This is a genomic window from Chromobacterium fluminis (genome assembly GCF_011602385.1).
GTDB classification, from domain to species: Bacteria; Pseudomonadota; Gammaproteobacteria; order Burkholderiales; family Chromobacteriaceae; genus Chromobacterium; species Chromobacterium fluminis.
This window is the reverse complement of record NZ_JAAOMA010000034.1, coordinates 1-49238: the sequence shown is the minus strand read 5'-3', so window position 1 is coordinate 49238 and position 49238 is coordinate 1. Positions and strand designations below refer to the sequence as shown.

Below are 49238 nucleotides of genomic sequence, written 5' to 3'. Positions count from 1 at the left end.
CCCCGCCCGCCACGCTTGCTAGCTTGCGCATGAACGCAATGGCTTGGGAGTCCGATTCAGGGCCAATGTATAGAACATCAATGACCCCTCTAAACTTCTTCGCGGCCTCTAGAGCCCGGGCCCGATCATCTGGGACGCCATCACAGATCACCAATGTCACGCCTGGGTCGAGGGCCGCCACGCGCTCGAGGGCCGTATGCAATGCGGTATTCGCCTCGGTAGAGTCGGGTATGTCCTCGACCTCCCTTGTTTCCGCGCTGAACACGAATAAGCGCGCGTCCCTGGCCTCCCTGGCAAGGCGTACTGCGCTGCGCATGATGTCGATCTTGCGCTGCCCACCCCATGCGATCGAGTCCATGCTGACACTGATATCAGCCAATATCACCACTTCACCTTGGCGCCGGTTTATTTTTTCCTGATGCGACGCTACTTTACCGGTCGATACAGGCAGCGACGCAGCGGCCTTTTTGATCACCAGCTGCAAAGGGTTGGTTACCGCCTTACTCATAGCTCGATGCCTTTTACCGTGATGGAGGGGATGTTCATGGCGCGTAGCGCGGCGACGGAAGATTGAGCCCAGCAAAGCAATTCCTTTTTCTTTGCTTCGAGCTTCCAGCTGGTGCGAATCGATTGTTTTTCCACGTCGTAGTGGACCAGATTCACGCTCCCATACCCTTCTACGTTGACGCCTGGATTCAAATACAATTGCGGCCTGCCGCTCGGGAACGATGTCAGGACCAGCGTCACGTCGGATAGAGGCCGCTCAACAATTTGAGCCGCCTCTCTAAGAATGGACGCAGCACGGTTTTGCTTCTCTTGCCGCTCACGCTCCCTATGTTTTTCGTCCTCAAGACGCTTGTGTAATTGCGCCTCTCTAGCCAGGGCCTCCCTCTTCGCTTGCATCCCTCCGCGCGCGGCAGCTTCAATCCGCTCTTTCTCGGTCACCAGCGCCTCTTTGAAAGCGGCAGCAAGGGCCGGACTGCGCCGTAGGGCCTCTTGCGCTAGACCAGCTGCAAGTTCAACGATCTGGTCGTCTGACAGGTCTGAAAAATCAAGATCACTCATAATCCAGCTCCCCGTTCCGAATGCAGAGACGGCCCAGGGCGCGTAGCAGATCATGATGCAACTCGGTAAAGTGCCCGCCGACGAGCTCGCCCTTCTGGTTGTAGATGCTGACATGGCTATCGGGGCCGCATCCGCGCCGGTTCACCTCCTCCAAACGCTTGGAAACCGGAATAAGGATCCCTCCCTGGTACTCCTCGTCATAAGGGTTGTAGCCTTGGTGACAGCGAGCAAAAGCGTTGAGACGGGCCAGCCGTTCCGTGTGCCCCCATCCTATCAAGCTGGGATAGGTCTTGGATGGCACCTGGATCATGCAGATAAGTGCTTGCATATCAGGCCTCTGCTTCATCAATTTCTTGATCAGTCATGTGCCAAGCCGCTTTGACGATGTTACGAGGCGAGCCGTACTTTTCAAGCAAGGCAGCAGCTAAGGCTTGCCGCTGTTTATCGGTGACGTGGCGATGGCAACGACGGCCTAGGGCTTGACGCTGGTCTTCAATTTCTGCGACGGCAGCGGCAATGCTGGCCAGTTTTTCACTGCCGATTTCAATGGCTAGGGAGATAAGAAGCGGGCGAACTTCATACGTGCTGGCCAATCGGCCGACAGTTTTGAGTGGGTGGTGATTCCACTTTTCAGCTTGCTGGATCTTATATGCAGCGATGTCTTTGTGAAGGCTATCAGCTTTCATTTCACTTCTCCTGCCCCTGTGACCCGAGGCGCAGTTTGAACAGACGATTGAGGTTATCAAATCCCCTGATTTGAATAATATATCAATCAAAGTAGTGCATCAACAATAATTTCCCATGTCATAAATGAGTAAGACCTGGCAAATGCCAGGCCTACTGAGAACTACTTACTGGAGAAAAACTTCATCCGTTCACGCTCCATCTCCTCCTGGAACGCCTTGAGCCGCTCAGGTGGGGCGCACACTGTAGCTCGCTCCCAGCCAGGAGGGTACATTGCATGCTTCAGGTAGAGGCGTTCAAAGTCTTTGCAGATCTGGGATACCCGCGCGCGCGACAAACCATGCAGCTTGTCCATCCCAGCTGTAGGGGACCCCAATACAAAGACGGCATGCGCTACCGCAGTAGATTTCTCACCCCAGCGCGCACTCTCCAACACCTTCTGAAACACTTCATATGTAATTCGAAACTCTTGCATGGAATTCTCGCGGGCCACGTCAAACGTGGCCTCCTACACGTTACTCTGCGATCGGCACCGGCTGCCCGATCCCATCAACAGCATTCTTAAGGCCCGCCTGCGCGACCCGGAGTCCTGCCAGGGTTTTTTCGCTAGGGGCCTGACCCTGCAGCCACAGGGAGAGCTTTTCGAGCTGCTCTGCCATGGCCTGCAGCTGTTGGGCGGCGGCGTTCAGGGACTCACAATGCGCATGGCTGGCGAATTCTCGCATGCGAGAATTTGTGTCAGTTGCATCGCTACTGGTGGAAGCCGGAGCGGTCAGGGAGGTAACCACCGGGTCCACCGATTCTCGCATGCGAGAATTTTCGTCGGTCCCATCGGGGCTTGTTGTAGCTGGTGCGGTTGAGGAGATCTCCACCGGTTCTTTCGATTCTCGCATGCGAGAATTCTCGGCGAGAGCGTCAGCCTCTTGCTTCTGGCTTGGGCCAGCCTTCGCCTGGCTCGCCACCTCCTTACGCTTTTCGCGCACAGCTTTACGCAGATTCATACTCGGGTCCGCTTTTGCCTCTTCGATAAACTCGGCAGCAGCTTGGGGGTTGGCTTTTTCCAGACGCTGGATCTCCAACACCGTGGAGATGTCGGCCGTAACACCTTCGGTCACAGCCATGCTGGCCTGGCCACCGGCCTCCATCGTGTCCAAAAAGCGGAGTCGTTCATATACCCAATTGAGTGACTTTTTGCAGTGTAAGGCCAGCTTTTCCGGGGTATCCAGCTCTGGATCCTGCATATCCTCGCGCAAGGATCTCGCCTCATCGAGCAAGGTAAGGCCCGCCTGATGGATGTTCTCGGCACGTTGAACACTGCGCGCCTGGGCATCAGTCAAGTTGCGAATAACGCAGGCGAGGTCAAGCCCCTTGCGATCGGCCGCCCGCAAACGGCGCTCGCCAGCGACCATGTAATACTCCTCACCGGTGTTTGGAATTGGTCGAACGATGCAGGGCTCGACTTGCCCCTCTGCTTCCATGCTGTTGCCAAGTTCCTCCAACGAGGCTTCTGAAAAACCGGGGTTGTCTTCACCACGGATCTGCTTCAGGCAGGTGATCTGCTTTACCTTAAGCATGACGATCTGCTCGCCAGGTTTCATCGCGGCAATTGAAGGTTTCTTGCGGAAATCCGACAACTTGGTATCGCTGCTCTTAATCTGGCTTCCAAAGGCTCCTGCCATGTCTGTCCCCTTACTCGGTTTCCACTTCAGCCAACCGCGCCAAAACGGCATCGCAGGCTGCCAGCTGTTCACGCGCGGCCACGCGCTGGGCGCCATTTGTCGCCTGATGCCACACTGGCCGCTTGTAGGCCAGGCTGGTGGACGCGGTGTTACGCGCCATCACGACTGTGTCGAACATCTGCTCACCGCATTTAGCTTTGAGGAACTCCAGTCCCTCCAATTGATCGCGCGAGTTGCTGTTAATGTTGCAAGGTAGCCACCCCAGGTGGTGCAGTTTCGGGTTGTAGCGCTCCTGTACATTAAGAAAGGCCGTCTCAAACTTGGTCAACCGTGCCATGGTGAACGGTCCCATGTTAATCGGCGACACTACCGCGTGGGAGGCGGCCATCGCGGCCAGCATGCGGCCTTGCAAGTTTGGCGGGGTGTCTATCACTATCAGGCCAAACCCAACACGCAGGCGCTGCAAGCTTTGCTGCAGCATACCGGCGACGTGATCAATGCCCAGCTCATCCACGTCCAGAATCGCTTCGTCCGCCTCGATCAGGTATAGGTTCTCGCCAACTTGACGCAACTCGCGGCCGTCCAGATCTCCACTGACCAGATGTGAGGCCTTGATATAGTTGCGACCACTGTCGTCATCCGGAAAGAGAACCGTCAGATCACCTTCATCAAAATCAATCAATATGGTCTTGATGTCGGATTCTGCCGCCCGGCAAGCCGTGCTGTACGTCTGGGTACTTTTGGTGACGCCACCTTTCTGGAAGGCGAACGCCACAATCGTAGCCAGAAGGTTTTTGAAAGAATTCACAGCCATGTTTATTTCCTTGCGTGAGGGTACAGGGGACCGCGCTTAACTATTAACACCATTGTATCATGTAAATAGTGTGTTAATAGTTAAATTTGTCGCCCTGTGGTGTTTTTGCACATCGGGGTTATGCACAAATACCGTGGATAATAGCCACTCAAACCCTATGAAATCCTGAAAAATATTGAATATTCATCAGCTTATGCTGCTGACCAAATAACGGGCAATCACAGTCGGCGGCGCAGATGCGTGCGGCCCTGGTAATAATCGGCATTTCCGTTCAGTTCACGCTCGAGCAGCTCCTGGAAAAACAGAGGGGCGTGCTTCTGCAGATACTTTTCCAACCGCTTCTGACGGACAGCACCCTTGCGCTCTGGTGGCCAGCGCTTGATTTCACCCTGGAAGAAGTCCAGGCAGATTGCATAGCCGCTGCCCGGCCGCCACAAGGCACGGAGTGGCGCCGGGCACTGCTCGCCCGCGGGAACGTCCTGGCTGCCTAGTTCTTCATCTCCTGGGCATGGCTGATGTCGAAGTCCCCAGCGCACGCTATAACGCCACATATTCACGTTGAGAGCCATGATCCTTCTTCCTCAAAACAGGTTTTGCTGCAGCATCGGCGCCGTAGGGTCGGTGAGGCCAGCCAGGGCCCCTTGCACGAATGGCAGTTTGGCTAGAGTTTCGATATGTAGCTGGGTCCGCTCGGGGAGCACGATCATTGGCTTTAGTTCGGTTTTGGCGAGTGACTGAAGTACATCTATGGCCGCCTCTCTCGTAGTTTTGGCAAATTGCTGCGAGCCGTGGTGGGAGCGGTAGCCAAGCGGCGCCAGGAACGGTACTTTGGTGCTAATAGCGTGGAACTGGAATGTGAATGCACTCCACGTCGATCCAAGCCCACTGCTATTGACTAGAACAGGAACGCCCTCAATCACGACCACAAATCGGCCGCGCAGCCCCCAGACCGGCTCATCCCCGTCTTTCGCGGCGATAGCCGTTTCGTACTGCTCGATTCTGGGGCTCTTACCAGGCTCGCTGCCGATCAAAGCCTGGCCACAAATCTCGGCCAACAGCTCCAGGTAACGAAGCCGCTCGCGAATCGACTCACCTCGATCGGCATTGACAATGGCGGCATGAAACCTCGCGATAGACTGCTGGCCAGCACCCAATTGGGATTGTGTAAATGTCGTCATGATTACTCCTGCACAGATGTACCGTCATTCCTGTTTGCTGCCAGGAAGACGGAGTAGGGAAGGTCCTCATCGCGCCGCGGCAAGAAACGCATGCTGGATACGGCCTGGATTCACCTCCTGCAGACCTGCGGCATAGACAAAACGATCTGCGCCGTCGATCTCCCTGCAGCAATCATCATCCTCCATCAGGTCGAGATCCTCCTCCGTGACCAGTATCTGTCCAGGTAGGGCGGTAGTGACGCTGTCCACGCGGCCATAGCGGCACGAGACCCAAACGTCGGCAGAGGGGAGGGCATGCGGGCCCAGAATTTCAATAATATCGCCACACTGTGGTGAGACGCCGGCGGCAACCGCTGTAGCAGCTTGCTCCTGGGAGGGCTTGTCTACGGCGTAAACAATGCCAGACACTTCGCCACATGCATGCCGGCGAACAATGATCCAGGCCTGCAGCGCTGGACTAGGTAAGGTGAAGAACATGGCTCTCTCCGGTTTAGGCTTAGCTGCGGAACATCACAAACTCGACGTCCACCATCAGCATCTTGCCGCCAGACAGATGCGTTACCCCCATCGTGCCGACTTCAATACCCGGGCGGATACGTTCTTTTTTTCCGTAGCCCGTATATCGAGTGCAGATCTGGCCAGTGAGGAGGAGCTGACCTTCAGAATGCAAGCCCAGAAACTCACGGATCTTGACCACCTCATTGCCACAAACCACCAGACCAAGGCCTTTAACCTTTTTGTCGGATAAATTACCCTCATATACGACATCAATGTACATATACGACTTACTACCACCGGACTTTATAACATCGGAAAAAACAGCAGGTTTCGCGATGGTCAATTCACCAGAGAGACTCAATTCCATGATGGACTCCTGCACAGAGTTATTTAATTAACGCCCGGTTGCTGCCAGGTGATTTAATCGAATCCGCCTTAATTCAGGCTATGATTCATTATTCTCTTTATTTGCCCGAAAGTCAAATCCAGTCAAATAATATTTGACTAAAATGCAACGTGATTTGGACAAAAAAAAAGCGCATGAATGCGCATATCTTTTTTATTTAGTAGAGAACGATTACTGTGAGTGAACCTCAGCACCTTGTTTATAGGCTCGTTCCCCTACCCAATAATTAATGGACCACTCCTTGCACTACCCAGAGAGCTTGGCCCGCTCACAGCGTTCGATCTGCCGGACTTCTTCCATCACATCCTTTGGCAAGCACACTTCTTCCTTTACCCAACCGCGCGGCACATCTTCAATATAATCCAACACTATCTTGCAATTTGCACTGACCAGCTGCTTTGACTTCCCAGTTTCCCGCGCTACCTCTGCCTGGGATTTCCCTTCTACCAATACAGCACGCGCCACCTCTATGGTTCCAAGCGATAGACGCTTCAAGCTAGGCATCAAGGCCTCGAACTCCTCAGGAGTGAGACGCTGGATATTTTTCGCCATTAGGCTCTCCAAATGGGGCGGAAGACCCGCCCCGTTAAATTTACAATCCTTTCCAGCTCAGCTGGATTCCCGATAAACCACGCCAAATTTGACCGTCGGTCTTGCCGATCAATTCTGCGAGTTGCTGACTATGCTCGTCCTTCGCGAATTTCTGGATGCGCTTACCAAACTCAACAAAGGTGAGGCGAGACCCCCATTTGACGAGCTTGCCAAATCGCTCAACTGCGAGAAAGATCAAAGAACTGTTGGATTGGTGTTTAACATGCATGACAATACTCCTGCACAGAGATTTATTGATTGGATTCATGGCGTTTGCTGACACCGTTGAGAACCCAGCGCATCCTCTAAATTACAGAGGGTGAAAATATTATCCCCTCATAAACCCGCCAAGTCAACTATAGTCAAACATGTTTTGACATAAAAGCCGCAAGGTATTTGTTTGCAATTGCGGTTCAGCCTACGTAGAATCGACCTTGGAAGCTCTAAAATCTCTTGCACAGAGTCCTACGAGTTCTCCCGCCCATGATCTTGCTGGGTCATGGGCACCCCTCCCCATTTTCGCGAAACCACTCCCCTCCCTAACTGCAGACCGGCCGCCCGCAGGGCATTCAAAATAATGGGCGGAGCCCATTCCTCCCGGCGCCACGGAACGGTTACGCGGCCCGCGTAGGGCGGAGAAGGGGAGCGCAGATAGCGCGGGGAAGAGGAACTCTTCCCCTCTCCATATATTGACATGTACCCACACTGACATTCGCGTCACAGGTATGCGTTAAAATTCTCGCATGCGAGAATTCCTCGCCGTCATCCACTCTGTTCTTCCATTGCTAGAGCCAGGCCGGCGTGCCGCTTTTGACGTCAAAAAAAATTAAATTTGATGATCGAGAATGCCGAAGGCCACGCTGTACATCGACGCGGTGGGTATGTGGACAACCCTGCGCGGGTTTCAGAGGGTGGATAAGTAGGTGGGTAACTGGTGGGCGAGAGGAGAGGAACGAGCCGTCCCTCGTCCACGGATTATCCACCTACTTATCCATGCTCTGGATGCAGGGTTGCCCACATATCCACGGCCCATAGGGATACTGACATCGTCCCAAATAAACCGGTTTTATACCCTCCGGGGCCTAACAGTAGGCGGAGGCATGAGCGCAACAAGCGCCTGCAGCTATAAAAATCCTCGCCCAGCATGCCCCTTGAACCGATTGGCACGGCGGATGTAGCGGAGCACTGTCCTAGGATCTTTCTGCCCAGTGACTTCCATAATGCGCGCCACATCCTCGCCGTACTCGGCCGCGGTGGTGATGAAGCCGCTGCGCAGGCTGTGCCCGCCGATAGCCCCTTTATCTTTTCCCAACACCGTCTTGGCTAACTGTTGCACTCGACGGCAGATCCAGTCTGCCGACAACGCGGCCGGCTGCAACGCACCGGAGCGATGCACCACGCGGTAAATTGGTCCCTCTTTAATACCAGAGGCGTTGAGCCAGGCCTGTAGGTGACTGACCGGCGTCAAACGGGAGCCGTTGTAGATTGGCTTTTCGAAACCACGCCCATGCTGGTCATTTTTCGACTTCGGTAACAACGCAACCAGGTGGCCATCCGCTTGGAACGTCAACCGCTCAAGTGTGAGAGCGGCCAACTCGCCAGCACGAAAAGCACCGGCGAACCCGACTGCGATCAGCGCACGATCACGCAACCCACCAAGGGTGTCCGGGCACGCGCGCAGCAGCAGCGCAATCTCTAGGTCGGACAGCGGCTCCTTCTGGTTCTTTGGCAGCTGACCGTGTCTGCGTAGGATGCCGGCCAGGGTATCCCGCACCAGCGCATGCTCGGTCGGTGAGGGTAGGCTCTGCAGTCGGTGCGCGTAGCGGATAGCAGCGAGGCGACGATTCAGCGTCACCGTGGCGAGTCCGGATTGGGCCTGGTGAGCCAAGAACAGAGCGATGCTATCAGGCGTCGCAGGGGTGCTCGCCAATGAATAGGCTGAGCACCAGTCTGTAAAAATCCTGAAATCACTACGATAGGCGCGTCGTGTACCGTCGGCCAGTGTGGCGCCCAAGTAGGCATTTGCGGCTTCCAGCGTTGCTTGTAAGGCAATGGGAATGCCATGGTAGTCGGCGAGTTGGCCACAATCGGTATCATCGTGACCATGGTTGAGATGATCGTCGTCAAGGTGCACTGCAGTCGGCCTCTACAAGTAACTCTGTTGAATTGTTGCACAGCAACTGGAGGTTTCCCATTGCGAACCAAGAGCTATGCTCAATCTAGGTGTTTATGCATCAACTGATCAAGCGTGATGTTGATCGCATGTGTACCGTGTTGCATAAGCCGCGAAACAGGGATAGATTGCTAGACGCTGCCGGGAGGCAGCTTAGCAATAGTAGAGCTTGATTTTGCATTTCATTCACTGCCGGACAGGCAGCTTAGTAAATAGAAGCCTCGTAAGACGACGCTGGTTTTCACTGCCGGACAGGCAGATAGTCATACGTGGCAACCTTTCATTGGGCTTGGCTACCTAAGGTGTTTTCCGAGGGCACGAGCCGGTGCGCGGCCTGCATGGCTGGTTCCGGCTTTCCTTTCGTGCTACCGTATCTGAATAGTTCCAAAATATAGCAAATTCAGACTATGGCAAAAGCGATTATTGTCGAGGATCACCAGTTCAAGCATGCCGTCACGGTCGCCAGCATCACTGGGCGAAACAGAGAGCGAGATGTAGCACTGCTGCATGTCCTGTTTGGCACGGCGCTGGCACCAACAGAAATTAGCTTGCTGATCGTGGCCGATTATTTGAACCAGGACGGGAGTGTTAAGCGGGATTGGAAGGTGCGCGAGAACATCGCCTACAATCGACGTGAGCGTCCCCTGTTTTGGGTGAGCAAGAAGCTATTAGCGAGCCTCGACACCTACCTTGAATTCAGGCGCAGCAACGGGCTGGGCACGATGTCAGGCGATGCCTACCGGGGCTTACAACCTGAAAGCGCCCTTTTCGTGACTGAAGATGGCCGCAGTATGGCCATGACTAAGCGCATAGTGAACGGCAAGCCATCCTATGCCTGCGACGTGCTGACGAGTCTATACCGCAAACTGTTTTCCCAGGCCGGCATCGAGGGCGCTAGCGCGACCAGTGGCCGGCGCACGTTCGCTACGAAGCTATATCGTCGACATCAGCGGGGCGAGGCGGGAGGGGGCGATCTGAAGCACATCCAGGAGCTGCTGGGGCATACCAGCATCAAGGCCGTTCGCAAGCTGGTGGAATGTAATCCGATGAACTTAGGGGCTATCGTGGCCAAGGTGATCTGATGACAGGGCAAGAGTTTGAAGCGGCGGTTAAGGCTGCCGGGTACTCGCAAAGCGGGTTTGCAAGAGCAATGGGAGTACATCGAACCACAATTGCAGAGCGATATACCAAGGACGAGGTAGAGCCATATTGGGTCTTTGCCTTGGCCGGGCTAATCGCCAGCCGAGCTGCAGTATCTGTATCGGCGCTTGTATCCAAATACGACAACAGCCGCGCAAAAATGTCTGGTTAAGCGACAAACTCCATTGCAAAAGTCAGTCATAGCGACTAAAATAAGCGTATAAAGTCGGCAATGACGACATACCTGTATTGGATATTAAATGAAGTCCACCATCGATAAAGTGTTGTCCGAGAGCGGCTGGGAAATAGATCGTATTACGGGAAATTCATCCAAATTCTTCGCTACCGCTGCTGGACAGCGCCCCGCCGTCGTTTACGTTTCCCGCGAGTGGGGTTATGACATGCTTCACTATGGCAAACGTGTGCGGTTCCACCTGTCGGCCGAATACTGGTCTGAAGGCAAAAATGCACTGTCTACCTCTTGGGCCTTCATCCTTGAAGACGATACAGTCGAAAGCACAACGCAGAAAATGAATAGCCATCTTGCTCAAATCCAGCAAGCCATCGATGTTACTTATGCGCGCCGGCTACACCTGTAAGACCATGGAAAACACCGCGCCCAGGTGGCGCCCGTATCCGGCCGGTAGTCGGACAGGAGAAATGACTCGTGCCAAAAATTGTTCAGATCAAGCTCTCGCTGCTGAAGTATTACGAACCGTTGCGGGGGGATACTCATACTAATAAATACACCCGAGCAATCGCTGATGACATCAAGAAAAATGGGGTCAAAAAGCCTCTAATCGTGAGGCCGGTTGGTGATATGTACGAGGTTGTCTGTGGCTTGGCTCGCTGGAAAGGTGCGTTGATCGCTAACCTGCCCACTGTCCCTGCCGAGGTGCGACAACTTACTGATAAAGAGGCCGCGAAACTGGCCTTTATGGACAATCAGCAGCAGAAAAAGTGAGTTCGTTCCTCGGCGCGCTGGAGAACGCCCTTGCATCGGCAGAACCCATGTTCATGACCGAATAGCGGAAAAGAAAGAAACCACAACGGTGACAACCGAAAATATTGGCCAGCAGCTGGGGCCGCGCTTGCGTGAGGAGCGCAGGCGATTGGGCATCAAAGTCAAAGACATGACTGCCAGCTTGGGTTTGAGCCGGAACATGTGGCACCGCTACGAAATGGGCGCTGTTCCGGGTCTGTCGATTCTGATTGCTTGCAGTGAGCTGGGCTTTGATATTGCCTATCTGCTGACTGGCCATCGTACTCCAGTTTTTCTGACTAGCACCGAGGCGCTGCTACTGGCCAGGTTTCGTACCGCCAGCGTAGATCGGCGAGATTTTGCATTGGAAACTCTTGCGTAGGGCGTTGCTAAATAACTCGGAAAAGGAGTTCCAGGATGAACGGTAAAACGAACCCGCGCCGAGCCGGTGACAGTACCGCTGCTGAGCGCCATGCGCTGCAGGTGCAAGCCCTTCAACGTATCAGCCACCGTCAGCGCCGTAACGGCCGCTGATCCCCGGAGAAACGCCATGCGAAAGCCGGCAGTTCAGGAAACGGCTCAAGAACACGCAACCAGACACAAAGTCGGTTCCAGCAGCGCGCGCGCCCGGCTGGAAAAAATGGTGGCGGCCGGCGCTGCAACCAGGGTTGAAGAAGTGCGGAATGGCACCCGTGTTGTCGTCTACACATACACCCCGAAGTCGTAACGGAAAATTGCGCTTAGCGCCCGTGGCTGGTTAGCTTTGGTGTTCCGTTTAATAACAACTTTAAGGAAGGACTTATGGCAGCCATCGTTCCTGAGCTGGTCAATATGGCCACCGATCCAGCCGTTTCTACAGCCGACCTATTGCTCAAGGCGCTGGTGGTCGCTCGCCGGCTAGCCGTGCCCGACCTTGTTGATTGGATCGACGGCGAGTTAAATGGCTACAACAAGGGAAAAGACATCCCCGACTACCGGCTGTTGCGTGGTCAGTTGAAAGCCCTCAACCCCATCAACGGCCCTATCCCATTAATGATGCCAACCGCTGAGTCAGCAGAGCACCTGACGTTGACTAGGGTTCGCCAATCTGTTCCTGAGCTGGTTCAATTGTCCCAAAGCAAACAGGGGTTGTTTTCCTTTTTTTCCGCTGACCTGGAGCACCGTCTGATGCAGGGCATGGAGGTGCCTATGCGTCCGGCAATTAGTCTCTCCACAGTCCAAATTCACGGCATTGTTGAGAAGGTTCGCAGTCGCATCTTGGAATGGGCGTTGGATCTCGAAGAGCGTGGCGTACTCGGTGAAGGGATGACTTTCACTCCCCAGGAGAAGCAAATGGTTCAGCAGCACTACCACTTTGGCGACGTGACTGGGTCGCAAATTCAGATTGGATCGAATAGCTCCAATCAGATGCAAACCAAGACGGCCGACCTGGATGCCCTCAAAGCCTTGATCGATGTTTTGCATGGGACCCTTGATCGAGGCGAGGTCGCTGGTGAGCCTGGCGATGAACTGCGGTCCGAACTGGCGACTTTGCAGGCTCAGGCGGTATCGCCCAAGCCAAAGTGGCACGTAATCAAAGCCACAGCAAACAGCATTAAATCGGTTTTGGAGAATGCGGCAGGCGGCATCGTTGCGGCCCAAACACTTCCTTACTTGGCTCCCTTCTTGAGCTGATACCAGGTAGTCCCCTCGGAAATTTGTGTCATGGAGCCTAAGCGTATTCACCTGGCAAACGAAAGCGGAAGCCGTTCGAGGTGTCGCTATTCATCCAGGCCCAGCCGGCGCGTGGTGATCGTGCAGCTGGCGGCTTTCCTTGAGCTGCCGCACGAGCGGCGATGCGTTGAATGCCAGAAGAAAGCGGACATTTTGACGGCGCAGGAATAACTCGGAAAAGCCTTGCCCATGCCGGTGGTCGCGCCGGTATCAGCAAGACCTTTCACCAGGCCGCCCGGAGCGGCCTTTGTCACGAGGAAAAGCATGACAGGGCAAGAATTTGAGGCCGGCATGAAGCGCCTGGGCCTGAGCCAAACCAAGATGGCCGAGATCCTGGGCTGTGATCGCGGCACGATAGCGGCCAGGTGCAAGGCAGATCGGGTTGACACGCAGTACCGCTACATCATGCTCGGCATGCTGGCGGAGCAGTCCGCCAAGGATTTGATCTTGGCCGTTGGTTCTTCCAGCAAAAGTGAGTAATTTTGCTGAATTAAACAGCAAATACCATTTGCATCTGCTGTATGGTTCTGCAATAATGAACCATATCGCTGGTTGAGCCAGCTTTGAACGGAAGAAGCCATGCCTGACTTTTACTACCAAATCAAGGGGCGGGAACTCTCAGCGTATGGTGAGGTGCCCGGCTGGGCTTGGCCACCCATCTTTAGTGGTCTTGTGACTGCTCCGGACAGGAAACAAGCGAAGGCCCAGATTGAGGAAGAGTACAGCCGGCAATTCCCGGTCCGGGTGTTGAAGAAGGACATCGAGCAGCATGCCTACCTGCTGCACTTCAAAGAAGTTGAACCTGACAACGATTACCTCCTGCGCCGGTTCCGCAAGACCGTGTGCAAGGAGTGCGGCACCATCTTCATCCCTATAGATAAGTACAACGACCCACACTCGGACCATCAGGGGTTGGAATACTGTTCTGACCGCTGTTCCAAGGAAGGAAGGTTTCGGGAGGTTCAAGAGTTTCGCCTTGCGCACGAAGGTAAGCTGCCGCCGGTAATCTATCAGGTCCGGCAGAAATCAACTGGCCGGGTTTATGTGGGCCAGTCCATCCGGCCGTTCACATTGCGTTGGTGGGAGCATCTCACCTACCCGAGTGAAAGCAAGTTTCATGAAACCTTGAGAGCGACACCGATCACGGATTGGGAATTTTCGGTGCTTGAGGTTGTTTCGGTGCCGGACGATTGTAAAAGCAAAGCCGCATACATCACAGATCGAGAGCGCCACTGGATTGATGCGCTGAACGCGGTTGCCGATGGATTCAACTCGGTCCTTCCGACCGGCGTCAGCCCTCAGCTAAGCCTCATTGAATAAGCACCACGGAAAAGAAAATGGCTGACGTAACCCGGCTGCTTGACAGAAAAGCAACCATTGCACAGATGAGGGAGCGCCGCCGTATAGTGGAGTGGTTGCGGAAGGTTGCAGATCACATCGACCGGGGCGAAGCAGAAACCGATCCATTTTGCGCTGTACTCACATTAATAGGCCGCAAGCAAAGTGAAGTTTTGGCGCTTGGGATGGCTGAGGAAAACGAGATTGCGGAGGCGGCAACAACGCTGTTTCGGCACGCCATCAGTCCTAGCGGCGAGCAGAACCACAGTATCTACCCTAGGAATTTTGTTCAGTTCCTCCGCGATTGGCAGTCAGCCGAAATGCTGATAAACGCCATGAAAAACAAATAGGACGAAAAATTATGAATCACACCAAAACGCAACATGGTTTCGCGTCGATAGCCTTCCGTGATCGCAACGACGCACCATGCCGCCTTCAGAAAAGCAGTCTGGTCACCGAAGACGCCTTGTGGCTTGGCGTTGATGACGCCGAACCCAAGATCATGGCGTGCAACGCGGCGGCACACGGAGTGGAAACTACCGAGACTACGGGTTGGGTGCCGTACCCGCTACCCGATGCCGTTCTGCTGACGACGGGAATGCACCTCACCCGTGAACAAGTCGCACAACTGCTACCGATTCTGCAACACTTTGTTGATACCGGCGAATTGTCTGAAACTGGCCACCCCCTCTAAAAACAGGAGCCTCGCATGTTCCCCAACTACGACGATTTGTCCGAGCTGTACCGCCGGCATCAGGATGGCCAGCATCTGCCGGACGCGGATTTGCAGCGCTTGGCGGACTACGCACATGGCGCGTGGCATGCTGCGCGTGATCGGGTTGAGCTGATAGACGACGGTCGGGTGGTGGAAGATTGGGAAGGCCAGCGCAACGAAAAAAACGTCGAGCGGATCGAGTGGGAAAGCATTTACACCGAGCTGACCGGCTCGAAGCCTCACTAGCCATCGGAAAAGACTGCGCAATGGACCTTACCCACCAGAACCTTTGCAAGCTGGCCGTTGAATGGCTGCAGCGGCCTTCTAGCCGGAAAGGCCCCGGCTGCGTAGTAGCGGTCTCTGAAACGCAAAACGCGATCAACAACGAAATACCGGATGCGATTGGTTGGCGGCCGTACCGGCATGGTGGCTGTGGGGCTACGGTCGTGGAAGTGAAGGTCAGCCGTGCGGACTTCCTTGCCGACGCCGGCAAGCCACATCGCCAGGCTCCTGAATTGGGGATGGGGGCATATCGTTACTACATGGCCCCGGTTGACCTCATTTCGGAGGCTGACTTGCCACCTCGCTGGGGGCTGATCGAGGTTACTGAACGTGGCCACATCAAGGTTCGTTGTGGGCATGTTTTTGCGTCGAATTGCCGGCCAGAAGAGCTGGATAACCAGTGGCGGCATGAGCAGTTCAACGTGCAGGCCGAAATATCGCTACTGGCGCTCGCGCTCGCTCGCGTAGGTGATCCTCAGAAGTTTCAGGGCATGCTTCGAGAAGCCGGGAATCGCGCAAGTAGGCTGGATAAAGAGGTGGTTCAATTGCGCGAGCGTATCCGGGTTCTTGAGAATGAAAAACATGCGCTGATTCGCAAAGAGTTGGCTTTTTAGAAAACCACGGAAAAGAGCCATGAACGCACGAATTCACGCAATCTACCGCAAAGCGGTTCAACGAAACCATGTCGCATACCGAAAGCTGTTTCCGCTCTCGATGGCAACATGGATGATCGTTGGCATGGCCGAGTATAAAGCTCGCACTGAGCGGTACGAGCGGTTCGCAAAACACGTTTTGCGTTGGCAAAAAGTGCTGACCGCCAGTGTCACCATCTAATCACGGAAGAGCGCCGGTTACGGTCGGCAGGAAAGGGCAAACTGTGAAGCTGAAAGATCATCCTCAGTTGGTGGGGGTGCTTGTGATAACGGTAGTCATTGTGGCAATCACGGCTATCGGTATCTCCCTGCAAATCTGGGTGTCTCATCGGGAGTCCACGCCGGAATGTGTGCCAGGTGAGGCTATTCCCCCGAAGGGCTGCGTAACAATCATCCGGCCTGCAGCGCCTTCCTACTGACATGACGGAAAATTACTATGCAACACACCATAAGCGACAGATTAGCAGAACAGATTGCCCACATGGTTCGCAACGATGAAGATTGGATTCCCGATGCTGATGGCGTTAATCCGGAAATCCATGTCGTCATCAATTATTTCGACAATGGTGTATGGCTTTGCGCACATAACGGCGAGTGCTTCATTCATAAATTCGAACGTACTCAACGACTGGCGTAGCTGATCGGAAATTGGTCATGACCCTAAAAGCCCTGTTCTCTGCCGCTCGTGCCTGGATCGTCGGCCCTCACGCTGTCGGTGTAATGCGTGGCCTGTACTCGGACATCGAACGTGACAAGGCGCTGGACGTGCTCGCGCAGAACGGCCTGGCAGCGCACTACTACCTGCCGGCCGTGGGTGTGGCTGATCGTGAGCTGGCGGCGGCGTGCCGGGAGCTAGCAGGATGCGGCTACCTCATTGTGGATCGTTACGGCGATCTGCAAGGTAAGGTCGCTGCCGCTCGGCCAACGTCTGATGAAATCGCCCAGGAGCGTCGTGCGGCGTTCCGTATCGTCAAACTGGCCGACACCGAATAACAATCACGGAAAACACCGCGCCTAGGTGGCGCCCGCGCCGGCCGGCAGCCGATGCTCAAACAGGATGAAATGAATGAGAAATGAACTTATCGCCGCCGTTGCATTTCTGGCCTTGGGTTGCACAGGAGCGAGCGCTGGTCCTGTGGCCAATCCCGCGCCTGAGTACAAAGACGCCAAGCTACATGCAGCATGCCAAGATGAAGGCACGCTGAGCAGCATGAAGGTTGCGAAGCCTTTGATCTGTGTCGATCACAAGTGGCAACAGGTTGTCTTCAAGACCAATCCGGACGGGTCCGCTCAGCCTCTCGTGTACAACGGTAAATGTTCGTATCGCTTTGTTGAGGGCCAGGAACAGATCGGCACAATTACTCTCAAGGCTGGCCAGCTTGCTGATGTCTGCATCCCCGCAGGATGGAAATTCCAAATGGCAGCCAGCTCGGACAGTTTGAACTGGTTTTTCAATCATTCGGAGTCAATAGAGAATGTGATGCTGGTAAAGGCAATGACACCAGGGGTCAACTCAACTACTTGGGTTTACGCATCTTCTCCGAACAGCAAAGAAGTGCAAAAGATCGTTGTGAACCTCCGGTCAGCCAAGTAACGGAAAAGGAGACTCAAGATGGAAGACCGTACAAGAAAATTTAGCGTTCAGCCTGTGCCTGTCGAGCAGAAAATGAGTGACCTGCCCGCAGGTCAGCAAGCCGAAGTCCAGTCTTGGCTAACGCTTCTGGTTGGCCAGTCTAATGAGCCGAAATCTGTCATGGATGGCATGACGCAGGCCGAGTGCGAAGCATTCAATCAATGGGTGTCCGAGCAGACTGGAGACCCCGAACATGGCGGGGCAATTGATTGCATGAAATGGCCCGGTTGGGGGGAAGTTGTTATGCGTCGTGCCAAAGAACGCGCTGCCAAATAACCATCGGAAACGCCTTCTGATTGCTGCCGGTACTGCCGGCAGCAATCAGAAGGCCAACTAGGAAAACAACCAATGGCAACACGCAAGTTCAATGTTGATCACCCGCAAGGCAAGTTCTTGATCGTTGTAAGCGAGCAAACGCCTAATTTCTTTGTTTCCACGGCAGTCTTCTACACAAAATCAGGAGACGGGCAGAGAGGCAATCTAAGCCTCAATGTGGATGCCAAAAATTTCCACGGCACCAATCACACGCAAGCCTATGATGCCGCCAAAAGTTGGATGCGTCAGACGCTGGGGGCAGCGATCAATATCGAAGAAGTCGTTGTTGTTGAGCAAAGCTGATCCAGCTCGGAAAGTTGCCATGAAACTCGAACAAGCCCAGCGTGCCATTCTGATAGAGGCGAAGCGCTATGGTGGAATTGATGCCATTAACTTGGAAGCAATCAAAGCACAAGAGTCAACCTGCACTGAACTGGAACGGGCCGGCCTGCTCCGTAGAGACGACTACCGGCCAGGCAGGGCAACTTGGTCTCTAACTTATATGGGCCATCAGGCATTGCTGAATTAAACAGAAAATGACTATGCCTTTTTTCTTGCTCGCCCTCTGTCTCCTCGGCTTCGGCTGGGGAGGGTATGAGGCCATCATGTGGTTTGAACGGTCCTTGCTGACCTACCAATCATCTGCCTGGTATGCATGGCCGTGGCACTGGCCCGGAGCGTACCTTGCGAATGAGTTCTTCACTGGAGGGATTTTCCCATCGACAACCGAACTCCCCTGGGTAATCCGCGGGCCATCACTGCTGTTGAGGGCAGTTATCGGATTGACGATCAATCTATTGATTGCCCTAGTGCCCATTTTTATGCTCGGCCTGCTTGCTCGGCTTTCGACCTGGGTGAAGTCAGACGCCTCCAAGGAGGCCCACTAACCCCACGGAAAATACACGCCGGCCGCCGCCGGCTCGAAGGAGGCAGCAATGAGAACATTGAAACGTTTCAGGCTAATTGTCCAGGGCTTACTTGCCGCGTGGTGCTTAGTTATGGCAATGATCGGTGCAGATAAGCACTTGTACATCGGCATGATGGAGTTTGCCGCAGGAGGTGTGTTTCTGTGCATCGTGACGGCAATTGAAGCCATGCACCTGCTGCGACAACCGCAGCAAATCGAATAGCGGAAAATAATTATGAATATTCTGCAAAACCAGCAAGCCATAAAAATCCTAGATGATGCGGCTGAAAAGCTGCGATCTATCGGTCTAGCTTGCTGGGTGTCGCCTACAGATATGCGTGAGTTCGGCATGGCCGTTTCGCTCCACGTTGGCGAAACCGAACTTACAGTTTCTGCCGCGCACGTCGCGCAAGGTGAGGGCGCTGTAGCCCCACATCTTGCCAATGAAAAGGCACGCGAACGTTTTGCACATCAAGTTGCAGATTTCATGGCTGATGCTGCGGTGTTCAAAGCATCAGGCGAATAGGCCGGAAAAATTTCATGAACAATGTTACCAAAATCCCGGTAAACAGCAGAACCCCCTCCCTGCTGGATGCTTATCGCCAGGCGCTGGCTGATGGCTACAACAAGACCGTTGATTGCGAGCGGCTTGACCTCTCGACCGTGAATGTCATGGTTGGGTTTCTAGCGGCAGCCACAATCGCACTGCGCCTCATTGGGAATGAGCATTGGGCGGCTCGTTTCGAGGAGTGCGCAACGATGCTTGAGCAGAACTGGTCGCTCTATGAAAAGGCTATCCCCGCCCTCTGCGCAGAGTTGGACGCCAGAGCCGCGTAACGGAAAATATGGAATCCCAACAAATGGATGTGTCTCTTAGCACTATAGCCGCGCGTTTGCGTGATGAGCGTAAGCGGTTGGGAATGACGCAAGAGACATTTGCCGAGGTTTCAGGCGCAAAGCGGCGAACGCTCGTAGATTGGGAAAAGGGAGTTTCGTCACCTACGGCCACTCAATTATCCGCCTTGGGTTCCATCAACGTGGACTTACTATATGTTTTGACGGGTCATCATCTCGGGCAGGGGATTTGCGAGAGTGAGCAAGAGGTTACTTTGGTACGTATGTTTCGAAACCTTTCCGCAAGTCAAAAGGAAGTTGTATTGCTGTTAATCACTGAACTGGCCGCAAAGAATTAAACCAATGAGAAAGCCTGCTGCCGCTGCCGGGCGCGTCTCGGCAGCAACGAGCAGACTCAACAGAGTTTCGCATGCGAAACATTGCAGCCAGTTGGCCGCCCACTGCCGGCTGGAAGCCGAAAGAAAGGTTTAGGGATGAAGCTAACTGATGAGCAAATCACTGCCGCTCTGGATCGCGCAGTAGATGCCAGCCTGCACATAGAAGATAAGAGCGAGCGCGCAACGGCGATACGCCGGCAGGCTGTTGTAGAAGGCGCGTCACTTGTCACGTCAGAGCTTGAGCAGCTTCGAGCACTAGCTGATGAATTGATTTCATTCCAGGCCGAATATGCTGAAAAAGCGTTCGAGCCGGGCGGCATGCCGGGCAATGAATACTACCGGCCAAAGCTGGTCAAAATCGTTAACCAGGCCCGCGTAGCCCGCGGCCAGTAAGACCCCGGAAAAATTCATGGAAAGACTGGATGAAGCCCTGAAGCTCCTTGGCATCGAGCGGGCACAACAAGCTCACCAGCAGCATGTCTTGCTCATGGCAATCCAGGGATTTGCGATGGCAGTTTGCGATGAGGAATTGGAACTGGCCTGCGAAGAAAAGATGAGCCAGATCCGGGCCGCTTTCGCCGCGAACACGAAAGCATAGGAAAATTATTCAGCACGAACTATCCGGAAATTCCGGATGGTTTCATAGATACCGGAAAACAGGCCGCCCCGGTAGGGGTAGTAGGACAGGAACCCGATAGCCAGATACTCCGACAACGGCGGTGAGCGCGAGCAAGACCCGGTAAACCTTGAGAGAGTATGGATGGTCGGCAGGTTGTCAAACCCTACCGCCCCTACCAAGGCGGCCAGAACGGAAATGCCCTGCCGGCACCGCCGGCACCAATACACAGGAGCTGCGTATGGATCTGCAAAAGGGAATGAAGCTAATCTACCAGGGGTTTGAGACAACACCCTCGGTGGAGATCAAGGCTGTGATGCTTGACGACCACCAGGAGTACGACGGCGGACTCCAAGGCGTTGCTGTTCGTTGGCTGAAGAAACCGGGCAAGCCCAGCGAATTCATCCCGTGCAAGAGTGGTGCCGAATTCGCCCGCGATGAGCGCTTTGCCAATCTGTTGCCTCCGCAGCCCTGTCACCCTGAAAACAAGCTGATGATGGCCGATAAATTACCTTTTGTAGATTTGACACAGCAACAGCAGGAACAAGCTGTTGCCCGCTACATCAATGCCCGAAGTGGCGATGGCTATCTGTATGAGTTGGATTACAGCGGCAATGTCCTTTGCCGCCAACTCTGCTGGTCGGCTTACTCTCCAGCCCAAGCATAGACCTCGAAAAGGAAACCATCATGCTATTTGAATTAATAACTGTACTGTTGATTGTATTTTTTTCCCATACATCGTTGTAGGTGTCGTGCTTGGGAAAATTTTTACAGGACTCAGAGAGGTATTCTATTTGCCTGTCCTGATGGCCGCAGTCGGTACAGGTGGCTTGGCTTGCATAACATGGCTGAATAGTACGCCTGATAATTCACGTCAGTTTGTGAGTCTTATGGAGGCCGTTTCTCAATCCAGCTTCGGTGGATTGCCGATGCCATATGTAGCAGCCGGTGTTGCTTTGGGATTGTTTGTTGCTTCCATGTCAAAGATGTGGACACGTAAAGACGGATCGTAAGCATCCAGACCATTGGAAAATTTATGAATATCTCTTTAATTGTTGTAGTCGGCATCGTATTTTTAGGCGTAATAATAGCGATTGCAGGCATGTCTTTTTTTTCAGAAGTGGTTCGCTGTCGGTGTGGGTATGTTTATAGAATGTCATTTGGCATCGAGGAATTTACATGTCCCAATTGCGGTTTGAAATATAATAAATATAAATGAACCAGGACTAGCAGGCCGTCTAACGTGCATTGAAAAAGCCCCCACCAATCAGCCGACTGACGGGCCCCGGTGCTTGAAACGGATAATGATTTACACGGCAGTTTATGAAGACTACAGCGTCGATGTGTTCAAGACCCGCAAGTCGCTCTGCGAATTCATGTCCAGGAGCTGATACGTGCTTGATGACGATTCGGAGGAGGAATCCATCGCAGCCTCTCCAGCCGACATCGTAAGGGCGGTTAAGTGCGGACTCGAATCCCATTGCTAACAAAATCGGAAAATCAGGTAAGCCTTTCCACTCGTTTCATGGCTCCTCTCACTCTACGCCATAGCCCAGCCGCTTTAAAACCTGCCCCACCCATAGATCATCCGCTGGCATCAAGTTTTTCTTGAACAGGTATCGCCGGCCGGCATCCGCCAGCACGCCCAGGCGGATCGCCGTTTCTATCCTGAAGACAAAAAGCTCAACGTTGACGGGTGCCAACGGCGCAAGCTGCTCCAGCTGGGCCATCAGTGCGGCCCGAATTTCTTCCTGACTCGGAGGGGTTTGGTTGCGCGGCCGCGGCACGATCACCTCCGGCCTGGCCAGCCTGAGCGGAGCGAATGGAACTGGCGCGGGCCTGGAGATCACCTGGGGCTCTACCCGGGAGGAGGGCGCCGGCGGCGCCGGCCGCGGCGTGCGGTAGATCCAGCTCTTGTAAGCTTCAGCCCGCAGCCACTGTTGGACATCGCCCTTGCGGATCTGCTTCTGTTGCCGATGCTGGATTTCGCGGACGAAGGCCGTCAAGTTGAGCGCGATCGCAGGTACCCGCTGCGCCTGCCACTGCGCGCGAGTGGCGGCGCCGGCGGCGAGATCCCACTCCACCAGCAGCTGCAGCGCGCGCTGACGGTACCAAACCTGGATGGCTGCGCCACCTGGTACCGTCGCCGGCGGCAGCGTCACCGCCTCGAGGGATAGAACGCGAGCTTGCGGACCAGGCAGACCCAGCTGGCAATCCGGCGCCTGTAACACCTCGACAATGGCCAGGAGCAAGGCCTGCCCCATCGCTTCGGCGCAGGACGCACGCGAGTGGTGAGCAAAGTGATGGATGTTGATCGGACCTTGGCGCGCCACCAGGGGTCCGCGGCAGCCCGGACACACGCAGCCGCAGGCGAGGCCCTGGGCAACTTCGCTGACTTCCACTAGGGCATCGCCCTTCAATCCAAAAGGGATCAGGCTCATGAGCCGTTCCTGACCAGCGACCGGCGCCTGGCCATGGCCAGGGTCAGGACTTGAATTGCCACCACAACATCCCCGCCACCATCAGCGCCAGTAACACCGCGCCGCGGCTCGGCGCATGCAATCGCCACAGCTGGCTCACGGCCCAGCGCAACGGCTGGCGGCATGCGCGCCGCAGCTGATCGTTCGCCTGCTCCAGCGCGCGAACCCGCCCATCCCGCTCGAACGTGAGGAGCTCATTTTCTCGCCGCTGCGTTTCTAGGACGTCGCGGATATCGCGCTCCTGGATATTTTCTTGCCAAGACAGGACAGGGAGCAGCTCGCGCACCTTCATCGGCCGCGACCGGCCTTCCTGGTGTCCTGCATCCTGGTAGTCGAACACGATGCCGAATCGTTCGTAGAAACGATTACGGCGGGCGCGGTTTGCTTCATACGCCTGGGCGTTCTCCAATTGGATCGGATGCACGTCGGCTTCGGGCCAGCGCTGCACCCAAGCCACCAGCTCATTCATCAGATAGGTGCCGACTCGCTGCCCCCGCAGTGACTCTGGATCCAGGAACACCGTTCCTGGCGCGCCATTACGACCGGTCAAGGATACGATCTCGCCGTCGTCGAACTCTCGTCGGTAACTGGCCTGGAAATGGCCGCTAGCCAAAGGCTGCAGACCGCCGTTCGACCAGAGCACCTGGTAAAACAGCTGCAGCTGGGCTTCGAAGGTATGACCCTCTTTCTCATCCGGCACCACGGTTTCCTCGCGTTCCACCAGCAGCTGCGCGATCGGTGCCCCCTCAGGATGCCGTTTGTCGCGCACGTCCAGCAGATAAAGGCGAGCGTTCCCACGCTTGCCCGAAAACCAGTTCCCTTCCAGTGACGGTAATGCCATCTCTTTCCACCTCTGCCGCAATAAAATGCCAACATTCTATCAAGGACAGCGAGACGGCGGGCGCACCACCCGCACGCTCATCCGTCGATCGCCAGCGGCATACGCCGCAACAACGGCGCGGATAGCTGGTGATAGCCGTTTTCCAGCCGCGGCGCATGGCCATGCAACCACTCGGTGGCCAGCGGCTGGCGCAGGGCGTCGGCCAGCTGCCGTAGCTGCGCCACGTCGTCGCACTGGATCGCCAGCTGGTGGCTGATCGGCAAGCGTCCGGCCGGCAACCAGATCGGGGCGACGCGCGCCAGGATCCGCGGCAGCACTAACATCGGCCGCGACAAATCCCAGCGATGGAAGGACTCGGGCGGCTGCCAGGCGCCGGCCTGGCGGCCACGGGCCGACATCGCCGGCAGTGTGCGCTGCAAGTGCAGGCGGATCGACGGTGCCGGCAGCTCCCCAGGGACCGTCCGGATGGCCCAGCGCCGCGGCGGCTGCACCGCTTCGCCGGCCAGGTCCTCCGGCGCCAACACCGGCACCAGGAGATCCGCCGGCAGCGCCGCCGCGGCGCCGGCGTCGACCAGGAACACGCCATCGGTCCCCAACCAGGGCGCCAGGCGCACTGAGGCCCGCTCGCCCAGCGTTGGCCGGTCGCGATAGCGCGCGGCATCGACGCCAGGATAGATCGGGGCAGCGCTCAGCGGCTGGCACCCCGGCTCGCCGGCGCCCGCCAGCAGCAAGGCCACCGGATGCACCCGCGGCGGCGTGCCGGCAACGCGGGTTTTCGAGCGAAAGAAGGTGCTGCGCGCGTCCAGGCGCTGTAGGTGGGCGATGGCCACGTAGCGTCCCATCTCGGCGCGCAATGCGGCGCCCTGGGCTGCTGCGAGCCAGCGATCGGCTGTCACCAGGCCGATGCGGCCGCCGGGCTTCAGGCAGCGCACGCAACGGTCGAGAAAGGCGTGCAACAGATCCGCGCGGGCATGGCCCGGGACGACCGCATCGTATTGCCGCTGCAGCAGCGACGGCACCCGAAGCCGGCGCAGGTAGGGCGGGTTGCCGGCAATGAAATTGACGCTTGGCGAGTCAGGGCCCGCGGTGAGGAAGTCAGCGCACACCACCATGCGAGCGGCCAGCCGCTGCGCATCGCCGGCGCTGCGGCCGGCCAGGATCAAGCGCGTTTCGACTCGCTGCCGCGCCTCCGCGGCCGCCGGCGGGTGAAACTCCCAGCCGGTCAGCTGCAGCAAGGCCTCGTCGCTGGCCGCCGGCGCCATCGCCAGCACACGCTCGAGCGCCCGTACCAGGAACATGCCGTTGCCGCAGCTCGGATCCAGCAGGCTGCCGCCGTTGGCCGGCCACTGCAGCAGATCCAGCAGCTGGTCGACAACGGGCTCCGCGGTGTACAGCGCCGTCGCGGCGTGCACGGCTTCAATTGCTTCGCGCTCCGGGTCGCCATCCAAGGCCAACGGGTATTGCCTATCGACGTTCATCCGCGATCTCCGGTAACCAGGGCGTCCAGCAAGTCCGGCGGGCGCCGCCGGCGCGTGGTCAGCGGCAGGCCATGGCGCGCAAAAAACGCCTTGCGCGCCGACAGCCAGGCTTTATACGGATAGTGCGTCCGCTCGCCAAAGGGATACGCGGCGTCGATGGCGCGGGCGATCTGCGCCTTATCGTTGACGCCGGCCTGCAAATGCTCTACGCGCACCTGGTCCATCACCGCCAGCGCGCTGTCTCTCCAGCTCAAGCTCATGATTGTCTCCCTGGCTCACGGCTGCGACGCGCCGCCGGCGCCGACCAGGTCGGCATATGCGTCAAAGGCCGGTTTGATCTTGCTGCGGATCTTGCGGACCACCGGGTTCAACTGCTGCGGCGCCACTCCGTGACGGGCGGCCGCTTCGTTCTGCGGCAGGCCGCGCACAAAATGGTCCTGCAGCGCCGCGCGGATGCCAGGCGAGCTGACCCGAGTTTGGGTCAGCATCAGGTCCAGGGAGGCTTCGGTAATCGGGTAGGGACGGGGCATGGGGGCTTTCTGATAAAATGGGCGGACTACTGGTCCTCAGTAGGTGGCGCGCGGTGTCGGAACCGTGCGCCACACCTGGTTACGCCATGCTGGCGGTCAAGCGCTGCTCCAGCTCCTCCAGCTCACTGGTCAGCGGCAGGCCTGCCGCCTTCAGCAGCTGCGCCGCGGTCGACTTCACGCCGTCGCTGGTCTTCTGCATTTTGCCCAGCACCACACAACGTCCCTCCCACAGCTTCGACGATTTTTGCGGATCCAGCGTGGCCAAGCCGGCCATCGGCGCCCAGTTCACTTGTTCCGCCGTGCCGGCGCGGTTCAGCAGCTGGCGGCCAAACAGCGCCAGTGCCTCCAGCCACACTGCATGGCCAATCACCCATTCCTCACGCACCTGGCTGGCGGCCACGCGGTTGTCCATCATCGCGTCCCATTGCGGGATGTGCTGGGCGCACTGCTGGAAGAAGGCATTCAGCACCTCGGCCCAATCGGCCTGCATGGCCGGCTCCAGTTCCGCGATGTTCTTCTCGCTGACGCCGGTCAGCAAGGTGATGAATTTACGGACCACCACCAGGCTCCACAGCTTGTGCGACTTTGCGCCCGGGCTGGCGTTCTCGAAGTCGATGCGCGATTTGAGCTTGGGCAGATGATCCAGCAGCTTCAGCACGAAGGCGTTGAAAGGGTTGCGATGATCGTACAGCGCGTTGATTGCGCTCGACGGTTTGACCTGCTTGGCGTTGATGTCGGCGAACATCTGCTGACTGCGCGCCAGGCCCTGGTCAAAGTACAGCGTCACCGCGATGGTCTCTTTTGCGAACGCCGGCCGCTGCGCCAGCGCGAGCTCGATGCCTTTGCGCCGGTGCTGACCGTCGTTGATCAACATCGTCGCGCTGATCGGAATCGACAGCATGCCGACGCGGTCGCTGGCGCCGGGCAGCGCCACCGGCTCGAAAGCCATTTCCGCGGACACGCTGGCGGTCAACGCCGGCAGCACGTAGTCGATAGGGTTGGCCACCATATAGTCCGCGATGTCGCCGGCGCGGCGCGTATTCAACACGCGCTGAGCGCGGCATTCCGCCGGCACCACTTCCTCATCGAACTTGAACAACTTGGCGAGCACGCCGTAAGGCACCTGAGCGACGTAGTAGGCGCGGCCAGCCTGGATGCCTCGCACCGCGGGGAAGGTATAGGTGATTTCGTCGCGCTGCAGCTCCAGCTTCCGTACATCGTGCAGAGCTGCGTTGCGCCGCGCGCGGTCCTCGGCCTCTAGTACCGCCATGCGCTCGTCCTCCTCCAACGACTCGCGGGCGCGCACCTCGTATAGGGCGCGCAGCTCGTCCAGCGAGATTTTCAGCAGGGCCAGTTCGCCGGTGACCAGGCGTTGATTGAAATCGACACCGGTGCTTTCCGGCCGCAGGATGTCTTTCATCAGCTCGAGCTTGCGCCGGTCGAGCTCTTGCCGCTCCCAAGCCTCGACCAGATCCATGCGCAGGTCGCCCTTCTTCAGCGGCTCAGCACTTTCAATCGCGGCGACTCGACGGCCATAGTCGGCCCCGGATTTGCGGTTTATCTCGTGAGCCTTCTGCCTCGCGTTGAAGTCGTCATCGTGGTAAATGCCAATGATGGTGCCGGCCGAGTGGAATTGCCGGCCTATGGTCACGCCGCACAAGGCGATCACATAGTGTTTGTTGACTTGCTGCATGCTGGTCCCCGTCAAGAATGGCCGGCGACCCCACAAGGTCGGAAAGGGCGCCGCCGGCGTTGAATATGGATCAATAGTATTCTATTTATTTCCACAAATCAATAGATACCTATGTATTTTGATAGAGAGGCTTTTCCGAAAAGCGCGGTCAGGCTGCTAGAATATGCCTTTGTTCTCAACAGCCGGGTGCGTCCGGCAAGCTGATGGAGCTTCTATGCGATATGCGCTGATTGATGGCGTGCGGGAGGAGCCGCAGCCCAAGCTGAAAGGTATCTGCCCTGGGTGTGGTGAGCCGGTGATCGCCAAGTGCGGCCAGCATGTGATCTGGCACTGGGCGCATGCGTCGCGCTGCCATTGCGACACCTGGTGGGAGAACGAGACCGAATGGCACCGCAGCTGGAAAGACCGCTTTCCGGTCGACTGGCAAGAGGTGCCGATGCGGGATCCGGTGACGCAGGAGATGCACATCGCCGACGTGCGCACGCCGGCCGGCCTGGTGCTGGAGTTCCAGCACTCGAATATCGAGCCGGCCGAAGTCGAGGCTCGAGGCCGCTTTTACCAAAAGCTCGTTTGGGTGATAGACGGCTGCAGGAACGACGCTGATCGCTTCAATTTCAGCAACGGCCGTTCCCACCCGAACCAGAACGGCATCGCTCAATTCCAGTGGTTTCCACGCAGCAAGCTTTTCGAGCGCTGGCACATCACCGTACCGGTGTTCATCGATTTCGGTGAAGAGCATGGTTTTTGGCGGGTGCTGCGCTACGACCCAAAAACCAAGGTGGGCCGCGCCGGCCTGGTGGATCCGGCGGGGTTCGCCGAGCTGGCGAGCTCGGGCACCACCGACTTTAGCTCGATCGGTGGCCCGGCCTCGACCTGAGTGCACCTTCCCCATAGATAACAAGGATCACTATGCGCGACAGACACAACCTAGGAATAGAAGGACTTTTGGGGCTTCTGGCCTGCATCGCAGTGCTGATGATCAATTATGTAACGCTACCGGGCTTACTGGCCAAGATACTTGCCAGCTATGCCACCTTATGCGGTCTGCTCATTGCCGTTCTGCACTTTTTTGAAATTGGATCAGGTCGTACCTGGCCCGGCGGCTTCCTACCCTTAGCGCTCGCAATATGGGCCGTAAAATTGTTGCTGCAATAGGCCGGGCGCCATCGCGCTAGGCCTCACCTTTTCCTGAACAATTGGACACGATGACAAAATTTGATATCGAAAAACTGAAGGACAACGCGGTAACCTCGATCCGCCTTGGCGTTGAAGATTTCTTGCACAGCCAGAAGCCTAAGGACGGAGAGGGGCGCAAACAGGATGTGTCCCGCGCGCTGTCCGCCAGTCGGAACTTGTTCGCCGGCTTGTTGCTGCTGATGAAGTACAAAATTGCCTCTTCCGTTGACGATGAAGAGGCTGCATACAATCTGATCCGCAAACCGAAAAACAAGAATGCCATTCCTCACCCGGATGGCAAGGGAGGAATTCGCTGGGAACCCGAAGGTGGTTTCCAGGAGAACACGATCGATGTCTCTGGAATCGAAGAGCGGTTTAGTATTCTCGAGATCAAAATCGACTGGGAGACCATAAAACGAATCCAAAAAACCCGTAATGGGCTGGAGCACTTGCACCCCATGGCTCCTCTTGCTGACATCGCCAGCATGCTGGCGGATCTGTTCCCACTATTGCGAGACTTCTCCAGAGATGAGTTGGAAGAAGATCCCGCAGAGCTGCTGGGTGAGGCCTGGCCCATCATGCTGCACCATCACACGTTTTACGCGGCCATCCGCAAAGAATGTGAGCAGGGGTGGAGCCAAACCGGCGTACCGCCTCGCATGCAGCCCTGGTTGGATCGTTGCCACTGTCCAGCCTGCTTCTCTGAATTGCTGCAACCCCATCCCGAAGACGTAGAGAAGTGCCTCAAGGTTGACGACCATGACTTTCGCTACAAGTGCCATGTTTGTGGTCAGGTCGACCTGATTGAGCCAGAGTTGATCCGGGAAATGCAGTATGAGATGGATGGCTCTGACCGGTTCAGTGACCAGCCATCAGACTTTGAAGAATGTGACTGCTGTCATCGCCATACCTTCCTGACCCGTGATGGTTGCTGCCAGTGGTGCGATCACGAGCTGGAAGACCGGGAATGCCGCCGATGCGACACCCCTCTACGCCAGGAGGACCAGGGCAATGGTGGCTACTGTGGCAGCTGCAACCATGAACGCGAGAGAATCATGGCTGAGTAGAATCCCGGCCACACAGCGAAGCGCTGGCGGCGCCGGTATCCCGAACGCCCGCCAGGCCTCAGAATTGCATGAGCAGATCCGCCAACCACGCGCCGACTCTCCAGCCGGACGTCCCTGCAAGCACAAAGAGCGTGTAGCCGATACCTAGCGTGGTCACCGACCACACGCCATAACGGCGGAAAAAGTTTTCCATGTTGTTCTCCTGGTGAGTCGACTTGCTGATGCCGCTGGCCAGCGGCATGGGCAAAGCGACGCGATATTACCGAGCGACTACTTGAGGACTACACAATCATCTTTCGCGCTATACCGGTGGCTAGGGAAGCGTTCGCGCCAGGCTGCCACTTCTTTTGCGAGCTGGTCCTGCTGTTCTTGCACTGCGAGCAGCCAATCCGCGTCATCGGGATTGACCTCGCGAATGCGGTGGCCACTGATGATGCGAGCCATTTTCAACATTTCTGCCATTTCACATCTCCATATTTGAGGGATAGAGCAGAGCCCACTCCACCAGGGCGCCGCGCGAATCGTTTTACTCTTCAGCCTCTTCACCCCGAGGCCTCAGCCCGTGCTTGAAGTTGTTTCTGAGCTCCACGTAGTTGCCCAAGCTCGCCGCGGCAATCATATGGCTCAAGCCCTGGACAACCTGGTCCCTCGAGAGAACGCCCTTGCTGAAATCATCCAGCACGTCGTGCAGGAAAACATCCAGATCGTCATGATCTTTTTCCGTCAGCACCGGCGACATGCGCGCCTTCTCCGCTTCGACCTCCTCGCGGGAGCGTTGATCGAAGAGCGCTTCACGTTGAACTCCAGTCATGCTTTTTTCCTCGTGTGGTTTTGGCCGGCTTTCGCTGCGGCTTGGCCCGCTTTGTATGCCGCCCGGGCCTTGGATCCAGGTAGGCCCGCGGCGGGCCCCGCTTGGCCGACCGGCAGGGTAGGGTAGGGTAGGGTGGTCATAACCGAGATAGAAGGCGGCGCCCAGTCCGGTCAAGCGGTTGGTCGAAGAGTTCGCCTTCAAGGCCTGGTATACCGCCTGCTGGTCCTGGTTCATTGTCCGGCACCCGTTACGGCCTATGGTTTGTGGACGCCTTCCTCATCATCGAACTTGTCCAGAGTGGTGACAGCTTCGTTCGCGACACTCGCCACCTTGACCAGGCGTTTCCAGCACTCCTGATCCTCCGTCTTGCACTGGGGGAAGGTTTTAAGGGCATTTTTGGACTTGTTCTTATGGCGCCATTCAACCTTCACCCAGTACAGACCGACGACGTTCAGCGCCTGGGTTTTTTGCAGAATGGCAAACTCACGCCAGCACTTGGTGTCGTTGCCGCAGATTCGCTCCCCAGCAGCCTGCATTTGGGCTGCAGTTGGCTCCGCCGTCGACGTGGCGGCGGCCGCGCCGCCGGCCAGCGCCAGCAAAGTAACGATGGCCAGTAAGTTCTTGCTGATATTCATGAGGTTTCCTTGACGGCTTCCGGCCGGGGGCGGGCGCACTTGGCGCGTGGTTTCGCATGCGAAACTTATCTATTGAGCCAGCTCGTGGATGTTGGACTCGCCGTTAACGGCTTACCTGGCTAGCTGGCTTCAGATTGGCAAAGCGTTCATCGCAGACGAAGTCAACACTGCTTTTACACGGGATGAAAGCGCTGGGCTTTCCGGGCTTTTTTAACCAGCGAACCGCAACGCCTTGCAGCCCGCCGTCGTACTCTTGGTACCCTTCGAGCATCACCGCCTTGATCTCGACGGACGGCGATTGCTCAAATCCCTGGTAGATCAGCTTCATGCCTTTTTGCAATTTCATGTACCGCTCCGGTGTCTTTGTGGCTTCCCCGTGGCTGCTACGGTGGCCTTGAGTGTGGGGGCTTGCATGCGGCGACATCGGGGCGCTAGCTCTCCCCCAAGGCCTCCCGTCGCATGCCCTATCAGCGTCGACCTACCCCCACACTCAAGTCCACTGTCTTTCAATCTGCGGGCATATGCTCTTCGTTCTCAGGGACCAGTGCTGGATCACCATCCGTCAGGTTGGGGATTACAACCGGATAAGCATCCTTCTCTTTCGACCTTTTCAGTTCCTTCAAAAAGCAGGGGTAGGCTTCACGCAACATGGAGTTCTCACGCAGAATATATGGCTCCAGCTCCGGCCAAGGCCCGTTAATCACATCCGTGATGTATTCCCAGATTAAAGAGGCGTAGTTCTCCTTGAGGAGCGTTTTCTCTGCCTCTGGCCACCTACCTTGAATAATATTTCGCGCATACATAAAGGCATACTCACCCTCGCTCAGCACGATGGGTTCGAGTGGCAAAACACGACGGCCCACTTCCGAGCAAATCTCAAAAGCAATTTCCGCTGCAGAGGATTCATATTCCTCATCTTCGGCCAGATCAATCTGATAGCCCTCATCAGCCAAAGACTCAACAGCCGATGCTACGGCGTTGAAAAATCCCCGGTCCCCTCGTTTCCATTTAAAAATGGATTCATTTTCGAACGGGATATAGCGCTGCGCTGCGGCGTCCCACTGATTCAGCCCATAAACATTTTGGTAGTCATAATCGATCTGTAATTTTATTTGCATGCCAAATTCCTTAGTAACCTGCGCTGTTTCTACAATTTTACCCAAGAGGAGCCCCCCTCAGGTATCCGCCAATTTCTGCGACGCAGACGGATCACGATAGGATCGGTGATGTTCGATACACTGGTCCTGGTTCTCGAAAACCAGCTCGCGGCCGGACAGCTCGAGCGGAATCTGCAGTCGATTGGCCATGCGCACGAAAGCGTTCGCCTCGCCCTTGATCAACATGTGACCGGCGCATTGCCGATCCAGTTTTTTGTGGCAGACGAAGGACTCGGCGGCGAGCAGCTCGCGCACCCGATCAGCGCCCAACCAACCCTTCAGCGCGTCTTTGCGATACGGGCAGTCTCGGCAGGGCTTTTTGATATGCGGCAGATTCGACACGACGCTCTCCCTCAAGCTCTTCAATTAAATGCACCAGGATAGGAGTGGAGTTGGCTTGCTGATGCCGACAAATACGTGCCGGCATGGGTAAGGCAACTTCGAATTCGCTATTCGTTCAAATGCGCAGTCGACGCATGGAAAGCCGCTCAGCGAGTAAAGGTGATGAGATATTGGCCGTCGCCCTGTTTGGCCACCTTGGCTTTACCACTGGCCACCACGCGATTCCCCAGCACGATAGACGCGGTCGCCTCCGCGGGCCTCTTCGATATCAAGCCAGGGGGCTGAGGCTTCGTCACTAACGAATCTACAATAACAACGACGACAAGCATGAGCAGACAAGGGCTTAAGACTAGAGCCATCTGCTGTCTTTTAGAAGAAGAATCGACCTTCGAATCAATCCAGAGCCGCACAGGTTGAGTGATGTTCGAATCAGTCCAGAGCCGCACAGGTTGAGTGATTATTTTCAGACTCAGTATGCGGGCGACAACGACCAGGGTGATGCAAGCCATGTAAAAATTAGTCCATGCGGCGTGCATTTTCATCAATTCTGCCGGCCCGGCAGTCACAATCGAAGACAGGTCATTGATGAACATCGAAAAAGGAAGGCCCATATAATAAACAAATGCAGACAGCAGGCCCGCCAACATGAATGGAGAAACCGCTGCGATCACGGCTGTTTTGACAACCCAATCAAACACTCGTCCTGACCTTTTCAGAAAAGGGTCGGGCTGATTAAATGTTGTTACGCTCATATAACATTTCCTATGTTGTCGTGGCATAAAAAACCCGCTTATCGCGGGATGGCGTTTCAATATACCACTGCCCGAATATTAGAACCAGTGGTCTATGCATTTATGAGCCGGTGTATCGCTCATTTTTTATCGGCAATATATATATGACCAGCGGCCGGCTGACCTTTTTCTGCATTCACCAACACACCGGACATCCAAATGATTTTGGTTTTTGCCAGCTTTTCGCCATACCGCTGTTTACGCCAGTGGCCGCGACGCCAATGAGGTGGCATCTGGGCCGTATTATGCGAAAGGCCGAGAGTCTCCGCTGTAGCGCGACCACAAAGATGAATTCGGCGAAAGCCCAGCGAAGCAAGTTTACTGGACGCTCGTTCCCGTTCACTTTTCTTCAGGCTATTGGTCTGAAGCACCAGCCTCGCCGGTGCATCACCAGGGAAACCGGTTTCTACTTCGGCATTTTCTGCAGACAAGTAACAAAGGCAATTTGCTGCCATGCTTAAAGCTTTTTTCAGAGCAGGAGTCCATTTTTTCGCCAGCGGTGCGGGGTAGAATCCTGTCTGGTCCAGATCTGCATATAAGCTGCTGAAAGTGGGGTCAGCGTCTCCATTCTCTTCGGGCGACAGACTCTTCATCAGGCCTATGCTGCCATTGGCGTCATGGGCCACGTTGCAAATAAGAGAACAGGTATCCCAGGGGAAATTCGGTTCAAATGAGGAGGTAAATTGCAATTCCAGCATTCGATCCATCGTCCCCCAATCTCTGCAACTGACGTAACACCCATCGATATAGCGATGCGAAATCGGGCTGGGTATTTCTAGGTGCGCCCCCCAATAGATATAAAACGAGGAATATGGAAGGTTGATCGCGGAGAAGGGAACATCGCTAGCGTCTGTTTCACTAAATAGAGCAGCAATCTGGCTGAGGTCGAATATTTGCTCACCCTTTTCGTGCCAGTCCTCTTCTGCTATTTGTAGTCCGGACTCATCGCCGGCCCCTTCCATGCATAGAATATCTTCGATTGTCTCACTTGAATAAAACGAGACATCAATGTCACTCAGGGTCAGGTAACCATGCTGCAATAGATAGAGTACGCGCTCGCCAGTGCCAACCAGCGGATCGGCAAAGCCCATCGCGATGGAATCATCAATGACTTTCCACAACGGATCATTGCGCAAAATGGTGTAACGTACAGGGTGATATTTAAATAACCTCGCCTCATAGCTCGCCTTACTTGGCCGCTTTCGATGAGCGCGCATGATATCCGCGATTTGAACGGCCAACTCGGGTTTGGCCTCCAAGCGTTTGAGCGCTTCAATATATACGGGGTCGGGTTTAGTCATTCGCACTCGCCTTGTAAACCGTCACTTTGACGGCATCCACCACTTCGCCGTCAGTCTCGTCGTCAGACAGCTCGTCTGGCGACTCCCAATAGCTCACCCAAGCCGCCCCGGTATGGACGACCGGCTCACCCTCCCTGGGCGCTGAGATTTCTGCGCAACGGTAGTGCTGCTTGCCGCGTATAACGATAGCGCCAATAGAATAGCCGCCCTGCTCGTCGTAGCAGAGGTCCTCCCGCATGCCGACTTGGGCGGCGATGGCAGAGAGGGAGAATGCCAGCGTGCCTACCACCAGGCCTGGTGTTACCCCGAGAAAGAGAATATGCCTCTCTCGCTGTCGATTCATTTCCACAGTGATGAAAGTTCGCATCGTGCAGTCTTTACGCTTAGCGGCTGGATTTGACGATTTTGAGCTGCGCCGCGCCCGGCTCGCCCGCATCATTGATGCGGCTGGCGACGGCCTCAATGTGCGGATGGAGTCCGCGGAACAGCATCGGCAGCTCCTTGTCGGTCCAGCCGCGGGCGCCCTCGTCGCCCAGCATCGCTTTCACTTCTTGATCCAGCGCGGCCAGCACCGCTTGGGTCAGGCGGCGCTGCAGTTCTTCGAAGGCCATCGTCTTGTTCGCCATGGTTTTGCCCTTTGCTAAAGTGAGTAGATCCCCGGATTATATCCCCATTCAAATAGGGATACAACAATTCATTCCAAATGCATTGCTGGCGCATCGCCGCAGTAGGCCAGCACAATTTGCGCGTGGCGCTTGCGGATCCGGCTCATCGCGTTGCGGATGGTTTTCTCGGCCAGCCCGGTTTGCTGAGCCGCGGCCGCAACGGTCAGCCCCTGGACCAGCACCAGCCTGGCCGCTGCCGAGGCCTCGCCGGACCGGCTGGCCAGGCAGCAGTCAAACTGCGCGGCCGTCATCTGAGACCCAGGTCTTATCGCTTCCATTCTCGTCCTTTTAGGCCAGCTCACTCGCCTGATCAATCCGCTTCAGCTGCTGACGGATGTCGGCACTGACGATCAAATCGTCCAGCAGCGCTTGAAGCGACTGGGCAGATGCCCGGCCTAGCATGTCGCGCAGCGCCGTCAGCCAGAGCTCTGCGTGCTCCAGCTCATCGAGATCCAGCTGAACCATGTCGCCGCTGTCCAGCGCCGCCACCAGCGGCGAAATCAGCGCCTCCAACCCATCCGGATCCGGCGCCAGCAACTTGCGCAGGCGCGCCGCGCTGGCAATCTTGCTCATCATTCGCAAGTTGACCACCTGCACCTGGTCAACCGTTCCCTGGCGAATTGCCGCCACGGCATCCAGCCCGGGCGCGACCATCTTGATCGAAATATCGAAGGAGGGCGGTCGATGGACCCGTTTTTTCTTCATGCTTGTGTTTCCTTGCTGGCGGCCGGCGATATCGGCAGACCGCGGTTTGTGTGGGCCCTAGCGCTTTTCATTCCAGTCCGGATCCGGCTGCATTGGCATCACCCCTCTCGCGTAGGCATCGCAATCCACCCAGGCTTGAGCACTGGTGGATCGATAAGGCTGACGATGCTTCCAGTCCGATTGGGACTCAGGCGTAGACAAGTGGATCCAGCCATACTCAGCATCCCCTACGTCGCGCATCAGTGCGACTGAAAAACCACTGCGCTGGAGTTCCGCAACCCGCATCGGGTCGAGTCGTGATGACATACTCTTTGGCTCCCATTAATCAACCGGCATTCATTATCGATCCGCGTGATTGGGCCAGTCAATTTACAGCCCTGGAGACAGGTTATTATAATTTGCTCTGCTATTTAATCATTAGTTGCAAGTCAGGAGACCAGACTTTGGAAACCATCGATCACCTCACGCTGTCGCATCTGGCCGACGCCGGCAGCGTACAGAGCGCACAGGCCATTGGCCAAGCCGGCGGCTGGTCCATCGTGGTGCGATACGGGGCTTACCAGCGGGCGCTGGCGGCATCGCGTAGCAAGCAGGTGCGCGTGTTCAAGAAGCTGGAGACCCTGGTTGGCTACCTCGCCGCCCTAGGCATCACCCAGTTCGAGGTCGACTCGACGGCGTTCGACCCGAACAGCCCGCAACGCACCCAGCGCCCGGACCGCAGCGCCGCCCTGCATCGCGCCCACCAGGCCGCCGCCTACGACCAGTATGTACGCAGCGCGGTGCAAGCCTCGCTGGAGGATCCGACACCGGGCATCCCACATGAACAGGCGCAGGCCCTGTTCGACGCCAAGCGGGCTGAACTGCGGAAGCGCGCGGGCGAGGGGGATGCGTGCTGATCTGGACGCCGTTGGCGCTGGCGGATCGCGAAGCCTTCCTTGTCCATTTGTCCCGAGACGATGCGCTGGCGGCGGTGTCAACGGACCTGCATATCGAAACCTGCGCAGAGCAGTTAATCAACCAGGTGCCATTGGGATGCCCAGGCCGCGTCGCGGGCACCCGCGAACACTTGGCCGAGCCGTGTCTGCTGGTCTACCAGCTGGGCGCCGATAAAAACGTGACGCTATTGCGCGTGCTGCAGACGGCACAAGCCTGGCCAGGCGGGGAGAGAAACGATGAATAAGCGGCGATGGATGCTATTCGCCCTGGTCGGAGGGGGACTTGCCTTGCCGGCCATGGCTGCGGACTGCCTCGTGCTGGGGGATAGCCTGGCGGTAGGCATCAGCCGCGGGCTGCCGGGCTGCGTGGCGCAAGCCAAAGTCGGCCGCACGACGCGTCAAAACATCGCCGTGGCCCCCGGCCAACCGTTTCAAGTCATCGTCATCAGCACAGGCAGCAACGACAAGGATCGCGTGTCGCTCGAGGAGCTGAGGATGCTGCGCCTGCGGCTGCAGGCGAGAACGGTGGTCTGGGTGGTTCCATCGCCTCAGTTCCGTGCTGCAGCTTACGTCCAATTTGTGGCGAGAGAGTTTGGCGACCTGACTCAGCCGGTGGACAGCGTGCTGGGCCCAGACAACGTCCATCCCACCCGCACCGGCTACCGGCGGCTCTCCGCCGGCCTGGCGCAGTACTTTCATCTGCCTTGGCAGGCCTACTGATTCAGAGCTCTCCCATCGTTATTGCAGCGATCTTGATCTGAGCTTGGGTCTCAAGCAGCTTCCGGCGAAGCGGATCGCCTTGGTCGTGATAGATGCCAGAACCGTTCATGCTCACCCCGCCAGCCAGAGCCTCATGGGCGGCATTCCATGCGGAATGAACTTTGTCGCCCCCCTTTTCCCCAGCGGAGATTTTGGCCTTTGCCTCTTGCTTGGCGCTCATTGCTGGTAATCCTTTTTCGGCCTATAGGGTCAGGTATTCGACAGCGATTGAGTGCAACGCGAGGGAATTTGTGTCGTTGAGCAGGTTGGCCACATGCGCTCGTGCAATTATCTCGTTTACGCCCTCTGCCTCAATCAACTGCCGACCTGAACGAATGGCTTGGATGAAAATAGCCTGCTCCTCTTGGTCGAGGTTGGCAGACTCTCCAAGCTACAGTACCAAGTACGCCATTAGCTCGGTTTCTTGTTCGGATGCCTTGCTAAAACTTGTGGTCATGTCGTTTCCGGTCAGCCTATCAGTGCAGCTTGAAGCACTTCATTGTGGTCAACTTCGACCGCATAGACTTCCGCATCGCAGCCACACTCGAAGGGGCAATGAACAACCAGTTCGACCTTGTGCCAAGGACCGTGGCCAGATGTTGAAACATACTCCCCAAGAGTCGGGATACGCGCGAACTCGCGAATCTCATTCGTCCAATCACGCTTTTGCGGGGTACGCGTATGCAAAAACACTTTCATGAGACCACCTGTTTTTAGTAAGCCAGGCAACCGGCCGGCGCGGGTTTTTCGGCGAATTTACTTTTTGGTCGGGGTGCATTTATCAGACAGTGGACGGTATTGCGCGGCTGACAATGCTGCCCTGCTCAGTTCGTTCAAATCTGGCATGGTCATTTTCCATTGGTTTAATTCTTTGCGGCGAGTTCAGTGATTAACAGCAATACAACTTCCTTCTGACTTGCGGAAAGGTTTCGAAACATACGTACCAAAGTAACCTCTTGCTCACTCTCGCAAACCCCCTGTCCGAGATGATGGCCCGTCAAGACATATAGCAAATCCACGTTGATGGAACCCAAGGCGGATAATTGAGTGGCCGTGGGTGACGAAACTCCCTTTTCCCAATCTACGAGCGTTCGCCGCTTTGCGCCTGAAACCTCGGCAAATGTCTCTTGCGTCATTCCCAACCGCTTACGCTCATCACGCAAACGCGCGGCTATAGTGCTAAGAGACACATCCATTTGTTGGGATTCCATATTTGCCTATGTCTGGCCGCCCTGGTCGGGGCGGTGAGTTTTGACAACCTGCCGACCATCCATAGCCGTTCATGGTGTATCGGGTTTTGATCGCTCTCACCGCCGATGTTCGGCTATCTGGCTATCGGGTTCCTGTCCCCCCGCCCCGACCAGGACGGCCGGCCAGCTTTTCCGTCCTATTTATTTTTCATGGCGTTTATCAGCACTTCGGCCGACTGCCAATCGCGGAGGAACTGAACAAAATTCCTCGGGTACATACTATGGCTCTGCTCGCCGCTCGGATTGATGGCGTGACGAAACAGCGTTGTTGCCGCTTCCGCAATCTCGTTTTTCTCAGCCATCCCAAGCACCAAAACTTCACTTTGTTTGCGGCCAATTAATGTGAGTACAGCGCAAAAAGGATCGGTTTCTGCTTCTCCCCGTTCGATGTGATCTGCAATCTTCCGCAGCCACTCCGCTATACGGCGGCGCTCCCTCATCTGCGCAATTGTTGCTTTTGAGTCAAGCAGTCGGGTTACGTCAGCCATTTTCATTTTCCGAGTCAAACCGGCTGGCCGTTGGCGAGGCGTCTTGCTATCGAAAACAAGACGGCCCTTTCCTTGGCCAAATCCGGCTCATGTTGAAATTCGTTCCAACCTTCGACCGACGGGCCAAGACCTGGCCAGATATTCCCCAGGGGGCGGAGAACGTCCTCCACCGCTGCTCCCCGGACATAGAGGAGGCCCCACTTCGCCGGCAATTCATCGACCGCGATCAGACCATGCGGACAGATATAGAATCTGTAAATCCCGAGTCCCACGCCATCTGCTTTGCGTTCAGGCTTCTTCGCATCCGCCAGAAAATCAGCCCGGCTTACCTTCGCCTCGATGATGGCTGAGCAGGTGGAGCGGAAACCCACTACATCGGGTTGCTCACGGCTTCCAACGGCGCTTATCTCGGTGGCCACCACAGCGAAGCCTTGCTTCTTGAGCCACCTCGCGCCGAGGCGAGTCAGATTGTCGTGTTCCGGGCTTGGCATGGTCTTTTCCGAATTACAACGTGGTCTTGTAGAGCTGGACCCAGCTGATGATTTCATCGAGCTGAGCATTGTTGAGCCGAGGGCAGTTGGCATAGATCGCAGCGGCAACAGCCCCCTTCATCACTTCAGTCGTGGACCCCATACCCTCTTTGGCGTCCACTCCCGGAATGCCTTCGTCGGTCAGCACGCGCCGGCCATATCGATCTAAAAACTGCTCAGGCTTGATGTCCATGCTCTGCTCCCTGGTGGAAAATCAACTCAAGGTAGGTGGCGCTCGCGCCGGTTGTAGGCGATGTCCTCTCGCATTTTCCGCTGTTTGGCTTATCTGGTCGGTTCAGAAATAATATGGAAAGTGCTTTCGATGCCCCGAGCGATCATTGTGCGTACAACGTCATCTATCGATTCTCCGTACAAACCGACTTTGACCGCCTTTTCCAGTAGGGATTGTATGTTGTGACTAAGTTCAACCACGATTTGGCTATCCTTTACCCGGACCCAATCCGTTGTCGCGGCTGGTTTTGACGCCAGTTCTGCTGCGATGTCAAACATCAGGTCATGCAGATCGCAACCACCCTCGCTGTTCAAGTCACACTTTTCTGAGAATTGCTTCCTAACATAATCGTCATCCATGGACAACAATGCATCGGCAACAAACTCCGGTGCTCCATGATCGTTCATCATCACAAACTTCACCGATGCAATGAAATTCTCAAGGGATGGAAGCGATTTATCACCAGGCCCCGTCGATGGTTTCTTGGTTCTTGGCATTTTGTTTTCCATGAGAATCAGCTTAACCAAGTAGAAGGTCTTGAGGGCCCAAGATGTTGGGCATTGAAGCAAAGCGCTGATTACCATCGAAGTCACAGAAATCACTCAATCTGCAACGAACAATAATCAACGGAACACCATTGTTAGTCTTGGATAGGAGCAGAGGGTATTTCATTTTGGTAACCCAAGCCCAATCACCATGTATCCCCACCAGCTTAATGCCACTCAGTGGAGAGTCCGGCGCAGTCTGAATGGCTTGGCGCAAATCATCAACCGTCCCGCGAGAAACTTTCTTTGGTCTATTTAGCGTAATCACCTTTAACATCCATCCGGCACCCTTACTTGTCACTTCAAACTGCTTGACTCTGTCTGAGCAATACCCGCCGCCAACTTGCATGATTTCGAATTCGATCTGACTTTTCCCATCGAGATGCTCGATCAAATTCAATACATGTTCCTTACGCACTTCCATGTTTACCCTTCCTCTTTCTATGTAAAGCGCCCCTTCCACGCTCCCCAATTCAGGTGTGGGCCTCGACTGTAGGGGCTACGAATCTCGCCAGCGGGCCGCCAAGGCATCTGCCTTACACCATCGCAGCGCTCCCCTGCATTCCGATCAGCGCTGTCCGGGTTATCACGCTCTTGCGTGGTCATCTACTCGCCTTAAAAAGGCTTTGTGCGGGGCAAAATCTTTTCTACAAAGCCGGCGGCAGCCGGCACATATATTTCGAGATAATTAAGCGTTCAGAGCAATATTTGCTGTCGTCCACTGCACCCACAGAGGCTAAGTGCTGGCAAATTGACGGAATGTTCCCACTCGATATAAGCACCACGCTTCTCCAGCTTAGGCCGAATGGTTTCCATGGTATCCATACCAAACTGGCGGTATTTCATCAGTCCAAGCATGCCTCGACAGCCTTCACAGCGGATCACTATCGTGTCAGCATATTGGCTGTCTTGGGTTGCCAGTCCTGGCAGTTCTTTTTGCTTGGATAGTTGGGCATCTGGAGCGCCTGGTATGTATAGACCACCATTTCTAATTTCCAAGTTCGCCGTCTTTAGGATGATGTCAATATTCGATCTAGCCGATTTGACGGAGCTGTAATGATGTTGAATGCGTTCCATCGCGGCAACAAATGGCGTTCCCGAATGCTCCTCAATAAACTTCCGTAATAAAAGGCAGGTTCTTTTGAAAGGTGTGCTTGCCATGCCTCCCGTCTTTGTTCCTGCCTGTGCCTGCCTCATTTCCTCAACCAGCACCTGGCGTAACTTCTGGGCTTTCCAATCGGCCCAGCGATGCAGTCGCTCGGGCACGACAACACTGAGGCGTGAGCTGTCGTAGGTTGTGCCGCTGCTAAGTTGCTGTTCTTCGCCTGGATCTAACCACCAGAGGCCAATACCCTTGGCCCGCAAGTAATCAACTATAAATGCAATACGCTCAGAAGAACGACCTTTAGGAGCAGGGACTGCTATAACCACGTAATGCGCTTTGCCAAGCCAGCGCACGGCTTGCGATACTACTTCAATAGAAAGGGCCAGCTTAGTCTCGACAATCATAACTCGCCGACCACTCTCGAAAACCAAATCGGCCCGCTTGGCGCTTTGAGACACTTGGACTTCTGCATAGGCAGTCCAGCCAATGCATTCCATTCTACGGCGAACAACATTTGCTAGATCAACCTCGCTTTTAAACCTCAGTTGCATTGCCACGTTGTTTGCTCCCGGCGAATCGTTTTGCTGATGCAGACCTGTCTCACCCGCATGGATAAGGCGACTTTTCCGGCCTATTCGATTCTGTATTCCGCGCTTCCGCTCATATCATCGATGTCGAGCCTTTCCTCGCAATGAATGACGCGCTCGCGGTGGTAAGTCAGATCAGCATCAGGGGCGGCTTCGGGCACAAGGTGGAACCTGGACAAGCCATCATGGGGATAGCGAGCTTGAAGCAGCAGCTCAAGGAACCCGTCGTAGCCCTCTACACGCGCCTGGGCGCTATTCATGATGGGCAGCAAAGATTCTTCAGCCTGCTCGCCGAGTGCAGTGAAGCGAACGACCTGGCCGTCCGCGGCACTCACCAGCCGGTATAGCGTAACCGTTGGCATGCGCGGGTCTGTTTTTGTCTGTATTGGCATTTATGCCTCCTGGTTGTCCTGCTCACTGCTGACGGCGAAACCGGCAGCGATCAGCAAACTTTTCCGACAGCGTTTTGATAGCTTCATTATGGTACGCATTGCGTACCTCGTCAAGCACCTTTTGATGCTTTTTTCATACGCTTGCGATGTTCTTGCAACACCCGCTCAATGGCGTCACGCACAAAGGGAGACATGCCCCGATAGTTCTTGGACTCAACCGGCATCCGGTACGTCTTCAAGGCCCTCGGAGCAATCCCGGCCAACTCGGCAAGACTGTCCCACTCGACGCCAAGTTCGGCTTTAACTGCTTTCAGATATTCTTGCTGGGTCTGTTCTTCCATGCTTCTCACTTGGTACACATTGCGTACCATATAGCTTACACAACATGCCAGTCAGCAGGCAACAAAAAACCCCGCACTTGGCGAGGTTCTTTGTTTCTGAGCCAATAGGGGTATAGCCGGGATGAGGCCAAAAAGTACACATATCAACTGTAAGATGATGATTTGTTTATGTTTTACAATTCGTTCTGGAGGGTGTTTTTAGCTAGTGCACCGCCTACTCTGGCGTACACCACCTCAGGCATGCACCCTCGACCAGCCCCGAGAACGGCGTTTATCACCTGATGATGGACGCTCTTTCCACCGCTCCCTTAATCGCCCAACACCCCATTGGTGTAAAACAACTTCCCGCCTTTTCGGACCTCAAGCAGGTAACCATACCGAATTTTCTGAAACGATCCGCTGCGGCCGATGCCGTCGAAATTGTCGGAGACGCACAGATACTGACGCCTCCCTTCTTTCAGCCAGGCCCAGGATGCCAACTCGACGTGGATCTCCTCCGGCAGAGCGGCCTTGGCACCCGCCAGAACAACCGCCTTGGCAACCGGGTAAAGTTTCTCGCGATAGAGGATGGCCGCACCCTTGTTCGATGTCGCGGCCCCCACCTTGGCGCCGTTGAACAGGACGTACTCGGCGGTGTAGCCCGGACGGTAATCGTCCTCTTCGTTGATCTCTTGAAACGGAATTTCCGTTACGGTGACGCCCGACTGGGCCTGGCTTGCCAGGCAGCTTTTCACGACGGCGCCGGAGGGGAGAGCGAAGGCCACCGTCGGGGCGAGGGCAAAAAGCACGCTGAGCCATCTCATTTGTATTCCTTTGCCCTAGTGAATTTCAGATAGTCGGGAGCCTGTTGCCAGAAGATCGTGCCGCCGTAGGCCGCGGTGGACTCATAGACATGATCATAGCGATACAGCTCCTCTTTGTGCTCCTGAACTTTCCCGTTGACCTTCTTTTTCGTGATTTTGTACTTGATCACGAGCTTGCTGGACTCGTTGATGTCGTAGATGTTGTGAGCCGCATCGGTGAAGCGGATGCCTTGCCGGACCTTGAAATGCTTCTTGTAGTTCGACTTGATGTCCGCACCGTCCCAGAACCAGGCGCCGTTCGATTTATCCGGCCCGTTCGCGAGCGCGTTCTCGGCCGCGGCGATGGCCGTATTCATGCCCGCGTCGGCACGCACGTCCGCATCCGACGCCTTCTTGAATTTCTGATAGCGCTTGTTGCCGTCGCCAACCACAAATGAGAATGAGGGCTCGCCGGCGGCAAACGCCGCCATGGTGGCGTAGCCCCTTGCGTCGCGCTGTCGCTTTAGCACGCTGGCCAGGGCGTAAATCTCGTCGGCATCATCTGCCGTGGACGCCTCGCCATACGCCATGGCGGCAAGGAGGCGGGTTTCCGCCGCGATAGCTTTCGGCGCTTTCGCCGTCACTGTCGTCATGATGACACCGTTTCTCTGATGGCGGAGTCGCGCTCCAACCACATCACATACTCGGATTCGCCACCGGGGATCACCGTCGATTTCCCGCCCGCAAAGGATCCTTTATGCGCCAGCCGATCTTCGCCCTGGTACAGGTCGTAGCGATAGCCGTCGACGGGATTACCGGCCTCGTCCTCCAGGCTGTACCAGTGCTCAATCACCTCTTCCCCGTCAACGCCGGCGGCGCCCAGGGCGGCGGCGGGCACGCCGGCCAGCGCCGATTGGACACTGTGCGCGCCTGGCTCGTCCCCGACCGTGGCCTGGCCTTGAGTCGCGATTAACACCGCGCCGCAGGAGGTCTGCATGCCCTCGACGGCAACGTTCTTGCCCATAAAGGTGTAATTCTTGGCGCCGGCGACAATGGTGAAAGTGGTTTTGCACTTAGGGCAAAATCCCTGGTGGCCGATGCCGGCCGCGCGCTTGCCGAACACGGTCAGCGTGGGAAAGGCCTCCAGCACGGTGCCACCATGCGACGTTGGGTCCCCCTCGCGAATAATGGGCTTGCCCATGTCAGACTCCGGCCCCAGAGGCCGAAACATAGGCCGGATCCAGCAGGCCCTCAATGGGCGGCTCATCGGCATACTGCGTGATGGTGGCATCATCATGGTGCGGGCCGGCGATGCGATCGCCATTGTTGAGCTCGCTGCCGACGAGGGCGAAGGAGCGGTTATCCACCATGCCGGCGACGCCGGCGCCACTGATGATGATGGCCTCGGTGCCGTCGGCGTAACGCACGGTGTCGCCCACCAGCGCAATGCGGTGAGCGCCCAGCATGATGGGCGCCGTCGCCAGGACCTGGCCTCCTCGCTCGGTGACGGATACTCCCGTCGCCACGGGATAGACGGCCTGGATCGGTCTGGCTGCGGTTTTGGCCAGCCAGTCAGCCACCAGGCGCTGCCCTTCCTCTATCGTGTGCTGCATACCCTTCCCCTCAGTTGGATTGGGAAAATTGCCATTTTATTAGCATGGTAATTGGTTTGAGGATTTGCCAATTGGTTCCTTGCCCAAAAGGGCAGCACCGCGCCAGGTCTTCCACCTCTCCTCGCCGACTCTCCTGTAGGCCGTGCCTGCCGCCGGCATGCGCTATCGCGACGGAGTGTCACCGCAGCACAGGCGAGGCTGCGGCGCCGATCGGCAAGTCGCCGGCAGGGAGATTGGGGAGTGCGGTGACACATTACCACCACACATTTGGCGGTGAATCGCGGGTAAAGGCACGAAGGTATTGTTTATTTACCGAGTTTATCTATATTTATCGTATTCCGATAACTTTGGTAACTTCCCTAGATATGGACCCGATTCGAAACCCCTATTCCCCTGGCGCGGGTACGCCGCCGCCAGAACTGGCCGGTCGTCAGGCTGTCCGCGACATGGTTCGCATCAGCCTGGCGCGCATCCGCATCGGCCGCAGCGCCAAAAGCATCATGATGGTGGGACTGCGCGGCGTTGGTAAGACGGTACTGCTGGAAAGAATGCGGCTGGATGCCGAAGGCGACGGCATTCATACCATCTCGTTGGAAGCGCCGGAAGAGCGCTCCCTGCCGGCGTTGCTGGCGCCACAGCTGCGCGTGGCCCTGCTCAGGCTCAGCCATGTCGAGGCCGCACGCGACCTGGCCGTTCGTGGTCTGCGCGCCCTGGCCGGCTTCGTGGGCAAATTGAAAGTCACCTACCAGGACATCGAGGTCGGCCTGGATTACGAGCCGGAGCCCGGACTGGCGGATAATGGCGACTTGAGCATCGATCTAGCCACGCTGCTGGAGCAAGTTGGTCGCGCCGCCCAATCGGCGAACACCGCGGTGGCGTTGTTCATTGACGAGCTGCAGTACGTCAAAGCCGAGCAGCTGGCCGCGTTGATTTCTGCCCTTCACCGCTGCGCCCAACAGCAACTGCCGGTCACGCTGGTAGGCGCCGGCCTACCCCAACTGCGCGGTCAAATGGGGGATGCCAAATCCTACGCCGAACGGCTATTCGACTTCCCAATGATCGGCCCGCTGGATGAGGCCGATGCGAGGGAGGCGATTGAAAAACCGGCAGAGGCCGAAGGCGTCAGCTATCAACCCGAGGCCGTGGCCAACATCCTTTCTGAGACCCAGGGCTATCCGTATTTTTTGCAGGAGTGGGGCAAGCAGGCATGGGATACCGCCCTCCTCAGCCCGATCTCCCAGGACGATGTCACCGCGGCCACGGCTGTCACGGTGGCCGCACTGGATGAGAGTTTTTTCCGAGTACGCTTTGACCGCCTGACGCCGTCTGAAAAGACCTACTTGCGAGCGATGGCCGAACTGGGACCAGGCCCGCATCGCTCCGGCGATATTGCAAAACAGATGAACCGCAGCGTGCAGTCGCTGGCGCCGACGCGTAGCAGCCTCATCGCCAAGGGCATGGTGTGGTCGCCCACGCACGGCGATACCGCTTTCACGGTACCCTTGTTCGATGCGTTCATGAAGCGCATCATCCCCGGCGCGTAACGACCTGCTGTTCCCCCCACGTTGCGGTCAGCCGCATGCACCACCCGCAGGTCATGCATGCGGCCACCGCCGCAGACTACGACGGCTATCAAATCCTCCCGCTCAGCTCAGCATCGCCAGCAGGGTGGCCCACACCAAAATGGCGCCACCGGTGCGCAGCAACCAGGGCCTGTAAGGCTCGACCCCCAGCACCAGCAACAGCATGCCTACCAGATATACCGAAAATGCGCTCATAGGAACTCCCGTTCAAGTTGTGCAAGTCATCGGAGATGATGCACAGCGGCGTGTAAGACGCCGATGGGAGGTATAGCTGCGCGATCCTGGATAATGCGGACGTGCACGAAAAATAGTTGCCACCACCACCACCACCGCCGGCGCCGCCGAGGCGCGCTGTCGATGCGACCGGCCCCCCCGCCAGTGGCCAACGCTCCATCTCGCCTTCCTGCAGACCGGTTTCCCCTCCGTTGCAAGACGGCCTCAACGGGCCGAGCGCGGCCACCTCGCGCGCACTGGTGCGCCCGGGCCAGAGACCGATTTTCGAATACCAAGGGCGGCTTCGTTTCGTCTCATGGCCGCGGGCGAGAGCCCAGGCCAATGCCAACACACCCCAGACCAGGAGGTACGGGTTCCTCTTCGAGCCAGATCAAACACGCGGGCAATAAAAAACCGGCCGAAGCCGGTTTTAGGTATGAGGCGGGGTCAAGCGTAGATCGCTTCAGCCGCCTCCACGATGGGGCGCCCAACCGCAATGATGACGGGTCGGGTCTCTTGGCGAGCCTGCCAAACGTCGTAGGCACTCTGCAGGCCAAGCCACATCGTGCTGCTGGTACCCAACGCAGCCTCCAAACGGATGGCAATTTCAGGGGTAACCGCGGCATGACCGTGAATGATTCGGGACAGCTGCGCCCGGCTGATGTGGATTGCCTTGGCGAACTGGGTGACATTCATGCCGTCCAGTCCCTCAATCCAGTCTGCCAACAACTCGCCTGGGTGCGGTGGAGCGTACATAGAAGCCATGATGAAAGTCCTTAGTGATAATCCTGATAGTTCACAACGTGGGCATCCTGGCCATCAAACATAAAAGTTAAACGCCAGTTGCCGTTGACCGTGACCGACCAATGCCCCGCCATATCGCCGCCCAGAGGGTGTAGCCCCCAACCTGGTACGCCCATGTCTTCCAGCTTGCAGGCTTTGTCCAGCACCGCGAGCTGCAGCTTCAAACGCTTTTCATGGTGCGGCTGTATGCCTTTTTTCGAGCCTGTTTCAAAGAACTTCTTCAGACCAGCATGTGCAAAGGTTTTGATCATCAGTACGTTGAGTGTATAGCGACGCTACACATCCTTCCAATTGAATTTAGCTAACTATTTCATCGACGCATTTTATAAACGTTTATTCAACTACTTGAAAAGAAACGTTGATTTCCATTTTACCATTTGTCATCCCTTTGTGGGGGCCACCGAAAATTCCACCAAGATGAGAGTATGCAAAATCGCTTGCAGGTGTTCAGCGCCAAACTCGTCCTCCCGGCGTAGAATGGCCGCGCCGGCGTCGACCTGTCGGCCTTCAAGCCCTTACAAACTCAGGAGAATGAGCATGCAAGAAATTCTGGCTCAGGCCCAAGCGGCCGCCAACGAGAAGCAACTCACCATGTATGTCTTCCGCGCTTTCGGCCCCAATGGCCATGAAGTCGGCTGGTTCAACGCGAGCGGCCGCCGCAACAGCCCGAAGGATGAGCTGGTTTGCACCGTGGAGCCCGAGGCCGAGCAGTCCCCGTCCTGACGATCCGTCGTCCGGCGCCGGCGCCCGCCGGTGCCGCTGGTTTTCCCCTCCGCGGTCCCCCTGCCAAGCC

87 protein-coding genes (1 of these 87 running past the window's edge) are annotated in these 49238 nt (G+C 56.3%); 35 read left to right on the top strand and 52 right to left on the bottom strand.

Going from position 1 to position 49238, the window contains the following annotated elements; translation table 11 throughout:
• The 14 genes from HA052_RS19870 to HA052_RS19805 form a co-directional block, all read right to left on the bottom strand.
• Positions 1 to 508: the 5' portion of a vWA domain-containing protein gene (locus tag HA052_RS19870; RefSeq protein ID WP_166453261.1), read on the bottom strand. 77 nt of this gene lie to the left of the window's left edge; only the first 508 of its 585 coding nucleotides appear in the window; the start codon lies at positions 506 to 508; its stop codon lies beyond the left edge, outside the window.
• Positions 505 to 1065 (bottom strand): hypothetical protein, encoded by a 561-nt coding sequence (locus tag HA052_RS19865; RefSeq protein WP_166453260.1) that lies wholly within the window; start codon positions 1063 to 1065, stop codon positions 505 to 507. The genes HA052_RS19870 and HA052_RS19865 overlap by 4 nt, the downstream gene beginning before the upstream one ends.
• The gene (locus tag HA052_RS19860) at positions 1058 to 1393 is read right to left on the bottom strand and encodes a hypothetical protein (protein WP_166453259.1); all 336 of its coding nucleotides are present in this window, start codon (positions 1391 to 1393) and stop codon (positions 1058 to 1060) included. The genes HA052_RS19865 and HA052_RS19860 overlap by 8 nt, the downstream gene beginning before the upstream one ends.
• Before the next feature lies 1 nt (position 1394).
• Positions 1395 to 1751 (bottom strand): hypothetical protein, encoded by a 357-nt coding sequence (locus tag HA052_RS19855; protein ID WP_166453258.1) that lies wholly within the window; start codon positions 1749 to 1751, stop codon positions 1395 to 1397.
• A 161-nt stretch (positions 1752 to 1912) separates the two neighbouring features.
• On the bottom strand, positions 1913 to 2224 hold the full coding sequence (locus HA052_RS28270) for a TrfB-related DNA-binding protein (RefSeq protein WP_166453257.1): 312 nt from the start codon (positions 2222 to 2224) through the stop codon (positions 1913 to 1915).
• Between the two features lie 40 nt (positions 2225 to 2264).
• Positions 2265 to 3428, bottom strand: coding sequence for a ParB/RepB/Spo0J family partition protein (locus tag HA052_RS19845; protein WP_166453256.1), 1164 nt, complete (start codon positions 3426 to 3428; stop codon positions 2265 to 2267).
• 10 nt (positions 3429 to 3438) lie between these two features.
• Positions 3439 to 4242 (bottom strand): ParA family protein, encoded by an 804-nt coding sequence (locus HA052_RS19840; RefSeq protein ID WP_166453255.1) that lies wholly within the window; start codon positions 4240 to 4242, stop codon positions 3439 to 3441.
• A 218-nt stretch (positions 4243 to 4460) separates the two neighbouring features.
• The gene (locus HA052_RS19835; protein ID WP_206118970.1) at positions 4461 to 4811 is read right to left on the bottom strand and encodes a theronine dehydrogenase; all 351 of its coding nucleotides are present in this window, start codon (positions 4809 to 4811) and stop codon (positions 4461 to 4463) included.
• Between the two features lie 12 nt (positions 4812 to 4823).
• Positions 4824 to 5420, bottom strand: a complete 597-nt coding sequence (locus HA052_RS19830; RefSeq protein WP_166453254.1) for a hypothetical protein — start codon at positions 5418 to 5420, stop codon at positions 4824 to 4826.
• Between the two features lie 66 nt (positions 5421 to 5486).
• On the bottom strand, positions 5487 to 5897 hold the full coding sequence (locus HA052_RS19825; protein ID WP_166453253.1) for a hypothetical protein: 411 nt from the start codon (positions 5895 to 5897) through the stop codon (positions 5487 to 5489).
• Between the two features lie 19 nt (positions 5898 to 5916).
• Positions 5917 to 6285, bottom strand: coding sequence for a hypothetical protein (locus HA052_RS19820; protein ID WP_166453252.1), 369 nt, complete (start codon positions 6283 to 6285; stop codon positions 5917 to 5919).
• A gap of 285 nt (positions 6286 to 6570) precedes the next feature.
• A complete protein-coding gene (locus HA052_RS19815; RefSeq protein ID WP_166453251.1) occupies positions 6571 to 6876 on the bottom strand; it encodes a TrfB-related DNA-binding protein in 306 nt (101 codons plus the stop codon).
• 40 nt (positions 6877 to 6916) lie between these two features.
• Positions 6917 to 7144 carry a hypothetical protein gene (locus HA052_RS19810; protein WP_166453250.1) on the bottom strand — a complete coding sequence of 76 codons (228 nt, stop codon included), beginning with the start codon at positions 7142 to 7144 and terminating at the stop codon, positions 6917 to 6919.
• An 894-nt stretch (positions 7145 to 8038) separates the two neighbouring features.
• Positions 8039 to 9049 (bottom strand): tyrosine-type recombinase/integrase, encoded by a 1011-nt coding sequence (locus HA052_RS19805; protein WP_166453249.1) that lies wholly within the window; start codon positions 9047 to 9049, stop codon positions 8039 to 8041.
• A 446-nt stretch (positions 9050 to 9495) separates the two neighbouring features.
• Here HA052_RS19805 and HA052_RS19800 point away from each other — a divergent pair, with 446 nt between their 5' ends.
• The 6 genes from HA052_RS19800 (at position 9496) to HA052_RS19775 (ending at position 12884) form a co-directional block, all read left to right on the top strand.
• Positions 9496 to 10170: a site-specific integrase gene (locus HA052_RS19800; RefSeq protein ID WP_166453248.1), complete on the top strand. Its 675-nt coding sequence runs from the start codon at positions 9496 to 9498 to the stop codon at positions 10168 to 10170.
• Positions 10170 to 10400 carry a helix-turn-helix domain-containing protein gene (locus HA052_RS19795; protein ID WP_166453247.1) on the top strand — a complete coding sequence of 77 codons (231 nt, stop codon included), beginning with the start codon at positions 10170 to 10172 and terminating at the stop codon, positions 10398 to 10400. The genes HA052_RS19800 and HA052_RS19795 overlap by 1 nt, the downstream gene beginning before the upstream one ends.
• Before the next feature lie 88 nt (positions 10401 to 10488).
• Complete coding sequence (locus HA052_RS19790) at positions 10489 to 10827, top strand: hypothetical protein (protein ID WP_166453246.1); 339 nt, start codon at positions 10489 to 10491, stop codon at positions 10825 to 10827.
• Positions 10828 to 10895: 68 nt separating this feature from the next.
• Positions 10896 to 11192: a ParB N-terminal domain-containing protein gene (locus HA052_RS19785; protein ID WP_166453245.1), complete on the top strand. Its 297-nt coding sequence runs from the start codon at positions 10896 to 10898 to the stop codon at positions 11190 to 11192.
• Positions 11193 to 11280: 88 nt separating this feature from the next.
• The gene (locus HA052_RS19780; RefSeq protein WP_166453244.1) at positions 11281 to 11592 is read left to right on the top strand and encodes a helix-turn-helix domain-containing protein; all 312 of its coding nucleotides are present in this window, start codon (positions 11281 to 11283) and stop codon (positions 11590 to 11592) included.
• Between the two features lie 419 nt (positions 11593 to 12011).
• Positions 12012 to 12884 (top strand): AbiTii domain-containing protein, encoded by an 873-nt coding sequence (locus HA052_RS19775; protein ID WP_166453243.1) that lies wholly within the window; start codon positions 12012 to 12014, stop codon positions 12882 to 12884.
• An 86-nt stretch (positions 12885 to 12970) separates the two neighbouring features.
• On the opposite strand, the gene HA052_RS19770 is transcribed toward HA052_RS19775, so the two are convergent.
• Positions 12971 to 13189 (bottom strand): hypothetical protein, encoded by a 219-nt coding sequence (locus HA052_RS19770; RefSeq protein ID WP_166453242.1) that lies wholly within the window; start codon positions 13187 to 13189, stop codon positions 12971 to 12973.
• Between HA052_RS19770 and HA052_RS19765 the strand changes: the two genes are divergently transcribed.
• The 21 genes from HA052_RS19765 (at position 13188) to HA052_RS19665 (ending at position 21281) form a co-directional block, all read left to right on the top strand.
• Complete coding sequence (locus HA052_RS19765) at positions 13188 to 13403, top strand: helix-turn-helix domain-containing protein (RefSeq protein ID WP_166453241.1); 216 nt, start codon at positions 13188 to 13190, stop codon at positions 13401 to 13403. The genes HA052_RS19770 and HA052_RS19765 overlap by 2 nt on opposite strands.
• A 99-nt stretch (positions 13404 to 13502) precedes the next feature.
• The gene (locus HA052_RS19760) at positions 13503 to 14243 is read left to right on the top strand and encodes a GIY-YIG nuclease family protein (protein WP_166453240.1); all 741 of its coding nucleotides are present in this window, start codon (positions 13503 to 13505) and stop codon (positions 14241 to 14243) included.
• A gap of 17 nt (positions 14244 to 14260) precedes the next feature.
• Positions 14261 to 14611 (top strand): hypothetical protein, encoded by a 351-nt coding sequence (locus HA052_RS19755; RefSeq protein WP_166453239.1) that lies wholly within the window; start codon positions 14261 to 14263, stop codon positions 14609 to 14611.
• An 11-nt stretch (positions 14612 to 14622) separates the two neighbouring features.
• Entirely contained in the window at positions 14623 to 14955 is a 333-nt protein-coding gene (locus HA052_RS19750; RefSeq protein ID WP_166453238.1) for a hypothetical protein, read from the top strand.
• A 15-nt stretch (positions 14956 to 14970) separates the two neighbouring features.
• Positions 14971 to 15222 (top strand): hypothetical protein, encoded by a 252-nt coding sequence (locus HA052_RS19745; protein WP_166453237.1) that lies wholly within the window; start codon positions 14971 to 14973, stop codon positions 15220 to 15222.
• 20 nt (positions 15223 to 15242) lie between these two features.
• Positions 15243 to 15872, top strand: a complete 630-nt coding sequence (locus tag HA052_RS19740; RefSeq protein WP_166453236.1) for an adenylosuccinate synthase — start codon at positions 15243 to 15245, stop codon at positions 15870 to 15872.
• Between the two features lie 19 nt (positions 15873 to 15891).
• Entirely contained in the window at positions 15892 to 16092 is a 201-nt protein-coding gene (locus HA052_RS19735; RefSeq protein ID WP_166453235.1) for a hypothetical protein, read from the top strand.
• Between the two features lie 255 nt (positions 16093 to 16347).
• A complete protein-coding gene (locus tag HA052_RS19730) occupies positions 16348 to 16548 on the top strand; it encodes a hypothetical protein (protein WP_166453234.1) in 201 nt (66 codons plus the stop codon).
• Between the two features lie 17 nt (positions 16549 to 16565).
• Positions 16566 to 16904 carry a hypothetical protein gene (locus HA052_RS19725; RefSeq protein WP_166453233.1) on the top strand — a complete coding sequence of 113 codons (339 nt, stop codon included), beginning with the start codon at positions 16566 to 16568 and terminating at the stop codon, positions 16902 to 16904.
• 73 nt (positions 16905 to 16977) lie between these two features.
• On the top strand, positions 16978 to 17505 hold the full coding sequence (locus HA052_RS19720; RefSeq protein ID WP_166453232.1) for a hypothetical protein: 528 nt from the start codon (positions 16978 to 16980) through the stop codon (positions 17503 to 17505).
• 18 nt (positions 17506 to 17523) lie between these two features.
• Entirely contained in the window at positions 17524 to 17820 is a 297-nt protein-coding gene (locus HA052_RS19715; protein ID WP_166453231.1) for a hypothetical protein, read from the top strand.
• A 72-nt stretch (positions 17821 to 17892) separates the two neighbouring features.
• Positions 17893 to 18162 carry a hypothetical protein gene (locus tag HA052_RS19710; protein WP_166453230.1) on the top strand — a complete coding sequence of 90 codons (270 nt, stop codon included), beginning with the start codon at positions 17893 to 17895 and terminating at the stop codon, positions 18160 to 18162.
• Positions 18163 to 18181: 19 nt separating this feature from the next.
• On the top strand, positions 18182 to 18388 hold the full coding sequence (locus HA052_RS19705) for a hypothetical protein (protein WP_166453229.1): 207 nt from the start codon (positions 18182 to 18184) through the stop codon (positions 18386 to 18388).
• Positions 18389 to 18401: 13 nt separating this feature from the next.
• Complete coding sequence (locus tag HA052_RS19700; protein WP_166453228.1) at positions 18402 to 18746, top strand: hypothetical protein; 345 nt, start codon at positions 18402 to 18404, stop codon at positions 18744 to 18746.
• 48 nt (positions 18747 to 18794) lie between these two features.
• Positions 18795 to 18989 carry a hypothetical protein gene (locus tag HA052_RS19695; protein ID WP_166453227.1) on the top strand — a complete coding sequence of 65 codons (195 nt, stop codon included), beginning with the start codon at positions 18795 to 18797 and terminating at the stop codon, positions 18987 to 18989.
• 12 nt (positions 18990 to 19001) lie between these two features.
• Positions 19002 to 19292 carry a hypothetical protein gene (locus HA052_RS19690; protein ID WP_166453226.1) on the top strand — a complete coding sequence of 97 codons (291 nt, stop codon included), beginning with the start codon at positions 19002 to 19004 and terminating at the stop codon, positions 19290 to 19292.
• A 14-nt stretch (positions 19293 to 19306) separates the two neighbouring features.
• Entirely contained in the window at positions 19307 to 19603 is a 297-nt protein-coding gene (locus HA052_RS19685) for a hypothetical protein (protein ID WP_166453225.1), read from the top strand.
• Positions 19604 to 19611: 8 nt separating this feature from the next.
• Positions 19612 to 19959, top strand: a complete 348-nt coding sequence (locus HA052_RS19680) for a helix-turn-helix domain-containing protein (RefSeq protein WP_166453224.1) — start codon at positions 19612 to 19614, stop codon at positions 19957 to 19959.
• Between the two features lie 135 nt (positions 19960 to 20094).
• A complete protein-coding gene (locus tag HA052_RS19675) occupies positions 20095 to 20391 on the top strand; it encodes a hypothetical protein (protein ID WP_166453223.1) in 297 nt (98 codons plus the stop codon).
• A 16-nt stretch (positions 20392 to 20407) separates the two neighbouring features.
• Positions 20408 to 20596, top strand: a complete 189-nt coding sequence (locus tag HA052_RS19670; RefSeq protein ID WP_166453222.1) for a hypothetical protein — start codon at positions 20408 to 20410, stop codon at positions 20594 to 20596.
• A 259-nt stretch (positions 20597 to 20855) separates the two neighbouring features.
• Positions 20856 to 21281, top strand: coding sequence for a hypothetical protein (locus HA052_RS19665; protein WP_166453221.1), 426 nt, complete (start codon positions 20856 to 20858; stop codon positions 21279 to 21281).
• Between the two features lie 868 nt (positions 21282 to 22149).
• Here the strand turns inward: HA052_RS19665 and HA052_RS19660 are convergent.
• The 6 genes from HA052_RS19660 to HA052_RS19635 all read right to left on the bottom strand — a co-directional run bounded on the left by HA052_RS19660 (position 22150) and on the right by HA052_RS19635 (position 27636).
• A complete protein-coding gene (locus HA052_RS19660) occupies positions 22150 to 23055 on the bottom strand; it encodes a competence protein CoiA family protein (RefSeq protein WP_166453220.1) in 906 nt (301 codons plus the stop codon).
• Positions 23056 to 23098: 43 nt separating this feature from the next.
• A complete protein-coding gene (locus HA052_RS19655; RefSeq protein WP_166453219.1) occupies positions 23099 to 23935 on the bottom strand; it encodes a GNAT family N-acetyltransferase in 837 nt (278 codons plus the stop codon).
• 77 nt (positions 23936 to 24012) lie between these two features.
• Complete coding sequence (locus tag HA052_RS19650; protein WP_166453218.1) at positions 24013 to 25413, bottom strand: Eco57I restriction-modification methylase domain-containing protein; 1401 nt, start codon at positions 25411 to 25413, stop codon at positions 24013 to 24015.
• Complete coding sequence (locus HA052_RS19645; protein WP_166453180.1) at positions 25410 to 25673, bottom strand: hypothetical protein; 264 nt, start codon at positions 25671 to 25673, stop codon at positions 25410 to 25412. Before HA052_RS19645 ends, HA052_RS19650 begins: the two co-directional genes overlap by 4 nt.
• A gap of 15 nt (positions 25674 to 25688) precedes the next feature.
• Entirely contained in the window at positions 25689 to 25943 is a 255-nt protein-coding gene (locus tag HA052_RS19640) for a hypothetical protein (protein ID WP_166453217.1), read from the bottom strand.
• 79 nt (positions 25944 to 26022) lie between these two features.
• Entirely contained in the window at positions 26023 to 27636 is a 1614-nt protein-coding gene (locus tag HA052_RS19635; protein WP_166453216.1) for a DNA sulfur modification protein DndB, read from the bottom strand.
• Between the two features lie 214 nt (positions 27637 to 27850).
• Here HA052_RS19635 and HA052_RS19630 point away from each other — a divergent pair, with 214 nt between their 5' ends.
• The 3 genes from HA052_RS19630 to HA052_RS19620 are packed head-to-tail and all read left to right on the top strand — an operon-like array spanning position 27851 to position 29879.
• Positions 27851 to 28513 carry a competence protein CoiA gene (locus HA052_RS19630; RefSeq protein WP_166453215.1) on the top strand — a complete coding sequence of 221 codons (663 nt, stop codon included), beginning with the start codon at positions 27851 to 27853 and terminating at the stop codon, positions 28511 to 28513.
• Positions 28514 to 28545: 32 nt separating this feature from the next.
• The gene (locus tag HA052_RS19625) at positions 28546 to 28791 is read left to right on the top strand and encodes a hypothetical protein (RefSeq protein WP_166453214.1); all 246 of its coding nucleotides are present in this window, start codon (positions 28546 to 28548) and stop codon (positions 28789 to 28791) included.
• 50 nt (positions 28792 to 28841) lie between these two features.
• Positions 28842 to 29879 carry a hypothetical protein gene (locus HA052_RS19620; protein ID WP_166453213.1) on the top strand — a complete coding sequence of 346 codons (1038 nt, stop codon included), beginning with the start codon at positions 28842 to 28844 and terminating at the stop codon, positions 29877 to 29879.
• A gap of 58 nt (positions 29880 to 29937) precedes the next feature.
• Here the strand turns inward: HA052_RS19620 and HA052_RS28025 are convergent, their stop codons facing one another.
• The 13 genes from HA052_RS28025 to HA052_RS19560 all read right to left on the bottom strand — a co-directional run bounded on the left by HA052_RS28025 (position 29938) and on the right by HA052_RS19560 (position 36286).
• Positions 29938 to 30072, bottom strand: a complete 135-nt coding sequence (locus HA052_RS28025) for a hypothetical protein (RefSeq protein ID WP_277345121.1) — start codon at positions 30070 to 30072, stop codon at positions 29938 to 29940.
• Between the two features lie 77 nt (positions 30073 to 30149).
• On the bottom strand, positions 30150 to 30341 hold the full coding sequence (locus HA052_RS19615) for a hypothetical protein (protein WP_166453212.1): 192 nt from the start codon (positions 30339 to 30341) through the stop codon (positions 30150 to 30152).
• A gap of 64 nt (positions 30342 to 30405) precedes the next feature.
• A complete protein-coding gene (locus HA052_RS19610; RefSeq protein ID WP_166453211.1) occupies positions 30406 to 30690 on the bottom strand; it encodes a hypothetical protein in 285 nt (94 codons plus the stop codon).
• A gap of 254 nt (positions 30691 to 30944) precedes the next feature.
• Positions 30945 to 31325, bottom strand: coding sequence for a hypothetical protein (locus tag HA052_RS19605; RefSeq protein WP_166453210.1), 381 nt, complete (start codon positions 31323 to 31325; stop codon positions 30945 to 30947).
• Positions 31326 to 31428: 103 nt separating this feature from the next.
• Positions 31429 to 31671: a hypothetical protein gene (locus tag HA052_RS19600; RefSeq protein WP_166453209.1), complete on the bottom strand. Its 243-nt coding sequence runs from the start codon at positions 31669 to 31671 to the stop codon at positions 31429 to 31431.
• A 160-nt stretch (positions 31672 to 31831) separates the two neighbouring features.
• Complete coding sequence (locus tag HA052_RS19595) at positions 31832 to 32443, bottom strand: hypothetical protein (protein ID WP_166453208.1); 612 nt, start codon at positions 32441 to 32443, stop codon at positions 31832 to 31834.
• Positions 32444 to 32500: 57 nt separating this feature from the next.
• Entirely contained in the window at positions 32501 to 32824 is a 324-nt protein-coding gene (locus HA052_RS19590; RefSeq protein ID WP_166453207.1) for a DUF6283 family protein, read from the bottom strand.
• A gap of 146 nt (positions 32825 to 32970) precedes the next feature.
• Positions 32971 to 33576 carry a hypothetical protein gene (locus HA052_RS19585; RefSeq protein ID WP_166453206.1) on the bottom strand — a complete coding sequence of 202 codons (606 nt, stop codon included), beginning with the start codon at positions 33574 to 33576 and terminating at the stop codon, positions 32971 to 32973.
• Positions 33577 to 33695: 119 nt separating this feature from the next.
• Complete coding sequence (locus tag HA052_RS19580) at positions 33696 to 34916, bottom strand: AcrVA2 family anti-CRISPR protein (RefSeq protein WP_166453205.1); 1221 nt, start codon at positions 34914 to 34916, stop codon at positions 33696 to 33698.
• On the bottom strand, positions 34909 to 35283 hold the full coding sequence (locus HA052_RS19575) for a hypothetical protein (RefSeq protein ID WP_166453204.1): 375 nt from the start codon (positions 35281 to 35283) through the stop codon (positions 34909 to 34911). Before HA052_RS19575 ends, HA052_RS19580 begins: the two co-directional genes overlap by 8 nt.
• A 16-nt stretch (positions 35284 to 35299) precedes the next feature.
• Positions 35300 to 35542, bottom strand: coding sequence for a hypothetical protein (locus HA052_RS19570; RefSeq protein WP_166453203.1), 243 nt, complete (start codon positions 35540 to 35542; stop codon positions 35300 to 35302).
• A gap of 68 nt (positions 35543 to 35610) precedes the next feature.
• Positions 35611 to 35832, bottom strand: coding sequence for a helix-turn-helix domain-containing protein (locus HA052_RS19565; RefSeq protein WP_166453202.1), 222 nt, complete (start codon positions 35830 to 35832; stop codon positions 35611 to 35613).
• Between the two features lie 37 nt (positions 35833 to 35869).
• Positions 35870 to 36286, bottom strand: coding sequence for a hypothetical protein (locus HA052_RS19560; protein ID WP_166453201.1), 417 nt, complete (start codon positions 36284 to 36286; stop codon positions 35870 to 35872).
• A 443-nt stretch (positions 36287 to 36729) separates the two neighbouring features.
• Here HA052_RS19560 and HA052_RS19555 point away from each other — a divergent pair, with 443 nt between their 5' ends.
• Genes HA052_RS19555 through HA052_RS19545 form a run of 3 tightly spaced genes read left to right on the top strand, consistent with a single transcriptional unit; the run spans position 36730 to position 37941 of the window.
• Positions 36730 to 37182: an antitoxin PaaA2 family protein gene (locus HA052_RS19555; RefSeq protein ID WP_206118969.1), complete on the top strand. Its 453-nt coding sequence runs from the start codon at positions 36730 to 36732 to the stop codon at positions 37180 to 37182.
• Positions 37176 to 37466: a type II toxin-antitoxin system RelE/ParE family toxin gene (locus HA052_RS19550; RefSeq protein WP_166453200.1), complete on the top strand. Its 291-nt coding sequence runs from the start codon at positions 37176 to 37178 to the stop codon at positions 37464 to 37466. Before HA052_RS19555 ends, HA052_RS19550 begins: the two co-directional genes overlap by 7 nt.
• The gene (locus tag HA052_RS19545) at positions 37459 to 37941 is read left to right on the top strand and encodes an SGNH/GDSL hydrolase family protein (protein ID WP_166453199.1); all 483 of its coding nucleotides are present in this window, start codon (positions 37459 to 37461) and stop codon (positions 37939 to 37941) included. Before HA052_RS19550 ends, HA052_RS19545 begins: the two co-directional genes overlap by 8 nt.
• 1 nt (position 37942) lies before the next feature.
• Here the strand turns inward: HA052_RS19545 and HA052_RS19540 are convergent, their stop codons facing one another.
• From HA052_RS19540 to HA052_RS19470, 15 genes are all read right to left on the bottom strand, one after another.
• Positions 37943 to 38161 (bottom strand): hypothetical protein, encoded by a 219-nt coding sequence (locus HA052_RS19540; RefSeq protein ID WP_166453198.1) that lies wholly within the window; start codon positions 38159 to 38161, stop codon positions 37943 to 37945.
• Between the two features lie 287 nt (positions 38162 to 38448).
• Complete coding sequence (locus HA052_RS19535; protein WP_166453197.1) at positions 38449 to 38679, bottom strand: hypothetical protein; 231 nt, start codon at positions 38677 to 38679, stop codon at positions 38449 to 38451.
• A 164-nt stretch (positions 38680 to 38843) separates the two neighbouring features.
• Positions 38844 to 39191, bottom strand: coding sequence for a helix-turn-helix domain-containing protein (locus tag HA052_RS19530; RefSeq protein ID WP_166453196.1), 348 nt, complete (start codon positions 39189 to 39191; stop codon positions 38844 to 38846).
• 176 nt (positions 39192 to 39367) lie between these two features.
• The gene (locus HA052_RS19525; protein WP_166453195.1) at positions 39368 to 39718 is read right to left on the bottom strand and encodes a hypothetical protein; all 351 of its coding nucleotides are present in this window, start codon (positions 39716 to 39718) and stop codon (positions 39368 to 39370) included.
• A gap of 14 nt (positions 39719 to 39732) precedes the next feature.
• On the bottom strand, positions 39733 to 40209 hold the full coding sequence (locus HA052_RS19520) for a PDDEXK family nuclease (protein ID WP_166453194.1): 477 nt from the start codon (positions 40207 to 40209) through the stop codon (positions 39733 to 39735).
• Between the two features lie 13 nt (positions 40210 to 40222).
• Complete coding sequence (locus tag HA052_RS19515) at positions 40223 to 40441, bottom strand: hypothetical protein (RefSeq protein WP_166453193.1); 219 nt, start codon at positions 40439 to 40441, stop codon at positions 40223 to 40225.
• A gap of 89 nt (positions 40442 to 40530) precedes the next feature.
• The gene (locus tag HA052_RS19510; RefSeq protein ID WP_166453192.1) at positions 40531 to 40989 is read right to left on the bottom strand and encodes a hypothetical protein; all 459 of its coding nucleotides are present in this window, start codon (positions 40987 to 40989) and stop codon (positions 40531 to 40533) included.
• A 10-nt stretch (positions 40990 to 40999) separates the two neighbouring features.
• Positions 41000 to 41449 carry a hypothetical protein gene (locus HA052_RS19505; protein WP_166453191.1) on the bottom strand — a complete coding sequence of 150 codons (450 nt, stop codon included), beginning with the start codon at positions 41447 to 41449 and terminating at the stop codon, positions 41000 to 41002.
• Between the two features lie 272 nt (positions 41450 to 41721).
• On the bottom strand, positions 41722 to 42687 hold the full coding sequence (locus tag HA052_RS19500; protein WP_166453190.1) for a hypothetical protein: 966 nt from the start codon (positions 42685 to 42687) through the stop codon (positions 41722 to 41724).
• 74 nt (positions 42688 to 42761) lie between these two features.
• Positions 42762 to 43109: a hypothetical protein gene (locus tag HA052_RS19495; protein WP_166453189.1), complete on the bottom strand. Its 348-nt coding sequence runs from the start codon at positions 43107 to 43109 to the stop codon at positions 42762 to 42764.
• Positions 43110 to 43219: 110 nt separating this feature from the next.
• A complete protein-coding gene (locus tag HA052_RS19490; RefSeq protein ID WP_166453188.1) occupies positions 43220 to 43450 on the bottom strand; it encodes a hypothetical protein in 231 nt (76 codons plus the stop codon).
• Positions 43451 to 43758: 308 nt separating this feature from the next.
• On the bottom strand, positions 43759 to 44253 hold the full coding sequence (locus HA052_RS19485) for a hypothetical protein (protein WP_166453187.1): 495 nt from the start codon (positions 44251 to 44253) through the stop codon (positions 43759 to 43761).
• Entirely contained in the window at positions 44250 to 44885 is a 636-nt protein-coding gene (locus tag HA052_RS19480; RefSeq protein WP_166453186.1) for a hypothetical protein, read from the bottom strand. Before HA052_RS19480 ends, HA052_RS19485 begins: the two co-directional genes overlap by 4 nt.
• Positions 44882 to 45433 carry a PAAR domain-containing protein gene (locus HA052_RS19475; protein ID WP_166453185.1) on the bottom strand — a complete coding sequence of 184 codons (552 nt, stop codon included), beginning with the start codon at positions 45431 to 45433 and terminating at the stop codon, positions 44882 to 44884. Before HA052_RS19475 ends, HA052_RS19480 begins: the two co-directional genes overlap by 4 nt.
• A gap of 1 nt (position 45434) precedes the next feature.
• Positions 45435 to 45845, bottom strand: a complete 411-nt coding sequence (locus tag HA052_RS19470; protein ID WP_166453184.1) for a hypothetical protein — start codon at positions 45843 to 45845, stop codon at positions 45435 to 45437.
• Positions 45846 to 46090: 245 nt separating this feature from the next.
• Between HA052_RS19470 and HA052_RS19465 the strand changes: the two genes are divergently transcribed.
• Positions 46091 to 47389 carry a DUF8462 domain-containing protein gene (locus HA052_RS19465; RefSeq protein WP_206118968.1) on the top strand — a complete coding sequence of 433 codons (1299 nt, stop codon included), beginning with the start codon at positions 46091 to 46093 and terminating at the stop codon, positions 47387 to 47389.
• 102 nt (positions 47390 to 47491) lie between these two features.
• On the opposite strand, the gene HA052_RS28020 is transcribed toward HA052_RS19465, so the two are convergent.
• The 3 genes from HA052_RS28020 to HA052_RS19455 form a co-directional block, all read right to left on the bottom strand.
• Entirely contained in the window at positions 47492 to 47623 is a 132-nt protein-coding gene (locus HA052_RS28020; RefSeq protein WP_277345120.1) for a hypothetical protein, read from the bottom strand.
• 465 nt (positions 47624 to 48088) lie between these two features.
• Positions 48089 to 48397, bottom strand: a complete 309-nt coding sequence (locus HA052_RS19460) for a HigA family addiction module antitoxin (RefSeq protein WP_277345122.1) — start codon at positions 48395 to 48397, stop codon at positions 48089 to 48091.
• A gap of 20 nt (positions 48398 to 48417) precedes the next feature.
• Positions 48418 to 48696 carry a type II toxin-antitoxin system RelE/ParE family toxin gene (locus tag HA052_RS19455; RefSeq protein ID WP_166453182.1) on the bottom strand — a complete coding sequence of 93 codons (279 nt, stop codon included), beginning with the start codon at positions 48694 to 48696 and terminating at the stop codon, positions 48418 to 48420.
• Positions 48697 to 48982: 286 nt separating this feature from the next.
• Between HA052_RS19455 and HA052_RS19450 the strand changes: the two genes are divergently transcribed.
• Positions 48983 to 49168, top strand: a complete 186-nt coding sequence (locus HA052_RS19450; RefSeq protein ID WP_166453181.1) for a hypothetical protein — start codon at positions 48983 to 48985, stop codon at positions 49166 to 49168.
• The last annotated feature ends 70 nt before the right edge of the window (positions 49169 to 49238 follow it).

Excerpts from the sequence above, each read along its gene's own strand:
- HA052_RS19865 (WP_166453260.1), bottom strand. The coding sequence starts at position 1,065 with ATGAGTGATCTTGATTTTTCAGACCTGTCAGACGACCAGATCGTTGAA.
- HA052_RS19860 (WP_166453259.1), bottom strand. The coding sequence starts at position 1,393 with ATGCAAGCACTTATCTGCATGATCCAGGTGCCATCCAAGACCTATCCC.
- HA052_RS19855 (WP_166453258.1), bottom strand. The coding sequence starts at position 1,751 with ATGAAAGCTGATAGCCTTCACAAAGACATCGCTGCATATAAGATCCAG.
- HA052_RS28270 (WP_166453257.1), bottom strand. The coding sequence starts at position 2,224 with ATGCAAGAGTTTCGAATTACATATGAAGTGTTTCAGAAGGTGTTGGAG.
- HA052_RS19845 (WP_166453256.1), bottom strand. The coding sequence starts at position 3,428 with ATGGCAGGAGCCTTTGGAAGCCAGATTAAGAGCAGCGATACCAAGTTG.
- HA052_RS19840 (WP_166453255.1), bottom strand. The coding sequence starts at position 4,242 with ATGGCTGTGAATTCTTTCAAAAACCTTCTGGCTACGATTGTGGCGTTC.
- HA052_RS19835 (WP_206118970.1), bottom strand. The coding sequence starts at position 4,811 with ATGGCTCTCAACGTGAATATGTGGCGTTATAGCGTGCGCTGGGGACTT.
- HA052_RS19830 (WP_166453254.1), bottom strand. The coding sequence starts at position 5,420 with ATGACGACATTTACACAATCCCAATTGGGTGCTGGCCAGCAGTCTATC.
- HA052_RS19825 (WP_166453253.1), bottom strand. The coding sequence starts at position 5,897 with ATGTTCTTCACCTTACCTAGTCCAGCGCTGCAGGCCTGGATCATTGTT.
- HA052_RS19820 (WP_166453252.1), bottom strand. The coding sequence starts at position 6,285 with ATGGAATTGAGTCTCTCTGGTGAATTGACCATCGCGAAACCTGCTGTT.
- HA052_RS19815 (WP_166453251.1), bottom strand. The coding sequence starts at position 6,876 with ATGGCGAAAAATATCCAGCGTCTCACTCCTGAGGAGTTCGAGGCCTTG.
- HA052_RS19810 (WP_166453250.1), bottom strand. The coding sequence starts at position 7,144 with ATGCATGTTAAACACCAATCCAACAGTTCTTTGATCTTTCTCGCAGTT.
- HA052_RS19800 (WP_166453248.1), top strand. The coding sequence starts at position 9,496 with ATGGCAAAAGCGATTATTGTCGAGGATCACCAGTTCAAGCATGCCGTC.
- HA052_RS19795 (WP_166453247.1), top strand. The coding sequence starts at position 10,170 with ATGACAGGGCAAGAGTTTGAAGCGGCGGTTAAGGCTGCCGGGTACTCG.
- HA052_RS19790 (WP_166453246.1), top strand. The coding sequence starts at position 10,489 with ATGAAGTCCACCATCGATAAAGTGTTGTCCGAGAGCGGCTGGGAAATA.
- HA052_RS19775 (WP_166453243.1), top strand. The coding sequence starts at position 12,012 with ATGGCAGCCATCGTTCCTGAGCTGGTCAATATGGCCACCGATCCAGCC.
- HA052_RS19765 (WP_166453241.1), top strand. The coding sequence starts at position 13,188 with ATGACAGGGCAAGAATTTGAGGCCGGCATGAAGCGCCTGGGCCTGAGC.
- HA052_RS19770 (WP_166453242.1), bottom strand. The coding sequence starts at position 13,189 with ATGCTTTTCCTCGTGACAAAGGCCGCTCCGGGCGGCCTGGTGAAAGGT.
- HA052_RS19760 (WP_166453240.1), top strand. The coding sequence starts at position 13,503 with ATGCCTGACTTTTACTACCAAATCAAGGGGCGGGAACTCTCAGCGTAT.
- HA052_RS19755 (WP_166453239.1), top strand. The coding sequence starts at position 14,261 with ATGGCTGACGTAACCCGGCTGCTTGACAGAAAAGCAACCATTGCACAG.
- HA052_RS19750 (WP_166453238.1), top strand. The coding sequence starts at position 14,623 with ATGAATCACACCAAAACGCAACATGGTTTCGCGTCGATAGCCTTCCGT.
- HA052_RS19745 (WP_166453237.1), top strand. The coding sequence starts at position 14,971 with ATGTTCCCCAACTACGACGATTTGTCCGAGCTGTACCGCCGGCATCAG.
- HA052_RS19740 (WP_166453236.1), top strand. The coding sequence starts at position 15,243 with ATGGACCTTACCCACCAGAACCTTTGCAAGCTGGCCGTTGAATGGCTG.
- HA052_RS19735 (WP_166453235.1), top strand. The coding sequence starts at position 15,892 with ATGAACGCACGAATTCACGCAATCTACCGCAAAGCGGTTCAACGAAAC.
- HA052_RS19730 (WP_166453234.1), top strand. The coding sequence starts at position 16,348 with ATGCAACACACCATAAGCGACAGATTAGCAGAACAGATTGCCCACATG.
- HA052_RS19725 (WP_166453233.1), top strand. The coding sequence starts at position 16,566 with ATGACCCTAAAAGCCCTGTTCTCTGCCGCTCGTGCCTGGATCGTCGGC.
- HA052_RS19720 (WP_166453232.1), top strand. The coding sequence starts at position 16,978 with ATGAGAAATGAACTTATCGCCGCCGTTGCATTTCTGGCCTTGGGTTGC.
- HA052_RS19715 (WP_166453231.1), top strand. The coding sequence starts at position 17,524 with ATGGAAGACCGTACAAGAAAATTTAGCGTTCAGCCTGTGCCTGTCGAG.
- HA052_RS19710 (WP_166453230.1), top strand. The coding sequence starts at position 17,893 with ATGGCAACACGCAAGTTCAATGTTGATCACCCGCAAGGCAAGTTCTTG.
- HA052_RS19705 (WP_166453229.1), top strand. The coding sequence starts at position 18,182 with ATGAAACTCGAACAAGCCCAGCGTGCCATTCTGATAGAGGCGAAGCGC.
- HA052_RS19700 (WP_166453228.1), top strand. The coding sequence starts at position 18,402 with ATGCCTTTTTTCTTGCTCGCCCTCTGTCTCCTCGGCTTCGGCTGGGGA.
- HA052_RS19695 (WP_166453227.1), top strand. The coding sequence starts at position 18,795 with ATGAGAACATTGAAACGTTTCAGGCTAATTGTCCAGGGCTTACTTGCC.
- HA052_RS19690 (WP_166453226.1), top strand. The coding sequence starts at position 19,002 with ATGAATATTCTGCAAAACCAGCAAGCCATAAAAATCCTAGATGATGCG.
- HA052_RS19685 (WP_166453225.1), top strand. The coding sequence starts at position 19,307 with ATGAACAATGTTACCAAAATCCCGGTAAACAGCAGAACCCCCTCCCTG.
- HA052_RS19680 (WP_166453224.1), top strand. The coding sequence starts at position 19,612 with ATGGAATCCCAACAAATGGATGTGTCTCTTAGCACTATAGCCGCGCGT.
- HA052_RS19675 (WP_166453223.1), top strand. The coding sequence starts at position 20,095 with ATGAAGCTAACTGATGAGCAAATCACTGCCGCTCTGGATCGCGCAGTA.
- HA052_RS19670 (WP_166453222.1), top strand. The coding sequence starts at position 20,408 with ATGGAAAGACTGGATGAAGCCCTGAAGCTCCTTGGCATCGAGCGGGCA.
- HA052_RS19665 (WP_166453221.1), top strand. The coding sequence starts at position 20,856 with ATGGATCTGCAAAAGGGAATGAAGCTAATCTACCAGGGGTTTGAGACA.
- HA052_RS19660 (WP_166453220.1), bottom strand. The coding sequence starts at position 23,055 with ATGAGCCTGATCCCTTTTGGATTGAAGGGCGATGCCCTAGTGGAAGTC.
- HA052_RS19655 (WP_166453219.1), bottom strand. The coding sequence starts at position 23,935 with ATGGCATTACCGTCACTGGAAGGGAACTGGTTTTCGGGCAAGCGTGGG.
- HA052_RS19650 (WP_166453218.1), bottom strand. The coding sequence starts at position 25,413 with ATGAACGTCGATAGGCAATACCCGTTGGCCTTGGATGGCGACCCGGAG.
- HA052_RS19645 (WP_166453180.1), bottom strand. The coding sequence starts at position 25,673 with ATGAGCTTGAGCTGGAGAGACAGCGCGCTGGCGGTGATGGACCAGGTG.
- HA052_RS19640 (WP_166453217.1), bottom strand. The coding sequence starts at position 25,943 with ATGCCCCGTCCCTACCCGATTACCGAAGCCTCCCTGGACCTGATGCTG.
- HA052_RS19635 (WP_166453216.1), bottom strand. The coding sequence starts at position 27,636 with ATGCAGCAAGTCAACAAACACTATGTGATCGCCTTGTGCGGCGTGACC.
- HA052_RS19630 (WP_166453215.1), top strand. The coding sequence starts at position 27,851 with ATGCGATATGCGCTGATTGATGGCGTGCGGGAGGAGCCGCAGCCCAAG.
- HA052_RS19625 (WP_166453214.1), top strand. The coding sequence starts at position 28,546 with ATGCGCGACAGACACAACCTAGGAATAGAAGGACTTTTGGGGCTTCTG.
- HA052_RS19620 (WP_166453213.1), top strand. The coding sequence starts at position 28,842 with ATGACAAAATTTGATATCGAAAAACTGAAGGACAACGCGGTAACCTCG.
- HA052_RS28025 (WP_277345121.1), bottom strand. The coding sequence starts at position 30,072 with ATGGAAAACTTTTTCCGCCGTTATGGCGTGTGGTCGGTGACCACGCTA.
- HA052_RS19615 (WP_166453212.1), bottom strand. The coding sequence starts at position 30,341 with ATGGCAGAAATGTTGAAAATGGCTCGCATCATCAGTGGCCACCGCATT.
- HA052_RS19610 (WP_166453211.1), bottom strand. The coding sequence starts at position 30,690 with ATGACTGGAGTTCAACGTGAAGCGCTCTTCGATCAACGCTCCCGCGAG.
- HA052_RS19605 (WP_166453210.1), bottom strand. The coding sequence starts at position 31,325 with ATGAATATCAGCAAGAACTTACTGGCCATCGTTACTTTGCTGGCGCTG.
- HA052_RS19600 (WP_166453209.1), bottom strand. The coding sequence starts at position 31,671 with ATGAAATTGCAAAAAGGCATGAAGCTGATCTACCAGGGATTTGAGCAA.
- HA052_RS19595 (WP_166453208.1), bottom strand. The coding sequence starts at position 32,443 with ATGCAAATAAAATTACAGATCGATTATGACTACCAAAATGTTTATGGG.
- HA052_RS19585 (WP_166453206.1), bottom strand. The coding sequence starts at position 33,576 with ATGAGCGTAACAACATTTAATCAGCCCGACCCTTTTCTGAAAAGGTCA.
- HA052_RS19580 (WP_166453205.1), bottom strand. The coding sequence starts at position 34,916 with ATGACTAAACCCGACCCCGTATATATTGAAGCGCTCAAACGCTTGGAG.
- HA052_RS19575 (WP_166453204.1), bottom strand. The coding sequence starts at position 35,283 with ATGCGAACTTTCATCACTGTGGAAATGAATCGACAGCGAGAGAGGCAT.
- HA052_RS19570 (WP_166453203.1), bottom strand. The coding sequence starts at position 35,542 with ATGGCGAACAAGACGATGGCCTTCGAAGAACTGCAGCGCCGCCTGACC.
- HA052_RS19565 (WP_166453202.1), bottom strand. The coding sequence starts at position 35,832 with ATGACGGCCGCGCAGTTTGACTGCTGCCTGGCCAGCCGGTCCGGCGAG.
- HA052_RS19560 (WP_166453201.1), bottom strand. The coding sequence starts at position 36,286 with ATGAAGAAAAAACGGGTCCATCGACCGCCCTCCTTCGATATTTCGATC.
- HA052_RS19545 (WP_166453199.1), top strand. The coding sequence starts at position 37,459 with ATGAATAAGCGGCGATGGATGCTATTCGCCCTGGTCGGAGGGGGACTT.
- HA052_RS19540 (WP_166453198.1), bottom strand. The coding sequence starts at position 38,161 with ATGAGCGCCAAGCAAGAGGCAAAGGCCAAAATCTCCGCTGGGGAAAAG.
- HA052_RS19535 (WP_166453197.1), bottom strand. The coding sequence starts at position 38,679 with ATGAAAGTGTTTTTGCATACGCGTACCCCGCAAAAGCGTGATTGGACG.
- HA052_RS19530 (WP_166453196.1), bottom strand. The coding sequence starts at position 39,191 with ATGGAATCCCAACAAATGGATGTGTCTCTTAGCACTATAGCCGCGCGT.
- HA052_RS19525 (WP_166453195.1), bottom strand. The coding sequence starts at position 39,718 with ATGGCTGACGTAACCCGACTGCTTGACTCAAAAGCAACAATTGCGCAG.
- HA052_RS19520 (WP_166453194.1), bottom strand. The coding sequence starts at position 40,209 with ATGCCAAGCCCGGAACACGACAATCTGACTCGCCTCGGCGCGAGGTGG.
- HA052_RS19515 (WP_166453193.1), bottom strand. The coding sequence starts at position 40,441 with ATGGACATCAAGCCTGAGCAGTTTTTAGATCGATATGGCCGGCGCGTG.
- HA052_RS19510 (WP_166453192.1), bottom strand. The coding sequence starts at position 40,989 with ATGGAAAACAAAATGCCAAGAACCAAGAAACCATCGACGGGGCCTGGT.
- HA052_RS19505 (WP_166453191.1), bottom strand. The coding sequence starts at position 41,449 with ATGGAAGTGCGTAAGGAACATGTATTGAATTTGATCGAGCATCTCGAT.
- HA052_RS19495 (WP_166453189.1), bottom strand. The coding sequence starts at position 43,109 with ATGCCAATACAGACAAAAACAGACCCGCGCATGCCAACGGTTACGCTA.
- HA052_RS19490 (WP_166453188.1), bottom strand. The coding sequence starts at position 43,450 with ATGGAAGAACAGACCCAGCAAGAATATCTGAAAGCAGTTAAAGCCGAA.
- HA052_RS19485 (WP_166453187.1), bottom strand. The coding sequence starts at position 44,253 with ATGAGATGGCTCAGCGTGCTTTTTGCCCTCGCCCCGACGGTGGCCTTC.
- HA052_RS19480 (WP_166453186.1), bottom strand. The coding sequence starts at position 44,885 with ATGACGACAGTGACGGCGAAAGCGCCGAAAGCTATCGCGGCGGAAACC.
- HA052_RS19475 (WP_166453185.1), bottom strand. The coding sequence starts at position 45,433 with ATGGGCAAGCCCATTATTCGCGAGGGGGACCCAACGTCGCATGGTGGC.
- HA052_RS19470 (WP_166453184.1), bottom strand. The coding sequence starts at position 45,845 with ATGCAGCACACGATAGAGGAAGGGCAGCGCCTGGTGGCTGACTGGCTG.
- HA052_RS28020 (WP_277345120.1), bottom strand. The coding sequence starts at position 47,623 with ATGAGCGCATTTTCGGTATATCTGGTAGGCATGCTGTTGCTGGTGCTG.
- HA052_RS19460 (WP_277345122.1), bottom strand. The coding sequence starts at position 48,397 with ATGTACGCTCCACCGCACCCAGGCGAGTTGTTGGCAGACTGGATTGAG.
- HA052_RS19455 (WP_166453182.1), bottom strand. The coding sequence starts at position 48,696 with ATGATCAAAACCTTTGCACATGCTGGTCTGAAGAAGTTCTTTGAAACA.
- HA052_RS19450 (WP_166453181.1), top strand. The coding sequence starts at position 48,983 with ATGCAAGAAATTCTGGCTCAGGCCCAAGCGGCCGCCAACGAGAAGCAA.